This window comes from Methanosarcina sp. (assembly GCF_035390745.1).
In the GTDB taxonomy this organism is placed as follows: Archaea; Halobacteriota; Methanosarcinia; order Methanosarcinales; family Methanosarcinaceae; genus Methanosarcina.
This window is the reverse complement of the sequence record NZ_DAOOUJ010000021.1, coordinates 1-42,849: the sequence shown is the minus strand read 5'-3', so window position 1 is coordinate 42,849 and position 42,849 is coordinate 1. Positions and strand designations below refer to the sequence as shown.

Genomic DNA, 42,849 nt, shown 5'->3' with positions numbered 1-42,849 from the left:
AGCGAAGCGACCGAAAAGGACACCGCCCTCCCGAGGCGGAACTCGGGTGGCGCAACTCGGGTGGCGCAACTCGGGTGGCACAATTAGGGGAACGCAACTCGGGAAAGAAAGGAAAGTAAACGAATTCTTTCCTTTCCCTGTTTTTCAATTCATGCCCTTGCTTTCATTTTGTCTATGATAATATAGTCTTTAATGGCGCTTACGGAATCGAAAGGAATCAGGAGGAAATTGTCCTCTTTTTTGTATCTTGTTGCATCAAAGGTAGGGTTCGGGCTGACCATAAGGTCAATAATACGCCCTCCTTTGATTTCAATTACAACATTGCTTAATGTTCCTATCTCCGTTCCGTCGGTAGCCATCACCTGCTTGTTGAAAAGGAGGTTCCTTGCAAATACTTTAGACATTCTTATCTTGTCTCCATGCTCAGTGTTATGCGGGATTCGGGTAAAGCTGGCTTTTCAGTTCAAATACCTTTACTTTATACATTTATTTAGTTTGGACAGGTATACTTTATAAACTCTTCCTTTTTAAGAGTTATTCGTTTAAATTCTTACCTGTATCCCACCAGCCCAGCTGTCTCGACTGGCCTCTGGCCTCCTTTGAACTGCTCCTCGATCTTCTCATAGAACTGAGCAATGTTTTCGTTAATAGTGGGTTTTACTTTCTTAAGGGCTTCCCTGAAATGCCTCATCTCTATCGCTTCTATATCGAAGTTTTCTCTGAGGGCAAACATTACAGCCTCCCTGCATACCGCTTCTATATCAGCACCCACATATCCTTCCGTTATGCTGGCAAGGTTCTCAAGGTCCACATCCTCTGCAAGAGGTGTGTTCTTTGTATGGATCTTAAAGATCTTCAGCCTGCCCTTACGGTCAGGCGCCCCTACATAAACCAGCCTGTCAAAGCGGCCAGGGCGCAGAATTGCAGGGTCAAGCAGGTTAGGACGGTTAGTTGCGGCAATTATGACCACATCTTTGAGAGTTTCAAGCCCGTCCATTTCGGTAAGCAGCTGGTTGAGCACCCTTTCCGAAGTCCGGCTGTCAGTGGATTCCATGCCCTGCATGGCTGCAATGGAATCGATCTCATCAAAGAAGACAACACAGGGGGAGACCTGCCTCGCTTTTTTGAAGGTTTCCCTGATTGCTTTTTCTGACTCTCCAAGCCATTTCGAGAACATCTCGGGCCCTTTGACACTTATGAAATTGGCATTTGACTCTCTGGCAACAGCCTGGGCTATCAGAGTCTTTCCGGTTCCCGGAGGTCCGTAAAGCAGGATCCCCTTTGGAGCCTTTATTCCCATCTTGACAAACTTCTCAGGGTTTTTAATGGGCCACTCAACAGCTTCAATGATCGCATTCTTTGCTTCTTCAAGGCCTCCAACATCGTCCCAGCCAACAGAAGGCATCTCAACAAAGATCTCTCTCAGGGCTGAAGGTTCGGCTTCAAGCAGGGCATCTTCGAAGTTCTTCTTGGTGACAACAATCTTCTCCAGCCTCTCTGGAGGGATTGTATCTATTTCCAGGTCGAGGTCAGGAAGGTTTTCCCTGAGGCACCTCATTGCTGCTTCCTGCACGAGAGCCAGAAGATCTGCACCCACAAAGCCCTGCGTCCTCTCAGCAAGGGACATAAGGTACAGGTTTATCTTTTCTTTCTTTTCCCTCTCTATAGCAGCTTCGTCTGCTTCAATATCGATCCCGGCTTCAGCTTCTATTTCAGGTGTGACCTCAATTTCGGCTTCCACTTCGGTTTCGGATGCACCGGTTTCTTCATCTTTTTCTATCGGCATGCCCCTTGTGTGGATCTGCAGGATCTCATACCTGTCCCTGGTGTCCGGGACTCCTATATGGATTTCTCTGTCAAAACGGCCGGGCCTTCTGAGTGCTGGGTCGATCGCATCCACACGGTTAGTAGCCCCTATAACCACTACCTGCCCTCTTTCCTCCATCCCGTCAAGAAGGGTCAAAAGCTGGGCAACCACACGCCTTTCCACTTCTCCTGTTACATTTTCTCTCTTAGGAGCAATGGAATCGATCTCATCAATGAAGATAACTGAAGGGGCGTCCTGGGTCGCTTCTTCAAAGATCTTTCTCAGCCTTTCCTCACTTTCCCCGTAGAACTTCCCTACAATCTCGGGACCGGCAATGTAATGGAAGCTTGCACCCGATTCATTTGCCACGGCTTTTGCAATCAGGGTCTTTCCGGTCCCGGGCGGGCCGTAGAGGATAACTCCCTTAGGAGGCTCTATATTAAGATGGGCAAAGAGTTCCGGATGTTTCATGGGCATCTCTATCATTTCGCGGACGCGCATGATCTCGTCTCCCAGCCCACCTATGTCTTCATAGGTGGTAACGCCTCTTGTTGCTTTTTCGTAGCCCTGCACCGGCTTTTTCCTGAGTTCAATGTTTGTGGTTTCTGTAATCAGGACAATTGCGTTTGCAGGGTCTGTCTCTACAGCAACCAGGGGGATTACCTGGCTTGTTGTCAGGGATTCTGTCATTGGCTGAGACATTGAGTTTATAATCGGAATTATGTCTCCCCTGAATACAGGCCTTTTAAGGATATGACGTTTTATGATCTCATTTGCATGTTCCCCAAATTGCAGTTCGGGCCCACCCTGAGTCATGCTTTCAGGAAGCGCAAGGACCAGCTTCTTTGCTTCTGGAGCATCAACTTTTTTAATGGTCACCTTCTCCCCTATAGAGACCCCGGCGTTTTGCCGGATGAAATTATCAATGCGCACGATTCCCTGTTCCCAATCCTGCCTGTCTGCTCTCCATACCTTTGCTGTGGTCTTTTTCTTTCCCCTTATCTCCACAATATCGCCGGGAGAGAGCTGAAGTTTCATTAGTGCTGGAGGGTCAAGCCGGATAATTCCTCTTCCAAGGTCAATAGGATATGCCTTTTCAACCTTCAACTGTATTTCTTCCATGGGTCATCCCGAAAATAGTTGTCTTTTTAATTGTAATTCTATCTGGTAATGAACATAAAACGAAAGAATATTTGCTTTCTCGAATTTTCCGGATCGAATACTTCTTAAATGTCGTTTTCTATGGATCGAGTAGTTTTTTAACTCTATTTTCTATATTAGATTCTCTTTTTATTTTAATGCCTGTCATCCGGAAAATTTGTCCTGTATATGTTTATTCTGGAGCATGCCGCTAGTCTAATCAATCTTTGGAAACTTCAGATTGGCACTATATTCTGTTTCCGTTTTGCCCTTCCGGAAAACATACTTTAGCCAGTTTCAGGCCCCCTGAACACCAGATTTCTGGACGCTCAAGTATCGGGCATAACGTAGTATATTTTAACACTCAAGTATTTATATTATAATGTCCGGAAGATGAGTCTTCTATATTCCCCATTAATTAAATAAGTTTACCTTTCACTCTGTTTTCTCTGGAAGGTTAATATATCTACAGCTTCTGTGTATAAAACTGTTTAACAGGATCTGAATTAAACTTTATGATGTTAGGGTTCAGACCTTCCAGTAAAGCAGCCTTTCATACATCGAGTTCGAGTTAATCGAATTCTTGTGATTCATAAATTCCAGGAACTTAAGAGCATGGACCTTGAAAAAGCACAGAACAGGATTATTGACTTTATCCGGAATGAGACTGGCAAAGCAGGTGTAAGCGGGGTAGTTGCAGGCATCAGCGGAGGAATTGATTCTGCCCTAACCGCAACTCTTGCCGTAAAAGCTCTCGGAAAGGACAGGGTCCTTGGCATTCATATGCCCGAAAGCAGCCTTACCCCTGCTGTTGACAGTGAAGATGCCAGGACTCTTGCAGACTGGCTCGGAATAGAGTACCGGACAATTGACATTGCCGGCATTATTTCAGCATTTATGGCTGCTGTTCCGGATAGCGGGTCTGCAGACCGGCTCACCAGAGGCAACCTGAAAGCAAGGACCAGAATGTCCCTCCTCTATTTCCACGCAAACCAGATGAACCGCATGGTTATCGGGACAGGGAACAAAACAGAAATCCTTCTCGGTTACTACACAAAATACGGGGATGGGGGCGTTGACCTCGAACCTATAGGCGGGCTCTACAAAACCGAAGTATGGGAGCTTTCCCGCAGGCTCGGGATTCCCGAATCTCTCATCGCTAAAAAACCTTCTGCCGGATTATGGGCAGGTCAGACCGATGAAGCAGATCTTGGCATTTCATATGTGAAAGTTGATGAAGTGCTCAGAATGATTGAAGATGGTGAAGAGCCCGAAACAATCCTGAATAAAACCGGGGTTTCTGCCGGACAGCTGAAATCTGTTATCCGACGCATTGAGAGAAACGAACATAAAAGAAAGGCTCCTCCTGTGCCGGACCTGTATTGAACTTCCCGGATTATTGGAGTAAAATGCAGGCATGAAACCAGATTAAGGAAAGATGGACATAATCCACATGCCTTAATCCACATGCCTGAGTGATTTAATCGAGCTATTTAATTGGCAGTTTAACTGAACAATTAGAGTCCACAGCATCCGAAGCTTAAGCTGCAGCTTTTCCCTTACCTGGCAGGATGAAGCTTTATATCCCGGCGCTTTTCTCTTGCCAGCGGCTTTGCAAGGTGCCTCCTTGCGCAGGGGGGTACTTCATAGACCCCTGGTTCAAGATTCCTTTCAGTCTCAAACCTTACTTTTGAAAGGGAATGAGTCTCACATTTTTTACAGCGGAACCCCTGTCCCTGCCCTGCGGATTTCATGTGTTTTCCGCAGACGGGACATTCAGGGTTTTCTTCCCTGTAGACCGGGGCAAGATCTTTGATTTCGATTTTTTCTATGTTGAGGGTTCCGGAAGTAACACTTCCTGAAAGGAGGACAAGATCCCCAGGGACCAGCTTTCTTATAAGCGACCTGAAATTTTTTGTAGGTTCGAAGGCTGCGCAGTCGATTTCTCCTCCTTCCCTGTCCCTTATCGCAAAAATAACATGACCTCCTTCAAGGGTTTCAGGGGCAGCCGAAACCTGACCTTCAAGCCTGTAGGAATGCATGTCCCTGATCTCAGCGATATTCTGCGCTGGCAGGAGATGCATATCCGTTCCCTGGTTTGTCCTGAAAACAGCAAAGCGCTCGACAGGTTCTGCCCGGATAAAAGATGCAGCTTTGTTTACTATCTCAGGGCTTTCTCCTCTGATCCCGAATAAGACCGGGTCTGCCGAATGAGGCACACAGACTACAAGCCTGTTAGTAAGGTCCACAGTGTCCCAGGTTTTGGGGTAGGTCTCCCTGTCAGCTTCAAAAAAACTCTCTTTATCCACGCTGCGCTGAGTTCCCCATCTTTCTTTCTGCCTGTATGCCAGATGCTCGAAGGTGAAATCCCATCCCTCAGGATTGAGCATTGCACCGCAGGCTGCAAGGGCGCCTATAAGCCCCCTTCCATTTTTGTAACCCTTTGAGGCGATCCCCAGTTTGGAGATAAGATCCTTTGCTGTCTCTATTTCGATTACTTCTTTTACGGCATCTTCCAGAAAACTCATGAGGACAGGCCTGAGCCTCTCGTAATCTTTTTCCTGAATAAATACCGCGCCAGGGTTAGTCTTTTCGCACTCCATGCGTGCAAGTTCTTCTATTCTTGATGTCACGTGTGCGATTACCTTTTCAGGGCAGTCGGTTTTAAGTTTCAGGGCTACTGCTGCGTTTCCTCTAGTTTTATAAGGAATAGTAGGGTTCAGGCGCACAAGGATGGGAAGAGTTTCTATATTCCCGTATTCCTGCAGTTCTTCAAGCAGCAGGGCTCCCAGATATGTGGTGCACATGCCTTCATTTGAGTCCGTATCGTCAATTCCAATGATCATTTTTTCCGTATCCAGTTTTCTCCCTTATTATTTCTTCAATTGCGGTCCGGGGGAACCATCATTTTCGGGATACTCCGGCTTGTTTTTCCCCTCTAATTCCTGCCAATATTGGAGAAATATATATATAGATGTTCAAACAGAAATTAATAGCGGAATGACAAAAGAGGTTCTCATACATCAAATTATTGATGTATTGGCACGTGCGGGTTTCGCACTCTCTGACCGCTGTAATATACGCCCGAGGAGCTTTGACGTTGCCGCACGGAAAGATGATACACTACTACTTTGCAAGGTTTTATTTAATATTGACGGCCTGAACGAAGAAACAGCAAGGGAAATGAAATACCTTGCTGAGTATCTGGGAGGTTCCGCTATCGTTGTCGGAGCCAAAACAAGGGACCAGATGCTTGAAGACAGTGTTGTCTACATGCGTTATGATATTCTTGCCCTGAACGTCCAGACCCTCCATGATTACTTTGTTGAAAACGTCAGGCCACTGGTGTCGGCAGCACCCGGAGGTCTTTATGTCTCAATAGAAGGAGATCTGCTGAAAAAGGCAAGAATAGACCATTCCATGTCCCTCGGGACTCTGGCTTCCATGGTAGGGGTCTCAAGAAGAACCATCAGCAAATATGAAGAAGAAGGCATGGATGCGTCAATTGATGTCGTAATCCAGCTTGAAGATATTTTCGGGGTAGAACTGGCAAAACCCATAGATATCCTGAAATCCTGCGGAAGCAGAAAGCCGAGGAAGAAAACAGAACCCGAACAGAAAGAGCCAAAGGCAAAACCCAGCAAACTTTTGCCTGAAGACCTGATCCTCAATACAATTTCAATGCTCGGGTATGATGTTCTCCCTACAGCTCAGGCACCTTTTAAAGCCATCTCAAGGGATAAGTCTTCGGTTATCCTTACAGGTGTAAGCGAGTTCAATACAACCGTAATCAAGCGAGCTCACCTGATGAGCAGTATTTCCTTCATTACGGAAACTCAGTCCGTATTCATAATTAATGGGCGTTCCAAACTGAAATCCGTTGAAAACACGGTGCTTATAGAAAAGAAAGAACTCGACAGGATAAGTGATTCTCAGGAACTTCTTGATTTCATAGAGGAGCGCAAGGATACTCACAGCGAAGCATAAACTTCTTCTTTTTTCCGCTGGGTTGTAGATGAAACTGAGATAAACTATTTTTTTCTTTCTTTGAATTTACTCAGGTTTTTATGCGTTATAAAACTCCAAAAGCCTAATATATCACTGTTTCAATCTAAAAGCCTCGATGACGGTAAAGATTGCAGTGCTGGTCTCAGGACGGGGTTCAAATCTCCAGGCGATCATAGATAGCATTGAAAAAGGCTACATAAAAAACGCGGCAGTTAATGTGGTTATTTCCAATAAAGCCGATGCTTATGCGCTTGAACGTGCAAGAAAACACGGAATTAATGCTGTCTTTCTCGATCCCAAAGAACGGGACAGAGATGAATATGACAGGGAAATTCTGAAAGTGCTCAGACAGTACGATACTGACCTTCTTCTGCTTGCAGGCTATTTCCGGCTTCTGGGAACTGATATAATTGAGGCATACCGACACAGGATCCTGAATATCCACCCTTCTCTTCTTCCGGCTTTCAAAGGGCTCCACGCCCAGAAACAGGCTTTTGAATACGGAGTAAAGGTTGCTGGCTGTACTGTGCACTTTGTAGACGAGGGTCTTGATTCTGGTCCTATTATCATCCAGAAGTGCGTACCTGTGCTTCCGGGGGATACCGAAGAGACTCTTACTGACAGGATTCTCGAGCAGGAGCATATTATTTATCCTGAAGCTGTCAGGCTCTTTGTTGAAGGCAAACTTAAAGTTGAAGGCAGAAACGTAATAGCTCTTGATTAAACTTTAAACAGGCAAACAAACTGCAGTAACCCCCGATTGAATCAGTTTTATCAGGGTAAAGAAGGTCAAAATCCTGATCGGAAGGTGAAGTAGCATCGGAAGATAAAGTATATACTATCTGGTAATTCCAGGCTGGACGGATCCGGAGAACTTCTTTAATTAAAGGAAAGACGTACCAAAACGGAATAGATTTTACCAATTAGTTATTCATTAATACTCTGATGGTTATAAGTACATGAAATTATATTAATCACGCAAAACCACCCCTCAACCGAAAGCTTTCAATATTACATAATTTTCTGAGTCTAAGGATTCTCAGGAAATTTTTCATTTGCACTTATCGAAAAACTCAGAAGTTGTTCAGAACTTTCAGTCTCTACTTTCAGGTATGTGACGCAGTTCTTGAGGTTTCAACTTATTCATTCAAAGTTTCAGAATCGTAAGCAAACTTCACTTAATCAATTTACGTTAACAAGAAACCCTACATTCGAACACGTTTTTAATGCATGGATCATAAGGTGACAGTAATGTCTTATATAGAAAAAATCGACCCGGAATTGTTCGAGGCTATCAAAAATGAAGCCGATCGTCAGGAACACAAACTGAACCTGATTGCATCAGAAAACTATGCGAGCAGGGCTGTTATGGAAGCCCAGGGCTCTATCATGACCAACAAGTATGCCGAAGGCTATTCCGGCAAGCGCTATTACGGCGGCTGCGATTTCGTTGATGTTGCCGAAGACCTCGCTATTGCCAGGGCAAAGAAACTTTTCGGGGCAAAGTATGTAAATGTCCAGCCTCACTCAGGTTCAGGCGCCAACATGGCTGTTTATTTCTCTGTACTGCATCCCGGGGACACCATCATGTCCATGGACCTCTCTCACGGTGGACACCTTTCTCACGGCAGCCCTGTAAGTTTCTCAGGAAAACTCTTCAACATCGTGCCATATGGAGTCAGCAGAGAAACTGAAGCCCTGGATTATGATGAATTAATGAAGATGGCAAAAGAATGCAAGCCGAGAATGATCGTATGCGGAGCTTCAGCCTACCCCCGTGTGATTGATTTCAAAAAGTTCAGGGAAATTGCCGATGAAGTCGGAGCCTATCTTCTTGCGGATATTGCCCATATCGCAGGGCTTGTAGTCGCAGGCGTACACCCGAGCCCTGTTCCCTATGCGGATTTTGTTACCACAACCACCCACAAGACCCTGCGCGGTCCGAGGGGTGGAATGATTATCTCAAAGACTGAAGAACTTGCAACAGGCATAAACAAAGCAGTTTTCCCGGGTCTTCAGGGCGGGCCTCTTATGCACATTATAGCAGCAAAAGCAGTCGCCTTCAAAGAAGCCATGTGTGAAGAGTTCAGGCAGGACCAGGCTCAGACCGTAAAGAACGCAAAGGTTCTCTGTTCCTGTCTGAAGCAAAAAGGCTTTGATATTGTTTCAGGCGGCACTGACAACCACCTTATGCTTGTAAACCTTAATAATATGAATATTACAGGCAAGGATGCGGAAGCTGCGCTGAGCAAAGCCGGGATAATTGCCAATAAAAACACCGTTCCTTTCGAGACCCGCAGCCCCTTCATAACCAGTGGAGTTAGGCTCGGGACCCCGGCATGTACCACCAGGGGCATGAAAGAAAAAGAAATGGAACTGGTTGCCGACTACATCGAGACTGCGATTAAGAATGCAGAAAACGATGCTCTGCTGTCGGAAATCAATATTAAGGTAAGGGACCTCTGTTCGAAGTTCCCTGTTTACGGCTAATTGAGGAGATAGGGGGTTTACCAGTGTCAGATGAAAGCTATGAGTCCCGAATCATAGATGGAAAAGTCCTTGCACAGCAGGTTGAAGAAGAGGTGAGGTCGGGCGTAGAAGATCTTGAAAGCAACCGGGGAATCGTTCCCGGACTTGCTACTATCCTTGTAGGGGACGACCCTGCATCAAAGATGTATGTCCGCCTGAAACACAGAGCCTGCGAACGTGTGGGCATCAAAGCAGAAGACTACCTGCTTCCGGCAGACGCTACTCAGGAAGAGCTTCTTGCCCTGATTGATTCCCTTAACAAAAATAAGGATATTCATGGGATCCTGCTACAGCTCCCACTGCCGAAACACTTCTCCCCGCAGGAAGCAATGGAAGCCATATCTCCCGCAAAGGATGCAGATGGTTTTCACCCTTATAATATGGGAAAACTCATGATAGGGGATGAAGGGCTTGTCCCATGTACCCCGCACGGAGTAATAAGGGCACTTGAAGAGTACAATGTTCCTGTTAAGGGAAAAAACGCTGTTATTGTCGGGCACAGCAATGTTGTGGGAAAACCAATGGCTGCAATGCTTCTTAACAGAAATGCAACCGTTTCGGTCTGCCACATCTTTACCGATGACCTGAAGAAATATACCCTTGGTGCCGATATCCTTGTTGTTGCAGCAGGGGTCAAACACCTTATCAAAGCTGACATGGTCAAGGAAGGGGTTGTGATCTTCGATGTGGGGATTACCAAAGAAGAAGACGGCGTATACGGAGACGTGGATTTCGAAAATGTAGTTAAAAAAGCTTCTCTTATTACTCCCGTCCCCGGCGGCGTAGGTCCCCTTACAGTTGCCATGCTTATGAAGCATGTACTCATGTGTGCACAGAAAAGCCTTTAATCTTACTTTTAGGCTTTTTTATCTTTTTCATTTTTACTTTGGATTAAGGTACGAAAATAGTCTTTTTTATTTTTCAACAAAACAAGTAAATTTGTTTTTTCTCCTATTCCATTAGAGTTTACCTTGTTTTTCTTCGGCCTGCCAGTCCGGGTTATTTCCTCCAAATTTTATAAATACTTTTTATTAATCTGGATTTTATTTTCCCTTATTGTGATAAACTTATTTTACACATCAATATTTTTATCTATCATTGAAGCTTATTTTACCAATATACTTGTTTACCATCAATAAATAGTCAAAATCATTAATGAAATCTTAATAAATAGTCTGGCTCGCATAAAATTGCCGGGCTCTAAAATGAGTTGTTTATGATTCCCTGAACAAATCTATCGATGTATTGATGGTATACTGGTTTCATTTGCAGTATGCCTTATTTCCGTATAATTTGCATCTAACCCAAAGAATACAAAACCTCTAAATCCCCCGGTTTACATATTTAAGGTTTCCAGAAACCCTGAACTCCATAAATTATCAAACTTAATCTAAAATTACCCCCAGTCCCCTTTCAGATCCTACAGTCCTCAGTTTCGCAGCCTGAATTTTTTCTTGCCTGCAGAAAGTCTTCCATATGTGGAGTGGAAGACTTTTCAGGAATATTCCCGAACGACTGAGTAAGCTCTATTTGCGGTTTCGATTTAAGGTAATGATACTGAACGGTTTCATAACTTAAAAAATACCTTCAGGCTTAAATTTCATCGTTTAAGAGCACTGTAGAGAAATTGTAACTCTCATGTATGTTATTTCCCTGTCATATTTATCAGGCGCTGTTGCGCTAACCGATTTAATATCTATATAGCTTGGTTGTCAAAAATGGTAATTAATACTGATATCTGCGGTATAAAAGTGGGAGACCAGTATCCTGCGCATGTAATGGGCGTTATCAACCTGAGCCCTGAGTCTTTTTACGAAGGTTCGGTTATAAATCCGGAATCTGCACTTGAGGTTGCCCGGAAAATGGTTGAAGACGGAGCAACTTTTCTGGACATCGGTGCCCGGTCAACATGGCGCTTTTCAGAACCTATTAGCAAAAAAGAAGAACTTGACCGCTTACTGCCCGTGATTGAAGCACTTGAAGGTAATGTGGATGCGGTAATCTCCGTTGATACTATGTTCCCCGAAATCGCAGAAGAAGTTCTCAAAAGGGGAGCACAGATCATAAACGATGTTTCCGGTTTTACTGCAGATCCCCGGATGATAGAAGTAGTGGCAGATCACGGCTGCCCTGCTGTGGTTATGGCTTCAAAAAAAATACCTGGAGACCCACTGGGCATGGACTCCATTATTGAAGCTCTTGATTCCATTATAAATGCTGCCGAGGCTGGAGGGATATCATCTGACAGCCTTATCCTTGATCCTGCAATTGGCAGGTGGATGGACGAGAAGCAGCCAATGTACGATTTTGAAACCCTTGATGACTTTGAGCGCCTCAAAATATTTGAAAAACCTCTGCTTGCAGCCCTATCAAGGAAGTCCTTCATAGGAGAAGTTCTTGGAAAACCGGCAAATGAAAGACTTTACGGCAGCCTGGCTGCAGCGGCAATTGCTGTTTATAAAGGCGCACACATTATCCGTACACATGATGTACCCGAGACTTCTGACGTTGTCAGGCTTTCAGGAGCCCTGAGAAGCCGCCCAAGTGTTGTAAAGGAGGGCAGGTATGAGGTTTCAGTTCTTGAAGTAAAAACTCCTCAGGATGCAGGCATTGCAATGAGGAAAATCGGAGCTACAAGAGTTGGTTCGCAGGTAATGCAGGGAAAGAGCGTCCATCTCGTTTTGAAGATTAAGAACCTTACAACCACAGAAGCTCTGATTATAAAACAGGAGATGCTTGCAAGGGGAGGAGATGCAGCTCTTTCCAGGGATGCAGTTTCCCATGAAACGGAAGCTACCGATTTACTTGTTATGGGTACCCTGTTGCAATTTGGGCGTCTTGCACGGAAACTGGACGGGCAGGCCCGTTCTTTGCCGCTTATCGCAGAGATGATCCGCGAATGTATTTCAAATCGGACTAATCTGGAATACCGATATTTGAGGTAATTATGATTATAACTTCAGCAAAGCCCCTTGAAGAAATCCTGAGCATGTTAAAAGATGAAGACAACATCTTTGTTATCGGATGCAATGTATGTGCTGCAAAACTGAAGACAGGAGGAGAACCTGAAGTCCTTGAGATGTGCAGAAAACTTGAAGAGAGAGGAAAGCATGTAGTTGGCTGGTGTCTCCCTACCGCTGCCTGCAGTATCCGGTCTTTTGATTCTCTTGCCGAGAAAAACGAGAAAATAAACGACGCGAGCTGTGTTATTGTTATGGGCTGCGGTAGTGGTGTTTCTGCTGTTGCAAGTGTTGTGGACCTGCCTGTATATGGTTCTAACAATACTCTTTCACTTGGCGGCTCCAGTGGAGGGAAATTGCTTTCTGATCAGTGTGTTATGTGTGGGGATTGTACTATAAGTCAGTACGGTGGACTCTGCCCTAAGGCCCAGTGCCCTAAAGCGCTTCTTAACGGGCCCTGTGGAGGGGCTGTGGACGGGATGTGCGAGGTCAACAGGGAGAAAAATTGTGTGTGGGCTCTTATTTATGAACGCCTGAAAAAAATCAACAGGCTTGACCTTCTTTATGTTACCCATGCCCCTCAGGAGCATGGCTTTAAATAATTTTATTGGTAAGGCAGGAAGGTAAAGGCACATCTGTCTTTAAGAGCTGAAAGTAAAAGTGTGAAATTTCATTGAAATCCTTTTTTATAGTAATCAAGAGGCTCGATTTCTTTACATTATCAAGCTCCCTAAGGAGCATGGTTTTAAATAATTTCATTTCTAATATTCTTATTTAATGCTCTTTAATTTTCGTGAAAAACTGAATTCCAGAAAATTTCTGGTTACTGCTGAAGTTTCTCCGCCCAAGGGAACAAAATTTTCAGCTCATCTTGAGGATGCCCGACAGATAAAGGATATTGTAGATGCTCTGAATGTTACGGATAACCAGTGCTCAATTATGCATATGAGTTCTCTTGCTTTCAGCAAGCTTCTGCTTGATGAGGGGCATGAACCTATCATGCAGCTTACCTGCCGGGACAGGAATAGAATAGGGCTTCAATCTGATCTTCTGGGTGCATATGCGCTTGGTATAAGGAACATCTGCCTTATGACAGGGGATTATCCTACCTGTGGAGACCATCCGGGTTCAAAGCCTGTTTATGACCTTGACTCAGTACAGCTCATCGAACTTGTGAGGAAGCTCGATTCAGGAATTGATTTTGCAGGTAACAAACTGGATGGAGGAACTTCTTTTTGTGCAGGAGCAGTCTCAGGAATAGATCCTGAAAAGACGATGCAGCTGATAAAGCTCGAAAAGAAGGTAAGGTGCGGATCTGATTTTATCCAGACACAGGCTGTGTATGATGTGGGCATGTTCGAAGAGTTTATGGAAGCTGTAAACCATCTTGAGGTACCTGTAATTGCAGGTTTGATTCCTCTGAAATCCCTGGGTATGGCTGAGTATATGAATGAAAATATCTCGGGAATTCATGTACCTGAAGAAATTATGCTTCGAATGAAAGAGACATCTTCCCCTCTGGAAGAAGGACTTTTGATAGCTTCCGAAACTATAAAAGAACTGACAAAGCTCTCACGAGGGGTTCACATTATGCCAATCGGGTCTCACAAAAACACTCCGAGATTACTTTCGATGGCAGGTATTTCTCAAAAGTGATAATATAGAAAAATCAGCAAATTAATATAAGCGTAGTCTGACGCTCTTTTCATGCCTGGATTTATTATCCAATTCCTGCTCCCTTTCTTATTTTTTGGCTGTAAGGTCCTGATAGAGAAATACTGTTCGAAAAATATCGTTTCCAGATATTTTGAAGTCCCGCCTGACTCCGGCAGTTTTTGAGTATCCTCATATTTTAACTCTTTTTATTCTTCCCTACCCCCGAGGTCTTTGGATACATTTATCAATACCTTACGGTATTTTACGGTTTGATTCTATACATATTGGTTTTATTTTTTTCTAAATCGAGATTAATCACAGTTTTTTAAAGGCATCAAAATGAATCCAGAAATCACTTCCATCCAGATGTTCGGGATTAAGACCCCTATTATTAAAGCAGGAGCCGACATCGTACAGATCCTTGAAGCTTCGCTGCAGGACGCAGGCCTTGTTCCGGTCGACGGAGATATTTTTGTTCTGGCTGAATCTGCTGTTGGTACCGCAGAAAACAGAATTGTCGAACTTGCCAGCGTCATCCCCGGGGAAAAGGCGCTGTTACTTGGGGAAAAATATGGGATAGACCCGAGGGAGATGGAGCTTGTGCTTCAGGAATGCGACGAGGTCTTTGGGGGAGTTCAAGGAGCCGCACTTACAATTACAAAAGGAGTTCTCTCTCCTAATGCTGGAATAGATGCTTCGAATGCTCCTGAAGGTCATGTGGTCCTGCTTCCCAAAGACCCGAGAAAAAGTTCAGATAGCATTCGGAAAAGGCTTGAACAGCGGTATTCCTGTAAATTGGGAGTGATTATAGGAGACAGCAGGACCCAGCCACTGCGGCTTGGCTGCACAGGAATTGCACTTGGAGTTTCTGGTTTTGTGCCTGTGGAAGATGCAAGGGGCACTTTTGACATTTACGGTAAACCCCTCCGCCTTACATATAAAGCAGCGGCAGATAACCTGGTTTCTGCTGCCGAACTCCTTATGGGTGAAGCCGGAGAAAGAGTTCCATGTGTCCTTATCCGGGGGGCTCCGGTAAAAATGATTGACGAATCTCCGGAGATGCCGACAATTTCCATGGAAGGGTGCATGTACTTCGGCAACATTATTAAATACCGAAAAGAAGACAGCGAGTAATGAAATCCATAAATCGCTTGCCGTGGCTCCCTTTCTGGAATAAATTTAAATACCGGCTTGCAGAACTTAGAGAAGCGTTATATATACTCGAAGCTAATATATACAAATTGAGTCCCGACCCTGTATCTGGTAATTTACCTTAAGATCTCTATATTCAGGATTGGGTTTCGGTAGCTGTGCCGTACGGACCCATAAATACGATCCCTTTGTGCGCTGCCGGAGAAGATATCTAAGAACAGAAAAAGTCTCAGACGTTTCAAGTATTGCAGGTGATTTTATGAAACCGATGTTATTGGACTTTTCCGCGACATGGTGTGGACCTTGCAGGATGCAAAAACCTATTCTTGAAGAGCTCGAGAAAAAGTATGGGGATAAGGTTGAGTTTAAAGTTATCGATGTGGATGAAAACCAGGAACTTGCCTCAAAGTACGGCATACACGCTGTCCCGACCCTGATCATTCAGAAGGATGGGGCTGAAGTGAAGCGCTTTATGGGTGTAACTCAGGGCAGTGTACTGGCTTCTGAACTCGATAAGCTTCTCTAACTCCTTTATTCTTCTGAAAAAAGCTGCCCATGGTTCGGGGAACCTGAGGCCGCCAAACTTTTTCTTGATTTCTTTTTAGAAGACTTCTTTCAAGGTCTCCACAGACGGAAGTTTTATCCTCTGAATATTTTTCCAGGCATTTCTTCCACTCTGATTCCACTCTGATATTTCTTCAGGTATTTCTTCTTTAATCCATTAACATCAATAACTTTTTACCCATATTGATAGGAGTTTAGTTTTCCCTTCTTTCAGCAAAACCTCAGCTAAACTTTAAGCTAAAGACAGGAAATCCTGGCTTTAACAGGCTGAATAATTAAAATGATGCTATAAAAGTTTTTTAGCGAGAATATCTGTAAAAATTGCCAAAAATGTGAGAGATCTGCCTGTAAAAACAGGCTTTAATCTTTTTTAAGGCATTTTAATGTCTTTTTTCAGGAGAGCTATATTACTGAGTTTATCGTTAGACTATCTAAATAATATTAGTGCAATAAGATAACTATTTATAATAAGTATAAGTACTTTCTAATAAAGTAAAAACACAAAATAACTTAAAAATAAAACAACTTGAAACAAAAAAACAACTTTACAGTGGGGGAAAAAACATGAGAATAAGAGTGGTTAGTTCCAGGGAAGAAATCTTCACACTTAATCCGAATGAGCGTATTGTTCACCTGGCATTCAGGCCTTCAAATAAAGACATCTTTGGACTGGTTGAAACATGCCCAAAGATTGAGGTAATTCAGTTACCCAAATCTTACATGCGAACGGTTTCAAAATCCATAGAGATGTTCCTTCAGATGCAGAGGGTTCAGCTCCTTGAAGGAGATGTCTGGGGACACAGAAAAGACATCAACGAATACTACAGTATTCCATCCTCAGTAATTGATAAAATAAAGGAAATGAAGAACGAAGGAAAATCCACAGAAGAGATTGAGAAAAAGATTGCAAGGGAAAGTAAGCTTAATCCCGAAATGGTTGCTTATATCCTGAACAAGGAAGTTTCTGTCTGATTATCGGGTTGTGCCTTTAAGGCAATGGCTGGAGATTGGATCGTACATATCATCGATTCCACAAAATTCCTAGATTCCGCAATCATTATCTAATCTCCAGTTTAATTTTTTAAAATTAATCTGAAATTTTAATGTATAACGGATTACTCAACTGCTTTTCTGAATCGGATGTTTGTTGCTGTAGCTTCATCATTCTGATATCTCAATTTCAACATTCTCAAGAGTTTGGCCGCATTCTTCACAGCAACTCAAAGAATGTTCGATTATCTAATCGGGGGTATTAGTCATTTCAAGAGTTGTCCCTTGATGACCTTCTTAACCTCCAGGTTTTTTACCATTCTTTTTGCGGAGGCTCTTGGGATTAGGTTTCTCTTTGATAAAGAAATCAGTAGAAGGAGGTCTACTTCTGTTACGACTATTTTAATTTAGGCGAGCTTCCAGCGCTTGCAACCTTTCTGTGAGTTCTTTAATTTGAGATTCAAGACTCAAAATGTAATCAAGAACTTCGGGGTTTGAAGCAAAAGCAAGAATCTCTCACGTTTCACAAATGAAAAAAAAAGTCATTTTATATCCAATTTTTCCTCGGAATGGGGAAAATAGGGTAGCCTTCAAAAAGACACCTGAATAGTTACAAATAAATGTTTAATAAACATAAATAGACAATTAAAAATAAGAAGTAATAGAAATAAAACAGTAATAAAACTTTAGAAGTAATAAAGCAATATAACGTCAGACTTAAAAAGTAACACATAAAAGAAAAATAATAAAATTACAAAGCAATAAAAATTAAAAGAAAAAAAATGAAATGGGAACCTGAAAACACACTTTAGCGTATCAGGCAATAACATCCTTTCTGAGGATGTATGCAACCATTTCTGGGTTAAGCTTGCTCTCCCTTGAGACTTTTTCTTCAATAGCCTCTGTGGATTTGCCTTCAATCTTCAGTTCCTTTATCTCCTCAATTATGGAGGAAGGAATGCGGTAATACTCGTTTATGTCCTTTCTGTGGCCCCAGACATCTCCTTCGATGAGCTGGATGCGCTGCATTTCAAGGAACATTTCTATGGACTTTGAGACCGTACGCCTGTATGATTTAGGAAGCTGTATTACCTCAATCTTTGGGCAGTTCTCAACCAAGGAAAAAATGTCCTTGTTTGAAGGCCTGAAAGCCAGGTGAACTATTCTTTCGTTGGGATTCAATGTAAAGATTTCTTCTCTAGAACTCACAACCCTTATTTTCAAAGTTTGTCCTCCCGATCTATTGATTTTTTTTCATCTGAAGATAAAAAATTCTTCATTAAATATTTTTCTATAACTGCATGATTTATTTGCAAATAACTAGTATTTACATTCTTTCTTTTATCATTTCATATTTTTTAGACAGATAATAAAAATCATTATCTTGAACCGCATTTATTTAAACATAATCAATAAATTTAGAACATTCCGTGTTTTGAGAAGTATTGGGGATAATACCAGGAAAACCCAGAATATAGTGAAATTTTATTTCTTTTGTCGCAGGTCAGGGCATCTTTAATATTTTATCTCGTGTCTCTGTTAACTCCAGATTAACCCTTTTATTTTATGAAAACTCTCACTGGATCTATTTTTGCAGAAGTTCTCTATAGAAGACCAACAATCCAAATTTACATAGTAACTCATTTATTCTAACGCAAAGTATCCGGATTACACATACTCAACCTCCCGATAACCCAGATTAAACTAGACAGATGCTGATTCCCAGCGGAAGAAGCAATTCGTATATCTTCAGACATTTTAGAATCAGATTTTTCTGAATTCAATTGAATACTCTTTTTTGTTTGCAAAAAGGCAGGTATATGAAGAGAACGAAAAAATCTGTGCAGACGCTGGTTTATCGGGACATAATTTGAACATTTATCAACAAAGCAATCTTTAATAAATGTATCTATTTTGTACGATAGTCAGAGAGTTGCAGTACAGAAGGAACAGTGGACACAGGAAAAATTGATGAATTACGAAATGTGGGAAGCAGAATTCTCCTGATATTTCTCATTCCAGCACTGTTAAAAAGAAACTTGAATGGTAAACAAGTAAAACCGCATTAAAAGCACTGCAGGTAAAATCACTTTTCTCATTGAACTGGAGAAATAAGAGGCCCACCTGAAATATGTTAGTTTTCGGCGGAGTGAGGTTTTGACGATAATTGGAATATTGGTGACTTCCTTTCTGTTTTATTACATGTTTAAATACGCTGACGAGGGAAACCTTTTCATGGTAATTGCACTCCCACTATTAATTTCTTTTGTTGCGCTAATAGCAGCGAGATTTATGGGGTCTACAATTAAGGAGTAACTCATAACCGAAAAAGAAAACTGCCCAAAAAACGCATATGACATTCATGGAATAACAAGCCCAAAAAATTAAAGTTCCTGAGACACTTTCATGCCAAAGAAACAGAAATATAACAAAAAGGTTTGAGAGAAATTATACGTTTTACAGGATAAAACTAAAAATGGTCATTTCTTAAGGCAACTTTCATTTTTAATTTTTCTAAATAAGTTAAGTATTTAAAAACAGAGTCAATTAAAAAATTTGTCAGTACAATTTTTACAGGACATACAAAAACAATACCTTCAATAATATATATTAAATAATTATTCTTGCAGGACAAGCTACTTTTTTCAGAACTAATTTTTGATTTTATCCCAGCAGAACCTATCAGGTCAGATCTATTTATTTCTCCGGTTGTGACGTATTATACAGGAAATTAGGCACACTGCCTTCTTCTTCCTGAAAATGAAGATAATTGAACTTGAAATGTCAGAAAATCACACAACTTTTATAAAATGTTATGTTCATTATACTTCAGATACTACTTTAAAGAGGCCCATGCATGGAAGACCCTGTTGTTGCAAAAATCAAAGGTCAGTTCGATAAAAAAGGAAATCCAGCAAAGATTCCACTTATGAGCGGAAAACAATCCTTCGAAGCCAGAGCCGAAAAAGACGGAATCTATGTTGATAACCTGAAAAGCCAGCCGTTTCTCCCATGGAAAACATTCTCTGAAACCGTTAACTTTCTGCAAAAAAAAGATGGGAAGGCAAAAAAAGGAAATGCAACAAATTCCAGGCTGGGAGATCCAAACCTTGACCTGAATACCGTGGAAGGTTATATTGCCAGTGAAGTCTTCGGCTGCAAGACAGGAGACACCGTATTTAAGAGGGTTACACCATTAGCCGCAATTCTCGCCTGGGCTGAAATCTGTGAAAACACAAGAGGACATCTCCGCCTTCTTTCAGAAATAAAAGAGCCTCAAACATTAAAATCAGAAGAAGACATTCCTGAAACAGAAGCCTCTAAAATAGGTTCTTCTCTCATTCCAGCAGGAAAGGAAATTAAAGAAAAAGAAGAAGATATAAATTCCCTTAATATTCAGCTTGAAAAGAAGAATTCCGAGTTAAAACGGCTGGAAACAGAACTTTCAGAAAGCCTGCGGAAAGTTAGAGAAGTTGAGGAACTGTTTACAGGCAGAGACCGGGAAATTGGAGTTTTAAGGGAAGAACTTGAGGAAAAAACCGGAAGAATAAGCACTCTTGAAAAATACCTGTCGGATTCGGAAGAAAGTATAAAAAACCTTGAGGATTGCCTTGCTAAAAGAGATGAAGCTATAAAGGGGCTTGAAGAACAGCTTACTCAAAAAGATGAAGCAATTAAAGGACTCGAAAGCAGAATTACCCAGAATGGCAGTATTCTTGAAGAACTTAAAACCCGATTGAATGAAAGAGAAGAAACTATAAGCGTTTATGAAAAAGGAATTCAGGAAAAAGAGTCAAAAATTCAGGAATTGCTTGAAAGCCTTGCAGAAAAGGACGCTGCTACCGTTAAACTCGAGTCCAGAATTAATGAAAATGGACGTGAGAAGAATAATCTGGAGAGGGCTCTCAAAGCAAAAACCGAAGAAATAAAGAGTCTTCAAGAAAAGATCCTTGAAAAAGAAAAAGCCATAAAAAACCTTGAAGAAAGCATTTCAGTGAAGGACAGGGACCTTAAGACTCTTGCAGAAGATGTTATTGCAAAGAGCGGGGAAATAAAGAAAATTGAGGAAAAGTTCACAGGCAAGGAAAGAACAATAAATACTCTGGAAGCCATGCTCGCCGCAAGCGGAGAAAAATTAAGAAAGCTTGAAAAGCAGCTCTCAGAATACAGGGGCGAAGAAAAACTTGCAGAAGAGCTCAGGGAAAAAGACGAGCTGATAAAACAACTCAAAAGAACGATTGTAAGCAAAGAAGAAGAGGTTTCCAGGCTCAACGAGGAAAACAGAAAGCACAGGATGCAGCAGAGATTTTCAGCTGAAGGATTAAAGCAGATAGAAGAGCAAAAAGCCTCAAAGAAATGGTGGAAACGCCTGTAAGCGGATATAAAACTGCTGATATTAATTAAACTAAAAATCTGTTTAAACTTATCGAATTCAAAACCTTTTTAAACTTTATTCATGCCCGGACTTTCAGGGCCAGTTGAAAGGAAAGAACTGTGAAGCAGATGGAGGATCATATCAGGGCTGATTTTCCTGAGACTTGTTATCTCACCGATAATCTCTTCCTCAGTCCTCCCCTGGACCTCAAGTTCCTTTATTTTTTCAAGTACATAAGAAGGAATTACAAAATAATTATTAAGGTCATGCCAGTGCCCGCTGACATCCCCTTTCACGAGATGAATGCCTGAAGAAGTAAGGTACATCTTTATAAATTTTGATAGCCCGTCATAGGACGATGCCGGAAGCTGAAGGATTTCAATTTTAGGGCATGTCTTGACAAGACTGAAGAGATCCTTATCCGAGGGCCGAAAAGCGAGATGCACTGCCCTTTCCTCGTGTTCAAGGCTAGAGATTTCATCCCTGCTGGTTACCACTCTAATTCGTATACTACCTAGCCCCATTTTATGCTCCCACTCTAATGTAAGCATGGATCATTTATTTAATTTTGTATTTCAGTTTTTCGGATTAAATTTCAGTATGTTGAATGAGTAAGTTCCAGATAAGAACCGTCAAAAGCGGCGAATGTTGATTTCTGTCCTCCGGACTTAAATAGTCCCTTCATCATTGAGTTCCCTTTGAATCTTCTCTAAGCCGGCTGCTACAGCCTGCCCAAAGGAAATACACCCATCCCCGCAGGGGACCTGGCGGTGGCTCAGGAATTCAAAACCTGCCTCCTTTACAGTTCCTGCGATGCACGAAGTGATGTGATCATTGTAGGCGACCCCTCCACTCAGGCCTATCTTTTCAAATCCCCTTTTTGCAGCAAGAGACGCGGCAAGTTCTGAAATCCCTGTTGCAAGGCTTTCCTCAACCGCAAAAGCAAGATTTGAAGGGGAATACTTTCCGGAAAGTTCATATACCCCCATAAGAAGCTCGGTGGTATCAAGCACAGGAACTCCGGAATCCCTGTCTTTCTTAAAAACCACAGGCAGATCAACCATATGGGTGCTCGCCCTTGCGGCAGCTTCAAGTTTCATTGACGGCTCCCCGTCATAGGTCCTTACCGCGCATATCCCAAGCAAGGCAGCCGCTGCATCCAGTACTCTTCCTGTACTGCTGCTTCGTACAACATTTACACCCGTTTCAAGCTGTTTCATTACAGTTGAAAACTCCGCAGCTCCTTTCGGAAAAGTAAGGGGAAGTTTTTCAAGTTCTGTTCTTCCAAGTCCCCCGGAAAGGATCCCCAGAACCATCCTTGAAGGCACCTTCGAGGCAAGGTCTCCCCCGGGCATTGGCTGAGGAAGTAAATGCCCGGCACGCTCAAATCCGAAGTAAGAGGACTCAAAGAGTTCCCCTCCCCAGACTGTGCCATCACTGCCGTATCCGACTCCGTCAAGAGCGATTCCGAGAATTCTGGAATCCAGAGGCAGGGAATTGTCAGCCATAAGTGCCAGCATGTGGGCGTAATGATGCTGGACCTGAAGCGTATCCTCTCTCCCCATCTTCAGCGCGAAACGGGTAGTGTTAAATGCAGGGTGCAGGTCACAGCCCCAGTAAAGAGGATCGATTCCGGTAAGCCTGATAAGGTGCCTGACAACTTCGGAGTGGTACCTGAAGGTTTCTACGTGACTGGTATTTCCTATATACTGAGAAATATAGGCAAGCTTTCCTTTTGCCACAGTCACCGTGGAATTCATTTCAGCCCCTACCCCTATTGAAGCTTTGATTTCGAAAGGCAGATCTATGGGTTCAGGCACAAAACCACGTGAACGCCTGATAAAGGCCGCTCGTCCGTTCACGATCCGGATAACCGTATCGTCGTTCCGGTTTGCAATAACCCTGTTGTGCAGCAGGTAAAAATCGACAATTCCTTTAAGTTTTTCAAGCGCCTCCTTGTTGTCGACAACCATGGGCCTTCCCGGAAGGTTTGCAGAGGTCATAACATATACAGCATCAGGTACACGGTCAAAAAGCAGATTCTGTGTGCCTGTATAGGGAAGCATGACTCCTATATTGTGAAGGTTGGGGGCAACAGATTCCGCCAGGGAGAACTCCTTTGACCTGGGAAGCACAGTAATGGGGCGGCGATAGGATGTAAGGTACTCTCCACCTCCATCTTCGAGTTCTGCAAAAGACTCCACAATACCGGCATTTTTTGCCATGACCGCAAAAGGTTGTTCCGGGCGCCTTAACCGGTTTCTGAGCTCATTTACAGGCTCTTCCTTCCGTGCATTACAGGCAATATGGAAACCCCCAAATCCTTTTACAGCAAGAATTGAGCCCTGCTGAAGAAGATCCGATGCCCGGGTAATTGCTTCATATCCTTTTGCCAGTACATTTCCTTCAGGATCAGAAAGCCAGATCTCTGGCCCGCATCTGGGACAGCAGACAGGCTGTGCATGGTATCTTCGATTAAGAGGGTCAGTATACTCTTTTTCACACTCGGGGCAAAGAGGAAAATCTGCCATAGTGGTATTTTCCCGGTCATAAGGAAGGGTTCGGACTGTCGTATATCTAGGCCCGCAATTTGTGCATACTGTAAAAGGATAATGGTAATACCTTGAAGAAGGATCAAAAATCTCAGCCCTGCACTGCTCGCAAATAGCCGTATCAGGAGGTATTATAGAATTTTCAAAAACTCCGGATTCACTGGGAACGATAATAAATTTGGAATATCCTGAAAAAGGGACATTTTTTGTTTTGATTTCCGTAACTTTAGCAAGAGGAGGCTTTTTTTCCGGAAGTTCTTTAATAAAATTATCAAGGCTTTTCCGATCCCCTTCTATAAGAATTTCCACATAGTTTCCCAGATTTTTAACGTATCCAGAAAGCCCATTCGCTTTTGCAATCTGATATATAAAAGGGCGAAATCCTACACCCTGTACAGTGCCGGTAATATGGAGAAGCCTTGCCTCGTTTTGCATACAAGCAAAGATTGCCGTTTGTCGTTAAAATAGCTTTCTAAATAATAAAAGTATTCAGAAGGATATCATTCAGTAGATTTCAGAAGGATATCATTACAGAATATCACTAATAAGTAAAATTTGAACTGCAGATTGCAGGCATAGAAAATGTCAAGTCCCAATCCATGATACAGAGTAAATGGAGAAAAAAATAGACAACCTGACCTGCGCTAAGCTGATACAATTCAAACAAAAGCAAAATCTGTGACTTGATTCAGGATAGAATTACCCTGAAATTCAGGTCACATATATTCTGAAATTGTCCTTAGCATAATGATGAACCCCATGACCATCATTAAAAGGGAAATTCTCCAGGCCACCTGTAACAGGCGGGCCTGGTTTTGGGGTTCACCCAACTTCATTATTGCTCTTTCAACCAGATTAGGTCGATCGTCACATTCTGCCATGTTCAAATCAAACTTAATCTCTTATTTCATTCTTGCCTTGACTCTCTTCAGCCTGAAGGTGTTTTCCCTTTCCATTTCTTCAAGCATGAAACGGATGTACTTCATGGTCGCAATGAGTTCGGGAATGACCTTGAATTCGAGAGCGTTAACACGCCTCTTGGTCTTCTCGATTTCATCAAGGAGCCTTTTCATTGTAGTCTCAAGCTCTGCTGCAGTGATGATCTTTTCTACAAGGTCCTCATAGGCATCAGCAGTCTCATCGATATACGAGTTTGTCCCGATAATACCGTAGCCCCTCTCGTAGAGGGACTTGCGGACACCTGTAGAGCTGATCTTTGGCACCACAACACCCATGATGTTGTGCCCTGAAAGCTGGATTTCAGGAGACTCCTTTGCTGTAAAGGCGGTTGACTTGACTGCAACCATCCCATTAACAGCAGAGGCAAGATTGATTTTTTCAGTACTTTTTGCGAAGGCAGCATCCAGCTCGGTTCTGACGTTCCTTGCTTCGTTAAGGATCTTGAAGAACTCAAGAATCAGACCGTCTCTTTTCATCTTCAGGAGCTTGTGCCCGCTTTCAGAGAGCTTGATCTTTTTCTTGAGATTAATTAACTCCGAACGAGTTGGTTTTACGTCCTGCTGAGCCATGGCAATCACTTAGCCTTTCTGTGTGCCGGGTGATATTTCTGGATATATTTGTTGTCAATCCTACCCAACTGGTTCTCAGGAAGGTGAGTGAGAATCTGCCATCCGATTTCCAGAGTATCCTCGATTGTCCTGTTTTCGTTTCTGCCCTGGCGGACAAACTTATCCTCAAACAGGTCAGCAAACTCGAGGAACTTGGTGTCTCTTTCGGACAGAGCTTCCTTACCGACGATTGCCACCAGACCTCTCAGGTCACGCCCTTCTGCATAACCTGCATACATCTGGTCAGAAACCGCCTTGTGGTCTTCTCTTGTCTTGCCGGCTCCAATACCTGAGTTCATCAGCCTTGACAGGGACGGCAGCACATTAATTGGCGGGTAAATACCCTTTCTGTGCAGTTCTCTGGCAACCACGATCTGGCCTTCGGTAATATAACCGGAAAGGTCTGGAATCGGGTGGGTGATGTCGTCACCAGGCATCGAAAGAATCGGAATCTGAGTAACAGATCCCTTGGCGCCCTTGACAATACCTGCACGCTCATAGAGGGTTGCAAGGTCAGTGTACATGTAACCAGGATAACCACGGCGGCCAGGCACTTCGTTACGGGCAGCACCCATCTGACGGAGAGCTTCTGCATAGTTTGTAATGTCAGTCAGAATGACAAGAACGTGCATGCCGTGCTCATATGCCAGATACTCGGCTGCTGTAAGAGCCATACGCGGAGTAACTATACGTTCGACAGCAGGGTCGTCTGCAAGGTTGAGGAACACAACTGCCCTTTCGAGAGCACCTGTCTTTTCAAAGTCACTCATGAAATACTGAGCTTCTTCATTGGTGATACCCATTGCTGCGAAAACTACTGCGAAAGCAGATTCGGAACCGGGCACAGAAGCCTGCCTTGCAATCTGCAGGGCAATTTCATTGTGCGGGAGACCTGATGCTGAGAAAATAGGCAGTTTCTGCCCACGAACCAGGGTGTTTGTCCCGTCGATTGTAGAGATACCTGTCTGGATAAAGTCTTTCGGAGGCAGCCTTGCGTAAGGGTTCATTGCTGCTCCGTTGATATCCAGCAACTGGTCGGGCACAATCCTGGGTCCACCGTCTCTCGGGTCTCCGGAACCGGACAGGATCCTGCCGAGAAGGTCGATAGATGCGGGAAGCTTCAGGGTTTCGCCGGTGAATATTACACCGCAGTCCTTGTCAAGCCCACCCGTACCTTCGAAAACCTGGACAACCACAATGTCAGCGGAAGAGTCCAGCACCTGACCTCTGCGAACAGTTCCATCAGGCATTTTAATGTTAACGATTTCGTTATAACCTACAGGCTCTGTTTTCTCGACAAAGATAAGAGGCCCTGCAATCTGACTGATCGTCTTGTACTCTTTTGCCATGCTTACTTACCTCCCAGAGCTGCAAACTCCTTATCCATCTTTGAAAGGACAGCATTCAGAGAGCCATCGAAGTCCTCTTCGAACTTGACTTTGGGAAGATCGTTCTTCGACTGCATCTTGATAATTTCCGAAGCAGGTATACCTGATTTAAGGGCATCCATTGCAGCGTCTCCCCATTTCATGATGGCCTTCATGATCTTGTACTGTTTTGTGAACGGGCTGTAGGTGTCTATCGGGTGGAATGCATTCTGCTGCAGGAAGATTTCCCTTATCATACGGGTGATTTCAAGCAGAAGCTGCTGTTCTTCCGGCAGAGCATCGGAACCGACTAGCTGCACGATTTCCTGAAGTTCGGATTCTGTCTGCAGCATATCCATTGCCCTTTCCCTCATTGGGACGTAGTCAGGAGCCACGTTCTCGGTAAACCAGTCATTAAGGCTTTCCTTATACAGACTGTAGCTGTTCAGCCAGTTGATTGCAGGGAAGTGACGCCTCTGGGATAACTTTGCATCCAGAGCCCAGAATACCTTCACGATACGCAGAGTGTTCTGAGTAACCGGTTCGGAGAAGTCACCGCCGGGAGGAGATACCGCACCAATGGCAGTAATTGAGCCTTCCTCACCACAGAGAGTCTCGGCAACACCTGCACGCTCGTAGAATTCTGCCAGCCTTGCAGACAGGTATGCAGGATAACCTTCTTCACCAGGCATTTCTTCAAGACGGGAGGAGATTTCTCTCATGGCTTCTGCCCATCTTGAGGTGGAGTCTGCCATCAGGGAAACGTCATATCCCATGTCACGGTAGTACTCTGCAAGTGTCATTCCTGTGTATACAGATGCTTCTCTAGCAGCCACAGGCATGTTTGAAGTGTTAGCGACAAGGATGGTACGCTCCATAAGTGGCCTTCCGGTCTGCGGGTCTTCAAGTTCGGGGAACTCCCACAGAACATCTGCCATCTCGTTTCCACGCTCACCACAGCCGATGTAGACCACAATCTCGGTATCACTCCACTTTGAAAGCTGCTGTTGTGTAACGGTTTTACCCGACCCGAAAGGTCCTGGAATTGCAGCAGTACCTCCCTTTGCGACAGGGAAAAGCCCATCGAGGATTCTCTGCCCTGTAACCAGAGGTCTGGTGGGGGTAAGTTTCTTCTTTACAGGCCTTGGTTTCCTGACTGGCCATCTCTGCATCATTTGCAGTTCGGTTCCGTCAGTGAGGGTACAGATGGTATCTATAACAGTGAAGCTTCCGCTCTTTATATCGGCAACTGTCCCTGAAATATCAGGAGGCACCATAATTTTGTGTTCAATGTTCACAGTTTCCTGTACAACACCGATAACATCTCCGCCATTTACATGGTCGCCTTTTTTGACAACGGGCTTAAACTCCCAGAGTTTTTTGTGGTCAAGACCATCTGCAGTGACACCTCTACCAATGAAACCGCCCGTCCTTTCAAGCAGGACGTGCAGTGGCCTCTGAACCCCATCATAAATACTGGAAAGAAGACCTGGACCAAGCTCTACTGCCAGGGACATACCTGTAGTTACACAGGGTTCTCCAGGTTTGACGCCTCCTGTCTCTTCATAAACCTGAATGATGGTCTTGCCACCTACTATCTGGATGACTTCACCCATCAGCCCTTCGTTACCGACTTTGCAAAGGTCATACATCTTTGCATCCAAGCCGATAGCGGTGACGACAGGCCCAGCCACACGATAAATTTCACCTTTTACTTCCACAGATCAACACCTACCGCTTGTTTTATTTTGTCTCTTAAATTCGAGCCTGCTCCGCTGCCTCCTAGCGCTACTACTGTAGGCTGGACAGACTCGTTTAAGTTCTTCCTTAGAATTTCCGGCAGATTACTAATGTCATCATTATGCATTACAAGAATCCCAACACTTCTATCTTCAAGCACAGATCTTACAGCCGACTCAGTAGCCTTGATATCAGCGGTTTCATAAACTTTACTTATACCAGCCAGCCTGAATCCCGTAACAAATTCGCTCTTTCCGATCACTGCTAATTCCATTAGATAATCACCAACTGGTCTTTGATTAACTCATCACTGAGGCCAGTCTCTTTGCCCCTGAAAATGATCCGGAGATTGGTAGCCTCATTATTTTTATGAATGATATAGTCCAGAATAGGCACAACTGTGATCGGAGATACATGCGAAAGAATGGTTGAAGATTCAAGATAATATCTTGTGAGCCTGCTTTCAAGAGTAGTCAGAGAAGACATATCCGGACCTATAACACCTGAGATTGCATCCCAGTATTGAGTTCTTTGAAGCTCATTGACAAATTCGTCATATGGTAGAGCCGCCAGTTTCTCGGTCTTTAACTCAAGACCACCTTCAATCATGAGGGGCATGATTTCATCCGGCTGAGTAACGCCTGCTTTTTTCAGCCTGAAGAGGTTAATTAGATTCTTGACGTCTACTTCCAATCTGACAACTTTAGTAAAGAGCTTGCGGTCCTTAGATCTTGGTTTTCCGATTGCTTCAAACAAGCCTGTATAATATATCTTGTCAAGTTCGTTTTCTATGTATGCTAGGTTAGTTCCGTCAAACTTCTGCAGCAGGGGGTAGTATTCAGTATATTTCAGGGCCTCAACGACTTCCTGGTATGTGGCCTTGGCTGCAAGTTCTGACATAGAAGTGTAAGTAAACTCCCCGGCAGCAATCAGAGATTCCAGGATATCTTCAACAGACGCGTTGTAGATTTTACCACGGAGAAGTGTCTTTATGTTCCAGATGTCATATCTTTTCAGATATGCGACAATCAGGTAATTCAGTTCTCCAGAGGTTATTCTTACCAACTTATCATAGGTGAGCGCAAGATTCCTGTTCAATGCGTGTTCTGCCAGATCGCCACCACTGTATTTCATTGCCAGTTCGTCAACATCGTTTTTGTATTCAGACTCTTGGATAAAGCGGGTAATTTCATCAATCCCCATATTAAGAAGCCGGGGATACGATTCTTTAGGGAGTAACTTACTTTTCATCGCGCGGACACGGGTTACGGCATAAGCATAGTTAGAACTGCCTTTTTTCTTTTTATCGGATTTTCGTGAGGGCTTTTTCCCCCAGAGATTCTCCAAAAGCCGCATCGAACATCACCCGTATAATATATCAGATATCTGCTTCAAAGAACGTTCATATACGCTTTTCAGGATTGAATCGTATGTGAAATCTAACCTGACTGTCCCGTCCTCGTTTTCCAGAACAACTCCGCCAATGGAATCTATATTGCCAGCGTAAGATAGAGAGGTTAACTTCTTGACAGTCTCTTCGGACTCCTTAGAAGAATAAACTCTAGCACCGCTAGCTTCGTGCTTGCTGAGAATAGTTTTCAACAGCTCTTCTTTTTTGGATGCCGGCATTGACTTAATTTTTTCAACTGTCTGGTTATAAACTGTATCTAGAAGTTCCTTACGCTTGTTGAGCGTAATTCTTTTCACTTCCAGGTTTGCACTTGATATGACCTGCTGGTGCAGACTTTGGAGGTCCTCTTCCGCCTTGGCAAGGCTGTCTCCGAGCATTTTCTTCTGCATTTCTTTAGCTTCATTTAATATCTCGGAGGCCTTTGCATCGCCTTCGGCTTTTATACGGGAAACCTCAGCTCTTGCACCCTCTTGGATGTCTTTTACAACGATCTCTAGTCCCATGCTTACACCTCCAAATAAATTTAGAGCAAAAAAGTGCTCTAAAGCCTAGAGTAAATACTCTAAGCTGCTTAGAGTGCAACGATACCTAAGGGGGAACTTAGAGCATTATAAACGCTTCAGGTCTGTCTGGTAAGAAAAAAAGTCCCAGGCAAACTTAAAGCAATGCTCTAAGAAATTTAAGAGCAATAGCTCTTAAATTTAAGCAGAATTGATGAGCAATGCAACGACGAGACCGAAGATAACAATGGTTTCTGGAATGACAGTAAGGATCAGACCCTTACCGAATAATCCTTCGTTTTCTGCCATTGCGCCGATTGCTGCTGTACCGATATCCTTTTCAGCTATTGCAGATGCAAGACCAGTTACTGCGATTGCGATTGCTGCACCGAGTGCTTTCATTCCTGCTGCGTCCAGAAAGAGACCTGCTGATTCTTCTCCTACCATGTTTTTATTCCTCCGTGTATTTTCTTATATATCCGAATGGGTTGAATTTTCTGCCCCCGCCTTCATAGAATTTACCAAAGAATTCTACATACTGCAACCTGAGTGCGTGCAGTCCGGGAGCGATGATACTCAGAATAGTGTTAAGACCATGTCCGAGTATAAATACGATAATTGCAGCTATTGCTGCTCCGCCGATCTGTGAGTGATCAGGCCAAATCATTTTGAAAGCAATATCATTTACCGTACCTGCGATGTAAATCGAAGACAGACCGACTGCGATAATACGGGCATATGAAAGTGCGTTACCCATAAGAGATGGCAACTCGATCGGACCTTTGATACCTTCACCCATGGTGAGCATCACAACTCCGAGAACGAGAACAAGAGCACCTGCATAGGTGAGCGCTGAAATGCCGCCAGAATAGCCGAGAACTGCAACGAGCACACCGAGTTCGATAATGATCCAACTGCCTTTTTCGAGGACCGCGTGTTTCATCCCGTGGTGGCTGGCGATATTTGAAAAGCCGAACAGGAAACCAAGGTTTAGATGAATCAGTCCTACCAAGACACTTATTGCAATCATAGTCATTACCATGTGAGACCTGTGAATCGGGAAAGTAAATTCCTCGCCTCCGATACTTTCAAAGAGAGTAATCGTTTCCCAACCTGGAATCAAGCCTGGCGTTACACCGTGTACGGTATGCGAACTCGCAAGCGAGAATCCAAGGAACTCACCATAAAGAACTCCAAAAATAATTGACCATATCTGACAATAGATTAGAATATTCATAAGAGGCTTCACTGCATCTGACTTTACCAATGTTTTGATAGCCAGAGCCATTGCCAATAGTATTAATGCATATCCGATGTCTCCGAGAATCATTCCATAAATCAGCGGGAAGGTAATGAAAATCGCTGAGGATGGATCGAGTTCAGTGTACCTGGGTCTGGAATACAGATCCATAATTTCCTGCATCGGTGCCACAACTTTTGAGTTGTTGTATTCAACAGGGGCATGTTCTTCTTCCTCGTGATGAATTTCGAGGCTGGTAACATATGCCCTGCCGTTAGTGGCACTGTTAACTGCACTTACAACCTTATCAAAATCCTCGGTGGGGGTCCACCCGTCGATTATGAATGCGTTTGCAGATGTAGCTATTCTAAGAGGCAGTTCTGCTTTCTGACTCTCGATACTCAGAACCTCGTCGCTGGCAAGGATGAAATCGGCGTACCTGGCTTTCAAGGACTCGATCTCACCTTTTAAGGATTCGATCCTTCTGGTGACTTCGGCTTCTTTCTGTTCAATGAACCTTAACAGCTCGCTTGGGACACCACCTCTTTCCGGAACTCTAAGTTCTTTGAATCCAAGACCCTGAAGTAATTCGTAAGCTTTGTCGGCATCATTTATAGCTACAAACAGTACAACAGCCTTTGATTGAGGGTCATAATACAGTTCGTAAGCTCTGGTGATGCTCGAAATCTGACTTTCTTCCAGGCTACTTTTTACAGTGCCTGCGAAAACCTTGATGCTTTCGTAGCCACGGTAATATTCGAAGTCAAGATTAATGGACAGATAAGGCAGGATTTCCCTTTTCTGGACATCCAGGTCTTTTAATTCATTTTCAAGCTGGGAAATTGTTTCCGTTTTAGATGAAATTTCTCTGTCCAGTTCATTTAACTTCGAATCAAGTTCGCGCAGAACCGAGTCAGTTTTCTGAACTACCGGTTTTTTACTTTCAATCCCCAAATAATTGGCGATGGAACGGATCTTCACAAGCTTTTTCGAGACTTCTTCTGCGTTTTTAAATGGCTTGCTGATCTTAAAACCAGACTCGTCTTCGACAAAATCTTCTATGTGAAAGAGATTTATATCATGCAATGCTTCGATGGTTTCTTTTAAAATGCTTTTATGCCCGACAATAACGGCCCTTGTCATCTCTTTAGGTCTACTCATTAAGGACCGCCCTCTCAAACTCCTGTACTAGGTAATTGACGGATTTGTCGATATTAGCTTGAGCTTTTTGGGACATGGCTAATGCGTTTTTTTCACCATCGTTGACGATCTTATCTCTTTCCTCCAGGATCTTTTCTTCACCTACTTTAAAAGAGTCTTGTGCAGCTTTATGTGCATCAATTTCGGCCTGTTTCAGGATTTCCCTGGCTTCGGCCCTGGCGTCGGAGATGCGCTTGTTTTTCGCTTCAATGGCTTCATCAACCATTGATTTAGCACTCTCTTCCGCTTTTTTTATTTCGGATAAGATTTCATTTTTAGCCATGTGAATCTCCGTCTCTCAAAATTTAATATATAAATTAATAATTAAAAATCCCTACTCCAATGGAGGTAGTTAACAAATCCTTCGTGAAAGAACTATATAACAGCTTCGGTTTTGTCGGAGAGGATAAGAATAACTATAATGATTATTAATGACATATTAAATTTGAAGGAAATTCTTAAGAAATTTAAAAATATAAATAACAACATATATGGTTAAAATCCAAAAGATTAAATATAACAGTAAAAAATAGTTAAATAGAAACAGTAGAATATAATTAAATGGTAAAAAATACAAAATCTTCCCGAATAAAAGAAGAACGGACTCATGAAAATAACTTTTTTTAACTAATAATCGGGAGATGATTTAAAGATCATTTTGAAATAAAATATGAATTCCCCGATGAGATGTAAGACTTTATAAAATAAATTAAAAAATGTACTGAATCCAAAAAACACATTCAGTATTGATTATTTAAAGTAAGGAACTTAAAGCCAGTTTAAAAAAGAAAAAAACAAAATTATTAAGAGTGACGAATAGTACAATACCACTAAATTGGTAATGTAAAACTTGGGAGTACAATCTTATTTTCGCAGAAATGTAAGAATTATTTTAGGAAGAAAGGCGTCTTTTTTTAAATAGGTCTTTTAATCCGGAACAGACTTTAAAACTCCTAAAACAGGAATACTCCTGAAAATCCCGGGGTTAAAAAGCTATTTTTTGGAGAAGGAGTTCAAAATGAGGAGGAGAATATTAAACAAAATTTTATGAAGAAAATAAAAAAATAATTAAACTCGAAATCTTACATCCAGTTTCAAAAACAGAGAAAAAATACTGCGGAATAAAGAGGAAGAAAAAAGAAAAAAGAAAAGAATCGAGATAGAAAGGATCGTGGAAAACGGAAAAGAAAAAGAAAGTAAAATTCCTTTAAAAAGTATTTAAAAGAATATTACTCAATCCTGTAAGGGATTCTGGCTCCTTTAGGGATAGTATGAATGTATTTCTTTCTGAAATCCGGATTTCGCATCATACAGTAAGCTGCATCATCTTTCTTGTAAGCACTGTGCTTTCCCATACGCTTCCAGATAGTCTCCAGAGGCTCTTCGCAGATATTACCAAAAGAGAGCGGCGTATATGCACAGGGCATAACCTCTCCATCAGAGGCAACATGTATCCAGCGCCTGCCGGCAAAGCATCCGAAAAGCTCAGGACCCATGAAATAGGGGAAAGCCGTAACCCTGGGACCTTCAGGTTTGCTGTTCATGGCTTTCTGGAACGCCTGAAGCCTGGATACATCCCTGCTGCTTATTACTTCATCCTCATGTTCAAGCCAGCGCCCTACTGCAATGATCTCATAGATTGAGATCTCCTTCATATTAAGATCGGCTGCAAGGGAATAGAAATCGTCAAGGTTATCTATATTATGCGGAGAAACGACAACAAACATATCAGTGAGAATCCCCGCAGCATCCGCATTTTTAATTCCGTCAATAGCATCTCTGTATGCGCCGCTCCGGCCCCTGAAACGGTCATGTTCAGCTTCGAAGGGGCTGTCCAGACTGATCCTCGCAGCGTAAAGACCTGCAGCTTTAAGTGCAGCAGCCCGCTCTTCGGATAGTTTGAAGCCAGAAGTAAAACATGTAACAATTGCTTTTGTCTTGTCTACCCGTGAAACCATCTCAACGAGATCGTTTCTGAGCATTGTCTCTCCGCCGTCAAAGCCAACCAGATAGGACCCGAGGTCAAGGCTCTGATCCACAGCATTGCAGATTTCATCGAGCGTTAATTCCTTTTCAGGCTTTATACCGGCTGCTCCGCAGTGGATACAGTTATTTGGGCATCGGGCAGTAATCCCTATTGTAAATTGATCAGGAACACGTTTTTTCCTTATAGCTGCAATTTCAGCGCCTATGACCCGGCTGAAAACAGGACCTGGAATAGGAGGAATCCAGGTAGAAAATATAATCTCGTCTTCGTTTATTGAGATGGGTTTTTCTTCCGCAAAGATATTGTTTATACGTTTCAGAAAGGGTTTTGCAAGCTGGGAAAGGGGGCCTTCTGCATCGAGCACCATCTTTTCGTTTTCCATACTGGCATTTACCTTAATCACCGGACTATCATATACTCGCATGAATACACCTGATAAAGTTAGTGGCAAAAGCTGGAATTAGGGTTATTAAGAAACTGAATTCTATAATTTTTGACATCAAATACACGGAAATTCGGCCAAATAAATCATTTTTCAGGACAGGTTAAAGTGTGTCAGAGGTTCTCAAGCATGTCGATGGTTATATAATCGGTAATCTGGAAAAGCTTGTCCCTTGCCGGGCATTCTCTGAAAGTCCCGAGAGTTTCTTTTGCGGCACTGATGTGCATTTTTACACAGTCAATTGACTTCGCCAGGGCTTCTTCCTTTGACATGCTTTTCATGTAGATGTGCGGCAGGGTTTCAGATGTGAATTTGGACTCCTTGCCCTCCACAATCTCAAGAAACTCAAGTATATCATCAACAATCTGGTATGCTGTCCCAAGGGAATTCCCGAAAAAGCTAAAACGCTTGGCAAGCGCTTCATCAGCTCCACCCGTATAAGCCCCAATGGATGCACTGATCGCGAATAGAGAAGCTGTCTTTTTATATATGCATCTAAAATAATCTTTTTCTCCAAAGCTGCCATCTTCAAGCTTCAGGTCAAGGACTTCCCCTTCCGCCATGTCCATACCTGCCTTTCCAAAGTCCCGAACCACTTTCTCCCCATAAGAAGAAATAAAAGCAATTGATTTTGCAATAAGATAATCTCCGCAGAGAAGGGCCCGGGAAGGACCGAATTTTTCAGGAGCAGAAGGCAGGTTCCTTCTTATGAGCCCCTGATCCAGAAGATCATCATGAATTAAGGACGCCGAATGCATCATTTCAACAGCAAGGGCTGCATTAAGGCTTCGGGAATATGAGCCGGAACAGATCTCACTGACCAGAAGGAGGATAATTGGTCGAATTCTTTTTCCTCCGGAATGACAGACATGCTCAACCATTTTTTTTAAGCCGGAGTCCTCTATCAGGGCAATTGAGTCTTTAATTCCGGCTTCTACATATCTGTATTCTTCCCATTCTTCAATATTCATCAATATTACTCCGTGTGCTTTGACGGCCATCCTGTAATTATTTTATTTGCCTCAAATGTGGATTAGGAAAACTTTTTTCGCTGAGGATCACCTGTTTTCCTTGAGGGGAGGTTTCCTACATAATTCACATGTATCTTAAGGTTTTCATCGTTTTTATCTGTTAGATAGAATGATGTCACGCCAGGAGCTTTTTGAAGGCTCCCGTCCTCTACAACTCCCGGAATTTAATTCTGCAAGGAGCAGCCCTGAGGATCAGAGAGAAGCTCAGATATCGCAATGTATCCTTCCGAATAGTCGGCTCCGTATAATCTAATAAGGAACACACCAGCAATAAAAGCAACTGCAAGCAATGATTTCTTTTTTATTCACGTTAAACCCCCGTATAACTCAAACATTACATTAACCTTTTGTTAAACTCTGCATATGTCTTGAGTGCGAAAGGAAGGGCGCAAATATAAACATCCAGCTTATTGCAAATTCCAGAATAAATGGTTCTATCTGGATCACTCTTTTTCACTATCGGCCTCTCCTGCCTTGTCTGGAGCTGAGGCGGCGCAAGGGAAGAAAGCTGGTTTTGAGAAACTTATGCCTAGCCCTATATAAGAGTATATATTCGAAATCAAGAAAAAAGATCCCGGAGCAAAAACAGAAGAAAATCAGGTTTTCTCCTTAACATTAAAAATAATAATATTAGTTTCCCACATAAGAGAAGAATATTGTTTTTACAGTATAAGTATAAAGCCTGAACAGCTATAAACGACAATCTTTGCAAAGTTGGTACATGGAGGGTAAGCATTTTTCATTCAAAATGTAGCAAAAATGGAGAATTTTGCTGGAAAGCCCACTTATAGCCAGAACAAAATATATTGTGCAGTTAAAGATATATTTAGATTAATTTACTCCAGGATATTCGCATTAAAAGTTCAATTTTTACGGCAGGCGTGGTTAACAATAAAATAAAACCTTTTGAATAAAATCGAAATATACAATCATTGTGATAATTAGGCTGAAAATCCACAAACTTCAGAATAATAGATCCATACTTTAGTGCCTGAAAATCGAACCGGAGCAGGAGAGTAAAAGTATATAGTGAGAATGGGTAAAAATATCCAGTGAACGAAATAATAGAACATGAAAAAGCAGAGAAAACATCCTGGAAAATGGAAACTTATCACTCTGGCTGGAAAGATGGAGTCCGGGCGCAGGCGCTTGAAAGAACTTTTTCCGAGTAAGATCCCGCCGGTAAAAACTTTCCAGGCAACTGAACAAAAGAAGGAAAAAGGAGAAAAACCACAAAAATTCCAGGGTATATAAAAAGACCAGTGGTTTCAAGCGAAAACATTATATCTGACAAATACCTCTAGTGTGTTGCAGTTTGCGTTGATGGTCTAGCGGCTATGACTTGGGCCTTCCAAGCCCAAAACCCGGGTTCGAATCCCGGTCGGCGCATTTAACCTTTTTCAATTAGTTTTAAATTATCTTTTTTCTCATTTTATCACAATAAAGACAACAGTCGTGCGAGGGTTGCCCAGCCAGGTCAAAGGCGATGGGCTTAGGACCCATTTTCGTAGGAATTCGTGCGTTCGAATCGCACCCCTCGCATTTTCTTTTAGGGTAATAGAAAACTCAAAAAAACACAACTCTGTTTTGCGAGATTTATGCACAACATCTTTTTCAAAAGCGGTCATGCCCAGAATATCATTTGTATATTTTTTAGAATTATATCATATGGAAAAACAAATTAAAAAAAGAGAAATTTGAGGTATTTTCATTAATACCTGACAGGATTAGAACCATACCTTGAACCGATTCTTTTTTCGCTTTCTTCTTTTGGTTTAAATTCTTCTTCTTTTATTTTAAATCCGTGTACTTTTGTTTTGAATACGTGTACTTTTGTTTTAAGCTCTTCTGCTTTTGTTTTAAGCTCTTCTGTTTTTGTTTTGAGTCCTTCTGTTTTTGATTTAGATCCTTCTGCTTTTGTCTTTAATGAATTACACAAGCAGCATCCTTCTTTGCAATGTGCGATATGTATATGTTTTACAACACAGGTAAGTCCTATTACGGCTAAGATATAAACAACTATTTCCATAAGTTTATTCATAGTAATCCCCCAATCTATTATTGTATCTTATTGTTTATGAAGTTAATGAATGTGTTAAAAAATGAGAGATGTAAGAAGCCAAAAAAGCTGCCAGCTATACCTGCCATGAACTCACTGGTTATTATTGATTTTAGGCAGTGTGTTAGTGTTAGGATATTTACAGAGTTTTTCTTGCACAGTATCTCTCCGAATTGGAATGCTCAACAAGTTTCCCATTTTCAAGTACGGATATTGAACCGTGCCCGCAGCAGATAAGGCATCTTCTGCCTTTTTTAATAAGTTCGGAATCGAGTTTCTGTATGAGGGAAAGAAGAGCGTTTCGTTCCTCTTTTGCAAGGCTGCTGTCCACATTTACCGAGGTCATGAGGTAATCAGCCAGAATATTATATTCCGTTCTCTCAGGACTCAAACTTTTGAAATTAATCACCGCATCTTGAGGGAAGAGCAGACCTTCTTCGGGGCAGAGATAAAAGATCTCTCCATGCATATGCCCCCCAAGACCCAGAAGAGCCTCAAATTCAAGGTCTCCTATCCTGAACCGGGAAACAACAGGAAAAGCCCCCCTTTTTTCAGTTTCGTCATCAGTAGCGGAAATATCCGGGAAAAGGATTACATTTGAAGGAGGGGTGAACCTTGAGAAAAGGTTAATCATTTTCGTATAGACTTCTTCCAGGATGCAGCCCTGATTGGTAGACCCGTAAGCTCTGCTGGTTTCCCGGGTAATTTTCAGAGTTTCCTGATTGAGGTAAGAAGGGGCGGAAAAACAACCTGCTGCTCCGCAGTGGTCAGCATCTGCATGAGTAATATAGATTCTTTTAAGCAGGCTCAGATCTCCAAGCCCGTAGTGCTGAAGCATATTCACGACATCCGGCTGGTATATCCCGTAACCGGTATCAATCATGACCCTTTCTTCAGGAGTATCAAAAAGATAGATATTTCCCCCACAGGGAAGCTGGAAGCAGAAGAGTTCAATATTTTCTTTTACCCTGATCCTCTGTACATCGGCATAAAACCCTTCTCCTGAAGTCTTGCTCAGGGTTTCCCCGACTTTAAGGATGTTCTCAAAAACCTCGACAGGATCTTTCCGCAGGTTTGAGAGCTCCTGAGCAATATGATTGATGTCATGCAAAAATTTCATCAAAAAAACGTCTTCTGCGTTTCCGAGATAGTGCCTCAATTTCTGGGCAAGGCGGAGATAAAAGACCGTATCATCGAGCTTTTCACCTGTTGTATCGTATTCAACGATTTCAAGCCTGTATTTTGACTTTATCTGGTTAAGGAGAGTATCAACAAGGTCAGCGTTTTCAATATTCAGGCTAACGACAAGCCTTTCGGGATGCTGTCCCCGGTCATCAAAATCAAGGTAAGTGATATTTGCACCTGAGGATGTTGTGTGGTTAAGAAAATCGAATAAAGCTCCAGAGCAGTTGGGAAGATAAACATTGAATTTAAGAAAAGCTACAGGATGCAGAGAAGTCTGAAGGTAACCTATTCTTTCCAGCTCATCACGAATTTTCTCATAAGCCTGTGAAGAAGCTGCTACCTCAAAAAAGACGGTATTCCTGTCGATTCTCCGGTCATACTGGATCCGGTTGATGTTTCCTTTATACCGAGTGATAATTTCGGCTGCCCTGTGAAGCGCTCCCGGCTTATCGGGCATAGAGGCGATAAAAGAGAACTGTTCCATGAAACATCCTCTGATCAGGTTAAAACCGTTTTTCTGGTTGATTTAGATAAAATACTAAAACCGTTTTTTGGTTAATTTAGATAAAATACTGCCTTACTTTAAACTTTCCTGTTTCTATGGGAGAGAAAAATGCCAGAAAATAAAAAATTCAGTACTGATAATAATATAATAAAACTTAGCACTCCAGTATGACAGGGGATAAACCAAGTGATTTAAAAGCTTCTTTTATTTCCGTGAGAGGATTTTTCTTCCTGTAAAAAAGGTGAGATGAGCAGGAACAATCCGTGCACCCGAACCCAGGAACCGAATCTCCACCCAGCCTCTGTGCAAGTTCACACTCAAGCCTGTCAGAAGTGCCCGCACAGACTGCCCCGGACAGGCTGAATGAAGGGTCAAGGTGAAGATAATCCACATGCCATCTTGGGTTCCTATCCTTCTTTAAAGAAAACTCAATATGCCTTTTGACCCTTTTCATGCCACCGGAACCGAGAGCAGAGCCGACATAAATATGAAATCCTTCAGGAAACGAAAACATGCCCTTTTTCCCAATATTTATCACGCTGCCCGCGTTTTTAAACACCAGACAGTAAACCCCTCTTTCGGAAAAATCCATTTCAAGACCTCTATTCTTAAGACCTGTCTCTATTTCCGGAAATCTGACGTTTGTTTCCGGAAACCTCAAGGTACTTTTCAATCAGAGGTGATACCATTTCTTCCAGCACCTCCCTTTCCTTCAGGGCTTCAACCCAGGAAACCGGCACGGCCTCGATTCCAAGCCTTGCTCCAAGAATCCCGCCTGCAACACTGCCTACCGAATCCGAGTCCCCTGTTATATTCACTGCGGTCTGGACTGCTTTTTTATAGTTATCAGGGTACCGCAGGATGCAGAAATAAGCAAGAGCAAAAGTCTCATCCGCATACCAGCCCTGTCCTATTTTCGTGAGAGCTTCTTCATCACTCAAATTAGTGTGAGCAAGCTCATAAGAATGTTTGAGAGCTTCAGTAAACTCCTCAGAAATTCCTTCCGTGACCCTGAGAAGAGGCAGAAACATATCTTCTGGAGTTATCCCGTCAAGAGCAAGTTTCAAGGCGTATGCTCCTGCAACAGATGCAGCATCTGCAGTCGGATGGGTATGGGTAATTCTGCCGGAAAGTGAAGCGGCATCAATCAATTTTTCAGGGTCGTTTCGGAAAATGAAGCCAAGAATTCCAGCCCTCATGAGGCTTCCGCACGTTTTCGATCTCAGCCCTGAGCTGCTCCAGTGAACTCCATCCTTGAGATTCAGGGCTGCACCTCTTGTGGTTGCTCCTGCCCCAAGGTCAGGCTTATTCAGCCAGAGGACAAGCTCCTCTGCAATTTTATCCATAAGCCCGGGAAGTTTAAGTTCTGCTCCATCCAGAAGCCCCCTGGCAAGCACAAGCATTAGCTGTGTATCATCGGTCCAGGAAGAATCAGGAGGAACCTCAAGAATCCCCTGCTCTCCGTATTTCTCCTTTATCAGCTCAAGAGTCAGGTGTTCTACAGGGCGCCCGAGAGCGTCAGCACAGGCGGTGCCGAAAAGGTAGCCTCGAAGCTTGTTTTCGAGGTTTTGAGTAGTTTGCGTATTTTCCTTACTCATAAATTACATCCTATAGGTTTCTTGATTCCCGCTTTAGAGGTGAAAATAAAAACAGATTATATTTATTAATTAGAGCTGTTGTCTACTTTAAAGAAATTAGGAGCGGTGGCACGAACACCCCTGCTACTTAGAGCAGGGAGTGCCAGTAGCTTGATTACGTTAAAGGCTGTATACTTTGTCTTGAAATCTGTTTATGAGCTTTGACCGCAATATCTGGATCAACAAGTACAAAGTCTTTCTCTGATGGAGATAAACCAAATATCTTTTCGAATTCATCTTTTCCCAGCATATCTGGAAGGCTTATTAACAGATCTCCAAAAAGGTCGTTCACTTCTTTAACATACTTCTCAATGTTGAGGTCGACACTATAAAACTCATTATCCATTTTCCCTTTTTCCTTGAGAAAGACAAGTTGTTGTTTTAGAACCTGACTGGTTATCTGAGGATCCAGATTATCACCAAGACAAAATTCTATCATCAGTTCAAACTCTTTCCCAAGTAGAGAATACCTTTCTTCATTCTTAATCGTTGAACTGAAAGACCCAATTTTACTTCCCTGAAGAGGAGAACTTTCTTCACTCATAGTTGCAGAATTAAAGCCAGGTAATATCTTCATCTGTTCAGTATACAGGTCCACTACTTTTTGAATATATGCCTTTTCCGGTTCATCTATTGAATTTGAATATACCCTCATATCCGAATCAGAGGATTCTGTAGAGACCCTACTTTTTGATGCACAAGATAATGATTCACAGATTTTGGAACTTTCTATGAATTCAAAGGAGGAGGTCCCATATGTCCCATAAACGTAACTAGATGCTGCATAACCTCTCGCCTTTGAAACAATCACCCTGGCAGGATATAAAATTCTATTTGCCGTTTGGTGGCATACACCAGTAACTCCATATTCAATACCTGCCTGACTATTTGGTTGAGAGATATAATCTGCCAATGAGTATTTGCCATATCCTCGGCAAATCTCTTTCCCGCCAGATCCCCTTCCCCAGCAGGGCCAGGATTTGCAAGGATTGTTACTTGTCACATAGGTGTGATCTAGTCCACTATCTATATCTATAAGACCCGCATCAATATCTATTGATATAGCATAACCAGTCAATAAACTCATTTCATTCAGACATCGTACCGAGATGGGTGGTTGGAGTGATACCCTATGTGCAAGATGCCTCATACTTATTACTTGAGAAGATGGATCCAACGTCCTAGTTGTGGATCTTAATGATAACATAAATATTGCTCCTTATGTTGAGATTACTGAAGCGCTA

General features: G+C 42.7%; 35 protein-coding genes, 2 tRNA genes and 1 pseudogene. 14 read left to right on the top strand and 24 right to left on the bottom strand.

What is annotated here, in order from left to right; translation table 11 throughout:
* Positions 1-149: 149 nt before the first annotated feature.
* Positions 150-404, bottom strand: a complete 255-nt coding sequence (locus PLL47_RS07070) for a PRC-barrel domain-containing protein (protein ID WP_324445485.1) — start codon at positions 402-404, stop codon at positions 150-152.
* 146 nt (positions 405-550) lie between these two features.
* On the bottom strand, positions 551-2,929 hold the full coding sequence (locus tag PLL47_RS07065; protein ID WP_324445484.1) for a CDC48 family AAA ATPase: 2,379 nt from the start codon (positions 2,927-2,929) through the stop codon (positions 551-553).
* A 633-nt stretch (positions 2,930-3,562) separates the two neighbouring features.
* On the opposite strand from PLL47_RS07065, the gene PLL47_RS07060 reads away from it, so the two are divergent.
* Positions 3,563-4,333: an NAD+ synthase gene (locus PLL47_RS07060; protein ID WP_324445483.1), complete on the top strand. Its 771-nt coding sequence runs from the start codon at positions 3,563-3,565 to the stop codon at positions 4,331-4,333.
* A 173-nt stretch (positions 4,334-4,506) separates the two neighbouring features.
* Here the strand turns inward: PLL47_RS07060 and PLL47_RS07055 are convergent, their stop codons facing one another.
* Positions 4,507-5,793 (bottom strand): TiaS agmantine-binding domain-containing protein, encoded by a 1,287-nt coding sequence (locus PLL47_RS07055; RefSeq protein ID WP_324445482.1) that lies wholly within the window; start codon positions 5,791-5,793, stop codon positions 4,507-4,509.
* A 154-nt stretch (positions 5,794-5,947) separates the two neighbouring features.
* Here PLL47_RS07055 and PLL47_RS07050 point away from each other — a divergent pair, with 154 nt between their 5' ends.
* The 4 genes from PLL47_RS07050 to PLL47_RS07035 all read left to right on the top strand — a co-directional run bounded on the left by PLL47_RS07050 (position 5,948) and on the right by PLL47_RS07035 (position 10,332).
* Complete coding sequence (locus PLL47_RS07050; protein ID WP_324445481.1) at positions 5,948-6,934, top strand: transcriptional regulator; 987 nt, start codon at positions 5,948-5,950, stop codon at positions 6,932-6,934.
* 136 nt (positions 6,935-7,070) lie between these two features.
* Positions 7,071-7,679 (top strand): phosphoribosylglycinamide formyltransferase, encoded by a 609-nt coding sequence (gene purN, locus PLL47_RS07045; RefSeq protein WP_324445480.1) that lies wholly within the window; start codon positions 7,071-7,073, stop codon positions 7,677-7,679.
* 527 nt (positions 7,680-8,206) lie between these two features.
* Positions 8,207-9,445: a bifunctional serine hydroxymethyltransferase/L-allo-threonine aldolase gene (gene glyA / locus PLL47_RS07040; RefSeq protein WP_324445479.1), complete on the top strand. Its 1,239-nt coding sequence runs from the start codon at positions 8,207-8,209 to the stop codon at positions 9,443-9,445.
* Positions 9,446-9,468: 23 nt separating this feature from the next.
* Positions 9,469-10,332 carry a bifunctional methylenetetrahydrofolate dehydrogenase/methenyltetrahydrofolate cyclohydrolase gene (locus tag PLL47_RS07035; RefSeq protein WP_324445478.1) on the top strand — a complete coding sequence of 288 codons (864 nt, stop codon included), beginning with the start codon at positions 9,469-9,471 and terminating at the stop codon, positions 10,330-10,332.
* An 8-nt stretch (positions 10,333-10,340) separates the two neighbouring features.
* Here the strand turns inward: PLL47_RS07035 and PLL47_RS07030 are convergent, their stop codons facing one another.
* Positions 10,341-10,496, bottom strand: a complete 156-nt coding sequence (locus PLL47_RS07030; RefSeq protein ID WP_324445477.1) for a hypothetical protein — start codon at positions 10,494-10,496, stop codon at positions 10,341-10,343.
* 706 nt (positions 10,497-11,202) lie between these two features.
* On the opposite strand from PLL47_RS07030, the gene folP reads away from it, so the two are divergent.
* The 6 genes from folP to PLL47_RS07000 all read left to right on the top strand — a co-directional run bounded on the left by folP (position 11,203) and on the right by PLL47_RS07000 (position 16,788).
* Positions 11,203-12,429: a dihydropteroate synthase gene (gene folP / locus PLL47_RS07025; RefSeq protein WP_324445476.1), complete on the top strand. Its 1,227-nt coding sequence runs from the start codon at positions 11,203-11,205 to the stop codon at positions 12,427-12,429.
* A gap of 2 nt (positions 12,430-12,431) precedes the next feature.
* Positions 12,432-13,046 carry a methylenetetrahydrofolate reductase C-terminal domain-containing protein gene (locus PLL47_RS07020; protein ID WP_324445475.1) on the top strand — a complete coding sequence of 205 codons (615 nt, stop codon included), beginning with the start codon at positions 12,432-12,434 and terminating at the stop codon, positions 13,044-13,046.
* Positions 13,047-13,221: 175 nt separating this feature from the next.
* Complete coding sequence (locus PLL47_RS07015) at positions 13,222-14,100, top strand: methylenetetrahydrofolate reductase (protein WP_324445474.1); 879 nt, start codon at positions 13,222-13,224, stop codon at positions 14,098-14,100.
* 339 nt (positions 14,101-14,439) lie between these two features.
* Positions 14,440-15,234, top strand: coding sequence for a coenzyme F420-0:L-glutamate ligase (cofE, locus tag PLL47_RS07010; protein ID WP_324445473.1), 795 nt, complete (start codon positions 14,440-14,442; stop codon positions 15,232-15,234).
* A 277-nt stretch (positions 15,235-15,511) separates the two neighbouring features.
* On the top strand, positions 15,512-15,778 hold the full coding sequence (gene trxA, locus PLL47_RS07005) for a thioredoxin (protein WP_324445472.1): 267 nt from the start codon (positions 15,512-15,514) through the stop codon (positions 15,776-15,778).
* Between the two features lie 602 nt (positions 15,779-16,380).
* Positions 16,381-16,788 (top strand): DUF1699 family protein, encoded by a 408-nt coding sequence (locus tag PLL47_RS07000; RefSeq protein ID WP_324445471.1) that lies wholly within the window; start codon positions 16,381-16,383, stop codon positions 16,786-16,788.
* A gap of 192 nt (positions 16,789-16,980) precedes the next feature.
* On the opposite strand, the pseudogene PLL47_RS06995 reads toward PLL47_RS07000, so the two are convergent.
* Positions 16,981-17,319: pseudogene (locus tag PLL47_RS06995) on the bottom strand (DUF6444 domain-containing protein); the annotation flags it as partial.
* Positions 17,320-17,622: 303 nt separating this feature from the next.
* Positions 17,623-18,030, bottom strand: a complete 408-nt coding sequence (locus tag PLL47_RS06990; RefSeq protein WP_048137343.1) for a DUF1699 family protein — start codon at positions 18,028-18,030, stop codon at positions 17,623-17,625.
* A 1,633-nt stretch (positions 18,031-19,663) separates the two neighbouring features.
* Here PLL47_RS06990 and PLL47_RS06985 point away from each other — a divergent pair.
* The gene (locus PLL47_RS06985; protein WP_324445470.1) at positions 19,664-21,181 is read left to right on the top strand and encodes a coiled-coil domain-containing protein; all 1,518 of its coding nucleotides are present in this window, start codon (positions 19,664-19,666) and stop codon (positions 21,179-21,181) included.
* A 68-nt stretch (positions 21,182-21,249) separates the two neighbouring features.
* On the opposite strand, the gene PLL47_RS06980 is transcribed toward PLL47_RS06985, so the two are convergent.
* From PLL47_RS06980 to PLL47_RS06920, 13 genes are all read right to left on the bottom strand, one after another.
* Positions 21,250-21,705 (bottom strand): DUF1699 family protein, encoded by a 456-nt coding sequence (locus PLL47_RS06980; RefSeq protein ID WP_324445487.1) that lies wholly within the window; start codon positions 21,703-21,705, stop codon positions 21,250-21,252.
* Positions 21,706-21,849: 144 nt separating this feature from the next.
* Positions 21,850-24,168, bottom strand: coding sequence for a carbamoyltransferase HypF (hypF, locus tag PLL47_RS06975; RefSeq protein ID WP_324445469.1), 2,319 nt, complete (start codon positions 24,166-24,168; stop codon positions 21,850-21,852).
* Positions 24,169-24,635: 467 nt separating this feature from the next.
* A complete protein-coding gene (locus PLL47_RS06970; RefSeq protein ID WP_324445486.1) occupies positions 24,636-25,262 on the bottom strand; it encodes a V-type ATP synthase subunit D in 627 nt (208 codons plus the stop codon).
* Positions 25,263-25,267: 5 nt separating this feature from the next.
* Positions 25,268-26,650, bottom strand: a complete 1,383-nt coding sequence (locus tag PLL47_RS06965; protein ID WP_324445468.1) for an ATP synthase subunit B — start codon at positions 26,648-26,650, stop codon at positions 25,268-25,270.
* Positions 26,651-26,652: 2 nt separating this feature from the next.
* Complete coding sequence (locus tag PLL47_RS06960) at positions 26,653-28,389, bottom strand: ATP synthase subunit A (RefSeq protein WP_324445467.1); 1,737 nt, start codon at positions 28,387-28,389, stop codon at positions 26,653-26,655.
* Positions 28,380-28,682, bottom strand: a complete 303-nt coding sequence (locus PLL47_RS06955; RefSeq protein ID WP_324445466.1) for a V-type ATP synthase subunit F — start codon at positions 28,680-28,682, stop codon at positions 28,380-28,382. Before PLL47_RS06955 ends, PLL47_RS06960 begins: the two co-directional genes overlap by 10 nt.
* Entirely contained in the window at positions 28,682-29,764 is a 1,083-nt protein-coding gene (locus tag PLL47_RS06950; protein WP_324445465.1) for a V-type ATP synthase subunit C, read from the bottom strand. Before PLL47_RS06950 ends, PLL47_RS06955 begins: the two co-directional genes overlap by 1 nt.
* A 6-nt stretch (positions 29,765-29,770) precedes the next feature.
* Positions 29,771-30,322, bottom strand: coding sequence for a V-type ATP synthase subunit E (locus PLL47_RS06945; protein WP_324445464.1), 552 nt, complete (start codon positions 30,320-30,322; stop codon positions 29,771-29,773).
* 198 nt (positions 30,323-30,520) lie between these two features.
* The gene (locus PLL47_RS06940) at positions 30,521-30,766 is read right to left on the bottom strand and encodes an ATP synthase subunit C-like protein (protein ID WP_324445463.1); all 246 of its coding nucleotides are present in this window, start codon (positions 30,764-30,766) and stop codon (positions 30,521-30,523) included.
* 4 nt (positions 30,767-30,770) lie between these two features.
* Positions 30,771-32,720, bottom strand: coding sequence for a V-type ATP synthase subunit I (locus tag PLL47_RS06935; RefSeq protein WP_324445462.1), 1,950 nt, complete (start codon positions 32,718-32,720; stop codon positions 30,771-30,773).
* Positions 32,713-33,042, bottom strand: a complete 330-nt coding sequence (gene ahaH, locus PLL47_RS06930; protein WP_324445461.1) for an ATP synthase archaeal subunit H — start codon at positions 33,040-33,042, stop codon at positions 32,713-32,715. Before ahaH ends, PLL47_RS06935 begins: the two co-directional genes overlap by 8 nt.
* 946 nt (positions 33,043-33,988) lie before the next feature.
* Positions 33,989-35,170, bottom strand: coding sequence for a radical SAM/SPASM domain-containing protein (locus PLL47_RS06925; RefSeq protein ID WP_324445460.1), 1,182 nt, complete (start codon positions 35,168-35,170; stop codon positions 33,989-33,991).
* Between the two features lie 131 nt (positions 35,171-35,301).
* Complete coding sequence (locus tag PLL47_RS06920) at positions 35,302-36,189, bottom strand: geranylfarnesyl diphosphate synthase (RefSeq protein ID WP_324445459.1); 888 nt, start codon at positions 36,187-36,189, stop codon at positions 35,302-35,304.
* 1,347 nt (positions 36,190-37,536) lie between these two features.
* Here PLL47_RS06920 and PLL47_RS06915 point away from each other — a divergent pair.
* Positions 37,537-37,608, top strand: a tRNA-Gly gene (locus PLL47_RS06915).
* A gap of 68 nt (positions 37,609-37,676) precedes the next feature.
* Positions 37,677-37,761 (top strand) — tRNA-Leu (locus tag PLL47_RS06910).
* Positions 37,762-37,930: 169 nt separating this feature from the next.
* On the opposite strand, the gene PLL47_RS06905 is transcribed toward PLL47_RS06910, so the two are convergent.
* The 5 genes from PLL47_RS06905 to PLL47_RS06885 form a co-directional block, all read right to left on the bottom strand.
* Complete coding sequence (locus tag PLL47_RS06905) at positions 37,931-38,260, bottom strand: hypothetical protein (RefSeq protein WP_324445458.1); 330 nt, start codon at positions 38,258-38,260, stop codon at positions 37,931-37,933.
* A 157-nt stretch (positions 38,261-38,417) separates the two neighbouring features.
* A complete protein-coding gene (locus PLL47_RS06900; RefSeq protein WP_324445457.1) occupies positions 38,418-39,947 on the bottom strand; it encodes an MBL fold metallo-hydrolase in 1,530 nt (509 codons plus the stop codon).
* A gap of 175 nt (positions 39,948-40,122) precedes the next feature.
* Complete coding sequence (locus PLL47_RS06895) at positions 40,123-40,560, bottom strand: GIY-YIG nuclease family protein (protein WP_324445456.1); 438 nt, start codon at positions 40,558-40,560, stop codon at positions 40,123-40,125.
* A gap of 16 nt (positions 40,561-40,576) precedes the next feature.
* Entirely contained in the window at positions 40,577-41,566 is a 990-nt protein-coding gene (locus PLL47_RS06890) for an ADP-ribosylglycohydrolase family protein (RefSeq protein ID WP_324445455.1), read from the bottom strand.
* Positions 41,567-41,720: 154 nt separating this feature from the next.
* A complete protein-coding gene (locus PLL47_RS06885) occupies positions 41,721-42,812 on the bottom strand; it encodes a hypothetical protein (protein WP_324445454.1) in 1,092 nt (363 codons plus the stop codon).
* Positions 42,813-42,849 lie beyond the last annotated feature (37 nt).

Coding starts and splice junctions, on each gene's coding strand:
- PLL47_RS07000 (WP_324445471.1), top strand. CDS start 16,381: ATGAGAATAAGAGTGGTTAGTTCCAGGGAAGAAATCTTCACACTTAAT.
- PLL47_RS06885 (WP_324445454.1), bottom strand. CDS start 42,812: ATGTTATCATTAAGATCCACAACTAGGACGTTGGATCCATCTTCTCAA.
- PLL47_RS07070 (WP_324445485.1), bottom strand. CDS start 404: ATGTCTAAAGTATTTGCAAGGAACCTCCTTTTCAACAAGCAGGTGATG.
- PLL47_RS07050 (WP_324445481.1), top strand. CDS start 5,948: ATGACAAAAGAGGTTCTCATACATCAAATTATTGATGTATTGGCACGT.
- glyA (WP_324445479.1), top strand. CDS start 8,207: ATGTCTTATATAGAAAAAATCGACCCGGAATTGTTCGAGGCTATCAAA.
- PLL47_RS06985 (WP_324445470.1), top strand. CDS start 19,664: ATGGAAGACCCTGTTGTTGCAAAAATCAAAGGTCAGTTCGATAAAAAA.
- PLL47_RS07065 (WP_324445484.1), bottom strand. CDS start 2,929: ATGGAAGAAATACAGTTGAAGGTTGAAAAGGCATATCCTATTGACCTT.
- PLL47_RS06970 (WP_324445486.1), bottom strand. CDS start 25,262: ATGGCTCAGCAGGACGTAAAACCAACTCGTTCGGAGTTAATTAATCTC.
- PLL47_RS06945 (WP_324445464.1), bottom strand. CDS start 30,322: ATGGGACTAGAGATCGTTGTAAAAGACATCCAAGAGGGTGCAAGAGCT.
- PLL47_RS07055 (WP_324445482.1), bottom strand. CDS start 5,793: ATGATCATTGGAATTGACGATACGGACTCAAATGAAGGCATGTGCACC.
- PLL47_RS06905 (WP_324445458.1), bottom strand. CDS start 38,260: ATGAATAAACTTATGGAAATAGTTGTTTATATCTTAGCCGTAATAGGA.
- PLL47_RS06955 (WP_324445466.1), bottom strand. CDS start 28,682: ATGGAATTAGCAGTGATCGGAAAGAGCGAATTTGTTACGGGATTCAGG.
- folP (WP_324445476.1), top strand. CDS start 11,203: ATGGTAATTAATACTGATATCTGCGGTATAAAAGTGGGAGACCAGTAT.
- PLL47_RS06920 (WP_324445459.1), bottom strand. CDS start 36,189: ATGGCCGTCAAAGCACACGGAGTAATATTGATGAATATTGAAGAATGG.
- trxA (WP_324445472.1), top strand. CDS start 15,512: ATGAAACCGATGTTATTGGACTTTTCCGCGACATGGTGTGGACCTTGC.
- PLL47_RS06895 (WP_324445456.1), bottom strand. CDS start 40,560: ATGGATTTTTCCGAAAGAGGGGTTTACTGTCTGGTGTTTAAAAACGCG.
- PLL47_RS06935 (WP_324445462.1), bottom strand. CDS start 32,720: ATGAGTAGACCTAAAGAGATGACAAGGGCCGTTATTGTCGGGCATAAA.
- PLL47_RS07020 (WP_324445475.1), top strand. CDS start 12,432: ATGATTATAACTTCAGCAAAGCCCCTTGAAGAAATCCTGAGCATGTTA.
- PLL47_RS06900 (WP_324445457.1), bottom strand. CDS start 39,947: ATGGAACAGTTCTCTTTTATCGCCTCTATGCCCGATAAGCCGGGAGCG.
- PLL47_RS06890 (WP_324445455.1), bottom strand. CDS start 41,566: ATGAGTAAGGAAAATACGCAAACTACTCAAAACCTCGAAAACAAGCTT.
- purN (WP_324445480.1), top strand. CDS start 7,071: ATGACGGTAAAGATTGCAGTGCTGGTCTCAGGACGGGGTTCAAATCTC.
- ahaH (WP_324445461.1), bottom strand. CDS start 33,042: ATGGCTAAAAATGAAATCTTATCCGAAATAAAAAAAGCGGAAGAGAGT.
- PLL47_RS06950 (WP_324445465.1), bottom strand. CDS start 29,764: ATGCGGCTTTTGGAGAATCTCTGGGGGAAAAAGCCCTCACGAAAATCC.
- hypF (WP_324445469.1), bottom strand. CDS start 24,168: ATGCAAAACGAGGCAAGGCTTCTCCATATTACCGGCACTGTACAGGGT.
- PLL47_RS07060 (WP_324445483.1), top strand. CDS start 3,563: ATGGACCTTGAAAAAGCACAGAACAGGATTATTGACTTTATCCGGAAT.
- PLL47_RS07015 (WP_324445474.1), top strand. CDS start 13,222: ATGCTCTTTAATTTTCGTGAAAAACTGAATTCCAGAAAATTTCTGGTT.
- PLL47_RS06965 (WP_324445468.1), bottom strand. CDS start 26,650: ATGGCAAAAGAGTACAAGACGATCAGTCAGATTGCAGGGCCTCTTATC.
- PLL47_RS06980 (WP_324445487.1), bottom strand. CDS start 21,705: ATGGGGCTAGGTAGTATACGAATTAGAGTGGTAACCAGCAGGGATGAA.
- PLL47_RS06940 (WP_324445463.1), bottom strand. CDS start 30,766: ATGGTAGGAGAAGAATCAGCAGGTCTCTTTCTGGACGCAGCAGGAATG.
- cofE (WP_324445473.1), top strand. CDS start 14,440: ATGAATCCAGAAATCACTTCCATCCAGATGTTCGGGATTAAGACCCCT.
- PLL47_RS06925 (WP_324445460.1), bottom strand. CDS start 35,170: ATGCGAGTATATGATAGTCCGGTGATTAAGGTAAATGCCAGTATGGAA.